The 57,671-nt window shown below is 66.3% G+C and carries 42 protein-coding genes and 1 rRNA gene (1 of these 43 running past the window's edge); 20 read left to right on the top strand and 23 right to left on the bottom strand.

Translation table 11 applies throughout. The annotated features are described in order from the left end of the window. From rrf to AB4Y79_RS13270, 5 genes are all read left to right on the top strand, one after another. Positions 1–90 (top strand): 5S ribosomal RNA (gene rrf / locus AB4Y79_RS13250); the annotation flags it as partial. A 241-nt stretch (positions 91–331) separates the two neighbouring features. Further along, a complete protein-coding gene (locus AB4Y79_RS13255) occupies positions 332–619 on the top strand; it encodes an HU family DNA-binding protein (protein ID WP_091421683.1) in 288 nt (95 codons plus the stop codon). A 117-nt stretch (positions 620–736) separates the two neighbouring features. Next, positions 737–2,896 (top strand): cytochrome c oxidase assembly protein, encoded by a 2,160-nt coding sequence (locus tag AB4Y79_RS13260; RefSeq protein WP_441862502.1) that lies wholly within the window; start codon positions 737–739, stop codon positions 2,894–2,896. Then, positions 2,896–4,920, top strand: coding sequence for an NHL domain-containing thioredoxin family protein (locus AB4Y79_RS13265; RefSeq protein WP_441862505.1), 2,025 nt, complete (start codon positions 2,896–2,898; stop codon positions 4,918–4,920). The genes AB4Y79_RS13260 and AB4Y79_RS13265 overlap by 1 nt, the downstream gene beginning before the upstream one ends. Before the next feature lie 219 nt (positions 4,921–5,139). Further along, positions 5,140–5,958 (top strand): DUF559 domain-containing protein, encoded by an 819-nt coding sequence (locus AB4Y79_RS13270; RefSeq protein WP_441862507.1) that lies wholly within the window; start codon positions 5,140–5,142, stop codon positions 5,956–5,958. Positions 5,959–6,088: 130 nt separating this feature from the next. Here AB4Y79_RS13270 and AB4Y79_RS13275 read toward each other — a convergent pair whose 3' ends face one another. From AB4Y79_RS13275 to AB4Y79_RS13290, 4 genes are all read right to left on the bottom strand, one after another. Next, positions 6,089–7,081 carry a hypothetical protein gene (locus AB4Y79_RS13275; RefSeq protein ID WP_441862509.1) on the bottom strand — a complete coding sequence of 331 codons (993 nt, stop codon included), beginning with the start codon at positions 7,079–7,081 and terminating at the stop codon, positions 6,089–6,091. A 164-nt stretch (positions 7,082–7,245) separates the two neighbouring features. After that, the gene (locus AB4Y79_RS13280) at positions 7,246–8,967 is read right to left on the bottom strand and encodes a helicase HerA-like domain-containing protein (RefSeq protein ID WP_441862512.1); all 1,722 of its coding nucleotides are present in this window, start codon (positions 8,965–8,967) and stop codon (positions 7,246–7,248) included. A gap of 4 nt (positions 8,968–8,971) precedes the next feature. Next, positions 8,972–9,556 carry a GNAT family N-acetyltransferase gene (locus AB4Y79_RS13285; RefSeq protein WP_441862515.1) on the bottom strand — a complete coding sequence of 195 codons (585 nt, stop codon included), beginning with the start codon at positions 9,554–9,556 and terminating at the stop codon, positions 8,972–8,974. Between the two features lie 20 nt (positions 9,557–9,576). Next, the gene (locus AB4Y79_RS13290) at positions 9,577–11,544 is read right to left on the bottom strand and encodes an FAD/NAD(P)-binding protein (RefSeq protein ID WP_441862518.1); all 1,968 of its coding nucleotides are present in this window, start codon (positions 11,542–11,544) and stop codon (positions 9,577–9,579) included. A gap of 283 nt (positions 11,545–11,827) precedes the next feature. Here AB4Y79_RS13290 and AB4Y79_RS13295 point away from each other — a divergent pair, with 283 nt between their 5' ends. From AB4Y79_RS13295 to AB4Y79_RS13320, 6 genes are all read left to right on the top strand, one after another. Further along, positions 11,828–12,871, top strand: coding sequence for an amino acid ABC transporter permease (locus tag AB4Y79_RS13295; protein WP_441862521.1), 1,044 nt, complete (start codon positions 11,828–11,830; stop codon positions 12,869–12,871). Next, positions 12,871–13,692: an amino acid ABC transporter ATP-binding protein gene (locus AB4Y79_RS13300; protein WP_441862523.1), complete on the top strand. Its 822-nt coding sequence runs from the start codon at positions 12,871–12,873 to the stop codon at positions 13,690–13,692. Before AB4Y79_RS13295 ends, AB4Y79_RS13300 begins: the two co-directional genes overlap by 1 nt. An 11-nt stretch (positions 13,693–13,703) precedes the next feature. Beyond that, complete coding sequence (locus tag AB4Y79_RS13305; RefSeq protein WP_441862526.1) at positions 13,704–14,765, top strand: transporter substrate-binding domain-containing protein; 1,062 nt, start codon at positions 13,704–13,706, stop codon at positions 14,763–14,765. After that, positions 14,762–15,826, top strand: coding sequence for an LLM class flavin-dependent oxidoreductase (locus AB4Y79_RS13310; protein ID WP_441862528.1), 1,065 nt, complete (start codon positions 14,762–14,764; stop codon positions 15,824–15,826). The genes AB4Y79_RS13305 and AB4Y79_RS13310 overlap by 4 nt, the downstream gene beginning before the upstream one ends. A 9-nt stretch (positions 15,827–15,835) precedes the next feature. Further along, on the top strand, positions 15,836–17,209 hold the full coding sequence (locus tag AB4Y79_RS13315; protein WP_441862531.1) for an NtaA/DmoA family FMN-dependent monooxygenase: 1,374 nt from the start codon (positions 15,836–15,838) through the stop codon (positions 17,207–17,209). Positions 17,210–17,681: 472 nt separating this feature from the next. Next, positions 17,682–19,031, top strand: coding sequence for an MFS transporter (locus AB4Y79_RS13320; RefSeq protein ID WP_441862533.1), 1,350 nt, complete (start codon positions 17,682–17,684; stop codon positions 19,029–19,031). Positions 19,032–19,312: 281 nt separating this feature from the next. Here the strand turns inward: AB4Y79_RS13320 and AB4Y79_RS13325 are convergent, their stop codons facing one another. The 3 genes from AB4Y79_RS13325 to AB4Y79_RS13335 form a co-directional block, all read right to left on the bottom strand. Further along, a complete protein-coding gene (locus tag AB4Y79_RS13325) occupies positions 19,313–19,573 on the bottom strand; it encodes a hypothetical protein (protein ID WP_441862792.1) in 261 nt (86 codons plus the stop codon). A gap of 105 nt (positions 19,574–19,678) precedes the next feature. Continuing rightward, positions 19,679–20,989 (bottom strand): C4-dicarboxylate transporter DctA, encoded by a 1,311-nt coding sequence (dctA, locus tag AB4Y79_RS13330; protein ID WP_441862536.1) that lies wholly within the window; start codon positions 20,987–20,989, stop codon positions 19,679–19,681. Positions 20,990–21,045: 56 nt separating this feature from the next. Beyond that, complete coding sequence (locus tag AB4Y79_RS13335) at positions 21,046–22,188, bottom strand: PrpF domain-containing protein (RefSeq protein ID WP_441862539.1); 1,143 nt, start codon at positions 22,186–22,188, stop codon at positions 21,046–21,048. A 127-nt stretch (positions 22,189–22,315) separates the two neighbouring features. Between AB4Y79_RS13335 and AB4Y79_RS13340 the strand changes: the two genes are divergently transcribed. Beyond that, positions 22,316–23,221, top strand: coding sequence for a LysR family transcriptional regulator (locus tag AB4Y79_RS13340; protein WP_441862542.1), 906 nt, complete (start codon positions 22,316–22,318; stop codon positions 23,219–23,221). A 41-nt stretch (positions 23,222–23,262) separates the two neighbouring features. On the opposite strand, the gene AB4Y79_RS13345 is transcribed toward AB4Y79_RS13340, so the two are convergent. The 5 genes from AB4Y79_RS13345 to AB4Y79_RS13365 all read right to left on the bottom strand — a co-directional run bounded on the left by AB4Y79_RS13345 (position 23,263) and on the right by AB4Y79_RS13365 (position 29,474). Next, a complete protein-coding gene (locus AB4Y79_RS13345; RefSeq protein ID WP_441862545.1) occupies positions 23,263–24,234 on the bottom strand; it encodes a serine hydrolase domain-containing protein in 972 nt (323 codons plus the stop codon). Between the two features lie 78 nt (positions 24,235–24,312). Then, positions 24,313–25,431 (bottom strand): ABC transporter substrate-binding protein, encoded by a 1,119-nt coding sequence (locus tag AB4Y79_RS13350; RefSeq protein ID WP_441862548.1) that lies wholly within the window; start codon positions 25,429–25,431, stop codon positions 24,313–24,315. A gap of 32 nt (positions 25,432–25,463) precedes the next feature. Beyond that, positions 25,464–27,248, bottom strand: a complete 1,785-nt coding sequence (locus AB4Y79_RS13355) for an ABC transporter permease (protein ID WP_441862551.1) — start codon at positions 27,246–27,248, stop codon at positions 25,464–25,466. Further along, on the bottom strand, positions 27,245–28,342 hold the full coding sequence (locus AB4Y79_RS13360; protein WP_441862554.1) for an ABC transporter ATP-binding protein: 1,098 nt from the start codon (positions 28,340–28,342) through the stop codon (positions 27,245–27,247). The genes AB4Y79_RS13355 and AB4Y79_RS13360 overlap by 4 nt, the downstream gene beginning before the upstream one ends. 40 nt (positions 28,343–28,382) lie before the next feature. Next, complete coding sequence (locus AB4Y79_RS13365) at positions 28,383–29,474, bottom strand: PrpF domain-containing protein (RefSeq protein WP_441862557.1); 1,092 nt, start codon at positions 29,472–29,474, stop codon at positions 28,383–28,385. A gap of 318 nt (positions 29,475–29,792) precedes the next feature. Between AB4Y79_RS13365 and AB4Y79_RS13370 the strand changes: the two genes are divergently transcribed. From AB4Y79_RS13370 to AB4Y79_RS13395, 6 genes are all read left to right on the top strand, one after another. Further along, on the top strand, positions 29,793–30,461 hold the full coding sequence (locus AB4Y79_RS13370; RefSeq protein WP_441862560.1) for a GntR family transcriptional regulator: 669 nt from the start codon (positions 29,793–29,795) through the stop codon (positions 30,459–30,461). 119 nt (positions 30,462–30,580) lie between these two features. Continuing rightward, a complete protein-coding gene (gene tcuA, locus AB4Y79_RS13375; protein ID WP_441862563.1) occupies positions 30,581–32,044 on the top strand; it encodes an FAD-dependent tricarballylate dehydrogenase TcuA in 1,464 nt (487 codons plus the stop codon). A 41-nt stretch (positions 32,045–32,085) separates the two neighbouring features. Continuing rightward, on the top strand, positions 32,086–32,721 hold the full coding sequence (locus AB4Y79_RS13380) for a GntR family transcriptional regulator (RefSeq protein ID WP_441862565.1): 636 nt from the start codon (positions 32,086–32,088) through the stop codon (positions 32,719–32,721). A gap of 332 nt (positions 32,722–33,053) precedes the next feature. Continuing rightward, entirely contained in the window at positions 33,054–33,965 is a 912-nt protein-coding gene (locus AB4Y79_RS13385; RefSeq protein WP_441862567.1) for an intradiol ring-cleavage dioxygenase, read from the top strand. 98 nt (positions 33,966–34,063) lie between these two features. Next, the gene (locus AB4Y79_RS13390) at positions 34,064–35,542 is read left to right on the top strand and encodes a polysaccharide deacetylase family protein (protein WP_441862570.1); all 1,479 of its coding nucleotides are present in this window, start codon (positions 34,064–34,066) and stop codon (positions 35,540–35,542) included. A gap of 84 nt (positions 35,543–35,626) precedes the next feature. Next, positions 35,627–36,199, top strand: a complete 573-nt coding sequence (locus AB4Y79_RS13395) for an SRPBCC family protein (protein WP_441862572.1) — start codon at positions 35,627–35,629, stop codon at positions 36,197–36,199. A gap of 94 nt (positions 36,200–36,293) precedes the next feature. Here AB4Y79_RS13395 and AB4Y79_RS13400 read toward each other — a convergent pair whose 3' ends face one another. Further along, entirely contained in the window at positions 36,294–37,271 is a 978-nt protein-coding gene (locus AB4Y79_RS13400) for an alpha/beta fold hydrolase (protein ID WP_441862575.1), read from the bottom strand. Positions 37,272–37,454: 183 nt separating this feature from the next. Here AB4Y79_RS13400 and AB4Y79_RS13405 point away from each other — a divergent pair, with 183 nt between their 5' ends. Next, positions 37,455–38,498 carry an LLM class flavin-dependent oxidoreductase gene (locus AB4Y79_RS13405; RefSeq protein ID WP_441862578.1) on the top strand — a complete coding sequence of 348 codons (1,044 nt, stop codon included), beginning with the start codon at positions 37,455–37,457 and terminating at the stop codon, positions 38,496–38,498. A 314-nt stretch (positions 38,499–38,812) separates the two neighbouring features. Here AB4Y79_RS13405 and AB4Y79_RS13410 read toward each other — a convergent pair whose 3' ends face one another. Then, the gene (locus AB4Y79_RS13410) at positions 38,813–40,057 is read right to left on the bottom strand and encodes a toll/interleukin-1 receptor domain-containing protein (RefSeq protein ID WP_441862581.1); all 1,245 of its coding nucleotides are present in this window, start codon (positions 40,055–40,057) and stop codon (positions 38,813–38,815) included. 266 nt (positions 40,058–40,323) lie between these two features. Here AB4Y79_RS13410 and metH point away from each other — a divergent pair, with 266 nt between their 5' ends. Then, the gene (gene metH, locus AB4Y79_RS13415) at positions 40,324–43,968 is read left to right on the top strand and encodes a methionine synthase (RefSeq protein ID WP_441862583.1); all 3,645 of its coding nucleotides are present in this window, start codon (positions 40,324–40,326) and stop codon (positions 43,966–43,968) included. Between the two features lie 18 nt (positions 43,969–43,986). Here the strand turns inward: metH and AB4Y79_RS13420 are convergent, their stop codons facing one another. The 9 genes from AB4Y79_RS13420 to AB4Y79_RS13460 form a co-directional block, all read right to left on the bottom strand. Further along, complete coding sequence (locus AB4Y79_RS13420) at positions 43,987–44,421, bottom strand: hypothetical protein (RefSeq protein ID WP_441862586.1); 435 nt, start codon at positions 44,419–44,421, stop codon at positions 43,987–43,989. Positions 44,422–44,745: 324 nt separating this feature from the next. Continuing rightward, positions 44,746–46,131: an MFS transporter gene (locus AB4Y79_RS13425; protein ID WP_441862588.1), complete on the bottom strand. Its 1,386-nt coding sequence runs from the start codon at positions 46,129–46,131 to the stop codon at positions 44,746–44,748. Beyond that, positions 46,128–48,047, bottom strand: coding sequence for an FAD-binding monooxygenase (locus AB4Y79_RS13430; RefSeq protein WP_441862591.1), 1,920 nt, complete (start codon positions 48,045–48,047; stop codon positions 46,128–46,130). The genes AB4Y79_RS13425 and AB4Y79_RS13430 overlap by 4 nt, the downstream gene beginning before the upstream one ends. Positions 48,048–48,270: 223 nt before the next feature. Beyond that, entirely contained in the window at positions 48,271–48,843 is a 573-nt protein-coding gene (locus AB4Y79_RS13435) for a MarR family winged helix-turn-helix transcriptional regulator (RefSeq protein ID WP_441862594.1), read from the bottom strand. 414 nt (positions 48,844–49,257) lie between these two features. Then, the gene (locus AB4Y79_RS13440; RefSeq protein ID WP_441862597.1) at positions 49,258–52,119 is read right to left on the bottom strand and encodes an ATP-binding cassette domain-containing protein; all 2,862 of its coding nucleotides are present in this window, start codon (positions 52,117–52,119) and stop codon (positions 49,258–49,260) included. Next, positions 52,116–52,673, bottom strand: coding sequence for a hypothetical protein (locus AB4Y79_RS13445; protein WP_441862599.1), 558 nt, complete (start codon positions 52,671–52,673; stop codon positions 52,116–52,118). Before AB4Y79_RS13445 ends, AB4Y79_RS13440 begins: the two co-directional genes overlap by 4 nt. 160 nt (positions 52,674–52,833) lie before the next feature. Continuing rightward, positions 52,834–54,411, bottom strand: coding sequence for an APC family permease (locus AB4Y79_RS13450; protein ID WP_441862784.1), 1,578 nt, complete (start codon positions 54,409–54,411; stop codon positions 52,834–52,836). A 146-nt stretch (positions 54,412–54,557) separates the two neighbouring features. Then, on the bottom strand, positions 54,558–56,198 hold the full coding sequence (locus tag AB4Y79_RS13455) for a GMC family oxidoreductase (RefSeq protein ID WP_441862602.1): 1,641 nt from the start codon (positions 56,196–56,198) through the stop codon (positions 54,558–54,560). Continuing rightward, a protein-coding gene (locus AB4Y79_RS13460; protein WP_441862605.1) for an aldehyde dehydrogenase family protein crosses the window boundary here: on the bottom strand, positions 56,199–57,671 show its 3' portion. The gene runs 66 nt beyond the window's last position; 1,473 of the gene's 1,539 nt are visible here — the last part of the coding sequence; the start codon falls outside the window, past its right edge; its stop codon occupies positions 56,199–56,201.

The raw sequence follows: 57,671 nt of genomic DNA on the forward strand, positions 1-57,671 counted from the left end.
CCCGGTCCCATTCCGAACCCGGAAGCTAAGACCCACAGCGCCGATGGTACTGCACCCGGGAGGGTGTGGGAGAGTAGGACACCGCCGGACAATCATTGGTCGAGGCCCCAACCACACGGTTGGGGCCTCCCACATTTAACACAACCACCGGCCGAACAGGCGCCCTAAAGGGGTGGATTTGGTCTCCGAATTCGGTGATTAACCTCAAAAAGTCGCGGAAACACGCGGAATTTGCGGATTAGAACGGCCCAAGCTGGTAAGTTTTCGAACAGTGGCTTGCGCGCACGCCGCGTGCAGGCTTCAGAATCAAGAATCGTCCAGGAGGACATAAATGGCTAAGAACCGTAGTGAACTTGTTGCAGAGGTAGCTGGCAAGGCCGGCACCAGCCAGGCTGCCGTCAACTCCGTCCTCGACGCTCTGTTCGAGGTTTTCGAGACTTCCGTCGCCGCCGGCGAGAAGATCACCATCCCGGGCTGGCTCGCCGTGGAGCGCACCGACCGTGCAGCGCGCACCGGCCGCAACCCGCAGACCGGCGAAACCATCCAGATCGCAGCAGGCCACAGCGTCAAGCTGACCGCCGGCTCCAAGCTGAAGGCTGCTGTCTCCAGCAAGAAGTAGTAAAGCGTCTCCCTGTCCGGCGCACAGCCGGCTGGAAAAGGAGCGGCAACCCCCGAGGTTGCCGCTCCTTGGCTTTAAGCCGGATTCGCGGCCCGGGCAGGCGTAGCGGACAATGGAATGGTGTCTTCTGCCGCCAAACCCCGTTCCACCGCGCCCCAGTCCGAACCTGGCAAGGGAGCCGCGATCCGGGACGCCGGGACCCGGGGGATCCCGTTGCCCTGGCAACTGGCAGGACTTGCAGCCCTCATCCTTGGGCTCACGGCAGCACTGCTCTTCTCCGGCGCCGCGGCAGCCCGCAGCGTCGCAGATCCCGGAGCCCTGGTCCGGTGGGGCCTCCCCATCAGTAAAGCCATCCACAACGTGTCCCTGGCGACCGTCGTCGGCGGCTTGATCTTCGCCGTCGGCATCCTCCCCAAGAACCTCAACGCCCGCACCCGTGACCGGGGAGCCTCACGGGATGCCGGGCCCGAGCACCCTGCCTTCACCCGGGTCCTGGCCGTAGCAGCCGCCGCAGGCGCGGTGTGGACACTGTCCGCCATCGCCGTCCTGGTACTCACGTACGCCGACGTCGCAGGCCAGGGACTTTCCGGGGACCCCGCCTTCACCCAGGCCCTGGTGTACTTCATGACTGACATCGAAACGGGCCGGGCCTGGCTCGCCGTCACCATCATCGCCGCCGTGGTGACAACCGCGCTCTTTGGCGTCAGGTCCCCCGGCGGGCTGTTCCTCACCCTCATCCTGGCCCTCATCGGCCTGGTTCCGGCAGCCCTGATCGGGCACTCTTCAAGCTCCTCGGACCACGAAGGGGCCATCAACTCGCTGGGCCTGCACCTGGTGGGCGTGAGCGCCTGGGTGGGAGGCATCATCATCCTGGCACTGCTGTCCGGCATCCTCACCGGGCCCAAGGCCGGCACGGCAGCAGACATTACCGAACCGACGCTCCGCCGCTTCTCCACGCTGGCAGGCTTCGCGTTCGTGCTGGTTTTCGCCTCCGGCATCATCAACGCCAGCATCCGCGTGACCAGCTGGTCAGACCTCTTCGGATCCGCCTACGGCCAACTGATCCTGGCTAAAACCGCGGGCGCGGTGGTGCTGGGCGGCATTGGCTTCATGCACCGCCAGTGGGTCATCCCGCAGCTCGGCCGCAAGGGCTCCACCATGTCCTCCCGGCGGGTGCTGTGGCAGCTGATCCTGGCCGAACTGCTGGTCATGGGAGCCACCTCCGGCATCGCCGTGGCCCTGGGCCGTTCGGCGCCGCCGCAGCCAACCACCCTGGCGCCGGATGCATCCCCCGCTTTCATCCTCAGCGGCTATGAGCTTCCGCCCGAGCTCACGCCAGAACGCTGGCTCACCGAGTGGCGCCTGGACTGGCTCTGGGTGGCCGTGGCGCTCTTCGGCCTGGTGGCTTACTTCCTGGGCGTGGCAAAGGTCCGCCGCCGCGGCGACAGCTGGCAATGGTTCCGCTCCGTGAACTGGGTCATCGGCCTGGTGGTGCTGACATACATAACGTCCGGGCCGCCGTCGGTCTATGGCCGCGTCCTGTTCTCCGCGCACATGGTGGACCATATGGCCCTGACCATGGTGGCGCCGATCTTCCTGGTCCTGGGTGCGCCGGTGACCCTGGCCCTGCGGGCCCTCCCCGCCCGCAGTGACGGCTCCCGGGGCGCGCGCGAGTGGCTGATGGTCTTTGTGCATTCAAAGTTCTCGCAACTGGTGACGCATCCCTTGTTCGCGGCCGCAAACTTCGCCGGCTCGATCGTGCTGTTCTACTACTCGGACCTGTTCGGATACGCGATGCGCGAGCACGTAGGCCACGAGCTGATGAACCTGCACTTCCTGCTCACCGGCTACATTTTCGTGCTGACCATGATCGGCACCGACCCGCTGCCGCGCAGGGCGCCCTACCCCATGCGGCTGCTCCTGCTCCTGGCGACCATGGGCTTCCACGCCTTCTTCGGTGTCTCCATCATGGGCGGCACAGGCCTGCTGGCGGCGGACTACTTCGGCAACCTCGGCCGCGCCTGGGGACCGTCCGCCCTAGGTGACCAGCAGGCAGGCGGCGCCGTGGCATGGGGCATCGGCGAGGTGCCCACGCTCCTGGTGGCGATCGGCGTCGCCATCATGTGGTCCAGGTCGGACCAGCGGGAGACGAAACGCGTGGACCGCGCGGCGGACAGGAATAACGACGCCGATCTGGCCGCTTACAACGATATGTTTGCCAAATTGGCTGAACGCGACGCCAAGCTGGCTGACCGCAACAAGCTGGAAGGACGCTGATGAGCGAAACCGTACGCACGCACGCCCGGGTCCGGGCCTCCGAACTGGTGGGCCGCAACTGGTTGAACACCGGAGGCAAGAGCCTGGATCTCGAAGCCTTGCGCGGCAAGATCGTGCTGCTGGACTTCTGGACCTTCTGCTGCATCAACTGCCTGCACGTCCTGGATGAGCTGCGGCCGCTGGAAGAGCAGTACTCGGATGTCCTGGTCACCGTCGGGGTCCACTCGCCCAAGTTCGAGCATGAAGCGGATCCGGTGGCGTTGGCGGCCGCCGTTGAGCGGTACGAGATCCACCACCCCGTCCTGGACGATCCCGAACTGGACACCTGGAAGGCCTACACCGCCCGCGCCTGGCCCACCCTGGTGGTCATCGACCCCGAGGGCTACATCGTGGCGCACCTGTCCGGCGAGGGTCACGCGGACGGGCTGGCGGTGCTGATCCCCGAACTCATCGCCGAACACGAGGCCAAGGGCACCCTCCACCGGGGTTCCGGCCCGTACGTGGCGCCCGAGGCGACCTCCGGCACGCTGCGTTTCCCCGGCAAGGCGCTGTTCCTGCCGCCGGGCCGCGGCTCCATGGCCGTGGCGGGAACGTCCGACGCCGGCAGTTCCGCGGGTGCCGCAGCCGCGGATGGGGCCAGCAAGGGTTCCTGGCTGGTCACCGACACCGGGCACCACCGCCTGGTGGAGCTCGGCACGGACTTCCAGACTGTCCTGGCCACCTTCGGCTCGGGCACCAAGGGCCATGCCGACGGTCCGGCCGCCGGTGACGACGCCACCGCCAGGTTCAACGAGCCTCAGGGCCTGGTGCTGCTCCCGGAAGACGTGGCAGCCAAGGCGGGGTACGACGTCGTCATTGCAGACTCCGTGAACCACCGCCTCCGCGGACTTTCCCTCAGCTCCGGCAAAGCGTCCACGTTGGCCGGCAACGGCATCCAGCGCCTGCTGGAAACCGGCCCGGCACGGGTGGACGAGGAGGCGGCCGGCTTCACCGGACTCCTGGGCGGACACCCCCTGGAGGTCTCACTCAGCTCACCGTGGGACGTCGTATGGTCGCGCAAACTCAACGCTGTGGTGGTGGCCATGGCCGGCACTCACCAGATTTTCAGCTTCGATCCCGTGACCGGCGCCGTGGCCATCTTGGCCGGCAACGGGCTGGAAGGCCTGCTGGACGGTCCGGCCCACGAGGCCTGGTTCGCCCAGTCTTCCGGCCTGGCCGAGGACGCCGACGGCAACATCTGGGTTGCCGACTCCGAGACGTCCGCCATCCGCAAACTGGTCATTGGCGAGGACGGCTCGGTAACTGTTGAATCCGCCGTCGGCAAGGGACTGTTCGACTTCGGTTTCCGCGACGGCCCGGCCGCCGAGGCCCGGCTGCAGCACCCACTCGGTGTGACCGTCCTGCCCGACGGTTCCGTGGCCATCGCGGATACCTACAACGGAGCCGTGCGCCGCTACGACCCCGTATCCGGTACGGTGTCCACCCTGGCCCGTGGCCTCGCCGAGCCCTCCGACGTGATCGTGGACCACACGCAGTCCGCCGGCTCGGAGCCGCTGCTGGTGGTGGTGGAGGCCAACAAGCACCAGCTGGTGTACGTGCCCATCCCCAAGGAAGCGCAGCAGGTGGATGAGGGCGCGTCCCAGACCCACCGGCCCAAGAGCCCCGTGGCGGCGGGACCGCTGGAGCTGGCGGTCCGTTTCACGGCTCCCACCGGGCAGAAGCTCGATGACCGGTGGGGCGATCCCACCCAGCTGAAGATCTCCTCCACCCCGCCCGAGTTGCTGGTTTCCGGCGGCGGAACGTCGGTGGGGCTGCTGCGCACCCTTGAGTTGTCCCCCGACGTTCCCGAGGGCGTGCTGCACATTACCGCCCGCGCCGCGGCGTGCGACGGACCCGAAACCGAGGACGGCGAGATCCCCGATCATGCAGCCTGCCACCTCTACCAGCAGGACTGGGGTATCCCGGTGGTCCTGCAGGCCGACGGCGACACTGAGCTGGTCCTGGACCTCCGCGGTATGGACTGACCCGGCCGCTGCTGTCCTGAAAGGCTGCTGCCCCCGACCCACGCGTCACGGGCAGCAGCCTTTCGCGTCTCCGGCGTACGGGCAGCCCCGCAATTCCGCGGTCCGGGCCACCTGAGTGTCCGGAAACTGTGCTCCGCGTGACGCCGCCGTGGCCTTCTGTATTCCACATAGAGCCTGCAGCGGCTGTCCCAACGTGCCAGAGGAGCCCAGCATGGCCGGATGGATATCCTCAAAGCCCTCGAGGTTTGTGGCGGAGCAGCGCGGCGGCCCGCCTTGGCCAGGCTAGGCGTGGATGATGCCGCACTTAGGCGGGCGGTTCGGAGAGGGCTGCTGCAACCAGGCCGCGGGCTCTACGCGCTTCCGACGGCGCCTCCGGACCTGGTTGCCGCCCTGAGGAACCGCGAGCTGCTGACGTGTTCCAGTGCCACCACGTTCTACAACTTGTGGTCGCTGCCGTCCGACGGACGACGCCATGTTTATCATCGCCGCCAAGAGGCTGTCTGCGGCGACAGCGCCCACCATGCCGGTCTCCTCCTGCCGCCACCACAGTTTCAGCCCGTTGCCGCCCTGGCGGATGTGCTGATCCATGCCCTGCGATGCCTGCCTTTCGCGGAGTCACTGGTCATAGTGGAGTGCGCCGTAGCCCGCGGCGACATGACGGTGGATTTCCTGCGCAGGCGGTTGCCCGGAAACCGGAACGGTACAGCCAGGGCTGTTCTGGACTGGGTGGATACCGGGGCGGACTCGCTCTTGGAGACGTTAGCACGGACCTACTTCCGGCAGGCCGGAATCCATGTGCAACCTCAGGTGTATCTGGAACGTGTTGGGTACGTCGACCTGCTGCTGGACGGGTGGCTGGTCGTGGAACTGGACGGACGGCACCACGCCGACTGGAAACAGGTTCAAAAAGACCATCGCCGCAACAATGAGTCAGTCCTGCAGGGGTATACGGCCCTCCGCTACTACTACGGTGACGTGGTCTACCGGCCCCAGGAGATGGTGGCTCAGGTGATTGCTGTCCTCAACCGGCGGCGGTAGCGGAACGACAGCGTCACGCAGAGCACGGATTCCCGGTCTCCGGGCTGGTGGAGGCCTGGAACGCCGGGGGCCGCGGGACTTGCCACCGCCCGAAGCATGCCTGGCGTGACGCCGAAAGCCGAAACCGGTGCTAGAAGCTCAGCATCGGGGTGACCTTGACCGTGTCACCGGCGACGTCCAGGCGGGTGGTGAAGCTGAAGTCCACTTCCGCGTCGAGGGGGTACCAGGCCCCGGTAAAGGCATTCTGCTGGAGCGCCTCCACCCTGGCCTTGCCGTCCAGCGGGGCCACCACCCAGCGGCCGTCGAACGGCTCCACCGAGACGCCCGGGTATTCGGTGACGGTCCACTTGATGGTGCCGTCCTGGACCCTGTTGTTGCTGGCGTAGTAGAAGGGGCAGTCCGGCTGGAGCTTCTGTTCCTTGACGGCCTCCGCCGCGCACCCGTCGAGGAATTCACGGACCTTGGCCGCAACGTCGCTCTTCAGCTTGTCCGTGGCCTGGGTCAGCAGGTTGAGCGGGGCCACGGGGGTGTCCTTGGAAGTGACTGTGGCGCGGGTGGCCGGCGCCGCGAAGTACTGCCCGTCAAGGGAGGCCTCGTACTCGCCCGGATAGAACACGGCAAAGGAGTTGCGACCGCCCGGCATGTTCACCGGAACACCGTTGACGGTGGCCTCATTGGCGTTGACCACGGTCATGTCCACCGTGGGCAGCCGGGACGGGACAAAGGCCCAGGTGTTGAAGAAAAGCCATTCGGTGCCGGTCTTTTGCAGCAGGAATTCGGTATGCAGCCGGCTGCCGTCGATCGTGTACTCCAGGGGCACCATCACCTGGTTGCCGGAGCGTTCCTCAGGATCGCCGACGTCCACGTTGGACAGCCGGGAAGCGGCCGTCTGCAGCCCGCTGCCGTCAAGCATCGCGGCGTTGCCGGGCGGGACAGTGGCACGCAGAATCCCCAACGCACGGCCGCCATCACCGCTCCGCAGCGCGTCCAGATACTCCCTGACGGGCTGCTGCGGACTGGCCACGGTGTTGTTCACGATGTTGATGGCCACGATGGCCCCGGCGATGGCAAGCATGAGGCCCAGCAGCCATCCGGCCGCGATCCTCACCAACGCTTGACTCATCTGCACGTTTCTTACAGTAACGGCAGTGCGGACACACTCTAAAGTTGGTGTCCCCCCTCATCCGGCGGGCGGGACACCGATAAGGCCCGGCGGCGGGTGGCCGGCTTAGCTCCAACCGTCGCTTTACGGAGTTTCGCGGCCGGGCAGCAGGGACCTGGTACGGGTCAGCGGCGGCGGCGCCGGGTGGAAGAGGTGCCGAACACGCCGCGGAGCAGTTCGCGTCCCAACTGGGTGCCCATGGACCGCGCCATGCTCTTCAGCCCACCACCCAGGGCTCCACCGAGCACGCCGCCCAGATCACCCATCATGCCGCCCGACTGCGGCTGCGGCTCGGACTGCGGCTGCGGCTTGGGCTGCGGCTCGGGAGCGCGGGGCGCGGGCGGCGGGGTTGGCGCGGGCCTGCTGCTGGGCCGGCCCAGGATCTCCTCTTCGATCCGGCGGGCCTCGGCGTCAACGTCATAGCCGGCCGGTGCAGCCTGGCCCGCAGGTCCGCCGCCGGACGGTTCCGGCGCGGCCGGGCCGGTGGGCGCCGCCCCCTTGCCGGTCAGCTTCTCGTAGGCGGACGGGTTATCCACCGCCGTCCCGTACTTGCCCAGCAGCGCAGAGCCGGCCACCGTACTCCGCACCAGGGCGTCCTCGGCGGGTCCCATCACGGACTCCGGTGCGCGGAGCCGCGTGAGGGCCACGGGCGTGGGCGCGCCCTTCTCATTCATGACGGTAATGACGGCCTCGCCGATTCCGGCCGAGGTCAGGGTTTCCTCGAGGTCGTAGTCGCTGAGCGGGAACGTGGACACCGTGGCCTTCAGCGCCTTGGCGTCCTCGGGGGTGAACGCGCGCAGGGCGTGCTGCACCCGGTTGGCCAGCTGGCCAAGGACGTCGGCGGGGACGTCCTTGGGGGTCTGTGTGACGAAGAAGATGCCCACGCCCTTGGACCGGATCAGCCGGACTGTGGTGGTGATGGCATCCAGGAAAGCCTTGGAGGCGCCGTTGAAGAGCAGGTGTGCCTCGTCCAGGAAGAACACGAGCTTGGGCTTGTCCAGGTCTCCGGCCTCGGGCAGGTCCTCGAACAGGTCTGCCAGCAGCCACATCAGGAAGGTGGAGAACAGCATGGGCTTGGTCTGCAGCGTCGGCAGCTCCAGGCAGGTGACCACGCCGCGTCCGTCCGGAGCAGTGCGGAGAAGCTCGGCCGTATCGAACTCCGGCTCCCCGAAGAACTTCTCCAGCCCCTGCGCCTCAAGGTTCACCAGTTCGCGCAGGATCACCCCCGCGGTTGCCTTGGACAGGCCGCCGAGTTCCTCGAGCTTGTCCTTGCCTTCGTCCGAGGTGAGGAACTGGATGACGGCGCGCAGGTCCTTGAGGTCGATGAGCTCCAGGCCGTTCTTGTCCGCGAAGTAGAAGACCAGTTGCAGGCTGGATTCCTGCGTGTCGTTCAGTTCCATGATGCGCGAGAGCAGGATGGGCCCGAAGGAGGTGACCGTGGCACGGACCGGGACACCGTTGCCGTCGCCGCCCAGGGCGAGGAACTCCACCGGAAACGCCCTCCCCTCCCATGGCTGGCCGATGCCTTGGGTGCGGGCGGTGAGTTTGTCGCTTCCGACGGCGGCTGTCGCCAGCCCGGAGAGGTCGCCTTTGATGTCGGCCAGGAAGACTGGGACGCCGGCGGTGGAGAGTTGTTCGGCCATCATGTGCAGCGTGACGGTCTTGCCTGTACCAGTGGCGCCGGCCACCAGCCCGTGCCTGTTCATCATGGCCAGCGGCAGCCGAACCGGCGCGTCCTTGTGGAGTTCGCCGTCGATGATGGCGGCCCCCAGCTCGATGGTGGCGCCTTCCAGCGTGTAGCCCTGCTGGATGGTGGCAAGCTTCTCTGCTGTGGTTTTCGTGGCCATGGCGCTAGCTTAGCGGCGGCCTGCTCCGGATGGCGCGGTACCCGCCCGGTCTGTTCCGCGGTACGGCGGGCAGCTCCTTGGTGAATGCCAGGGGCCCGATGGTTTCCGGGTCTGCCGCCAGGTCGAACTGCGCCAGGTAACCGGTGTCCAGGTAGAGGTGCTTGGCCTCCGGCTGCCGAGGGCCGGTGGTGAGGTACAGCCGGGTGTAGCCGCGGGCGGCGGCCAGGGCTTCGAGTTCGGCGAGCACCAGGCGTCCCAGTCCACGACGGCGGTGGGCCGAGTGCGTCCAGATCCGTTTCAGTTCCGCCGTGGTGGGGTCGTACCGGCGGAACGCGCCGCCGGCGATCGACTCGCCATTTTCCTGGATTACCAGGAGGGCGCCGTTCGGCTCCTCGAATTCGGCCGCCGGGTAGCGGTTCAGCTCCTCCGCCGCGGCGCCGCGGCCAAACAGGTCCCCGTAGCGGGTGTCATATTCGACGGCGAGTTCGTCCAGGAGGGGGCGGACGCGGGGATCGTGCATGGGCAGGGTGAGGACCGTCAGGGCGGCGCGGTCCAGGGGCCTCGGACGGAGGCCGGGTTCTGCGGTCACTGGTCTTTCCTTGTCACTGGTCAGTTGTTTCCGGCGGCGGCTGGTTCTGGAGTTGCTGGTTCTGAAGTTACCGGGTCCGACGGTATGGGGGCGGACGCGTGGGACAGGTCCCGGGCAGCACCGAGGATGGTACGGGCCAAGGCATCATTTTCCCGGAACGGTGCGGCGTTCGTGTGCGGGCGGGCGAAGGCACCGGCGCCCCAGCCGGACGTTCCAGGACCTACGCCGAAGAGGGTGGGCCGCGGGTTCCCGCCGGAATCCACCAGCTGGTGCCGGGCCGAGACCAGCAGCTTCCCGGTGGAGTGGATGCCATCGGAGGTCAGCAACTGCTGCTCGGTGCCCAGGCCGCTCCGATGCAGTGAGGCGAGGACAGGGTTGAGCGAGCGGGCCACCGACGTGGATGGGAGCCGTGCCTCGATCAGGGCCGTGGCCGCAACCGAGACTCCCGACTGCGGGGACGACGCAACAAACAACCCGGTGGTTTCGTCGTCGGTGACGTTGAGGCCCGGGCCCAGGAACTGCAGCAGCCCGGCCCGGTGCAGCGCCAGCATTTGGCGCAGCCGGTGCGGCGGGGGACCGGAATCGACGAAGCTGAAGAAGCCGTGCCACCAGCCATGGACCACTTGCTGGGAGCGCGCGTTCAACCGTTCCGGCGGAACCACACGGCCCACCTCCATGTATACGTGCAGCAGCGCCAGGAACAGGGCCAGCGTCTCGGGGTGGTCCGGGCTGTCACGCAGCGCAAGGTCGCGTTCGATGTACCCGGCCACGGCGTCCTGCACGTCCTGGTGGTCCGCGAAGGTGAGGCCGTCGAATGGCCGGTCCAGCCGTTCCAGGTCCAGGTGCAGGGCGGGGTCCAGGACGGCGGCCGCAACCAGCGATGCGCGCCCGCTGCTGTACCAGTCCAGCTCTGCGTAGCGGGCGGCGAACTCGTCCCAGCCCATGGCGGCGCGTTCGGGGCTGCCCGTCAGGAGCTCGCGGTAATAGGAGTAGCCGGCTTCCTTGGCAATGAGCGGCCACAGGTGCCGGCGGAAGTCCAGTTCACCGTGCTGCTGCAGCAAGAAGTCCACCGCGGCTTTGGTGAAGAACTGCAGCGGTCCCGGCGTCTGCCCGCGCAGGGCTGCGGAAATCTTGGAGTGGTACGGCAGGCCCCGGCGCGAGCCGGCCCACAGCCGTGGTTCGCGGTCGGACGGAAGGTATCGGAGCCCGCCGTCGGACGTTTCCTGGAACCTGCCGCCGCGGCCCTCCATGAGCAGGACCAGCAGGTCCACGAAGGCCAGGCCCATCCCGGTGACGATCACGTCCTGCCCGGCGGCGATGGGGGAGTAGTCGACGTCGGTGGTGTAGCCGGGTGCCGCGTGGTAGCCGCCGTGCCGGGCAGCAAAGTCCGAGAACCCCGCGGATTCAGCGTCCGGGCGCGAATCGGTGTGGCCCAGCGCGGTCACCACGATGTCCGCGTGCAGGGTCCGGCCGTTGCCCAGCTCGACGTCGTGCCCGCCGTCGGCCCGGGGCGTGATGCCCACGGCCGTGGTGCGGTGCACGGTGACGCTGCGGCCCAGCGACCTGGCGGCCCGGCGGAAGAACCACTCCAGGTACTGGCTCTGCAGCCGGCGGGTGGGAAACGTGGTACCGGTGAGGGCCCGGAGCTGGTCCCAGAGCGGCTGCGGGAAGTCCGGGACATCGATGATGGAGGCGTCCAGGACGCCGGCTGCCCATTCGGCGAGCCCCGGTCCCGGCGCGGCAGGACCCTCGCAGTCCACCGATCCGTCCGTGAACATGGTGATGTCAGCTGCCATGGAGTTGAGCAGGAGGCCGGGGTCCTGGTCGTACCGCCAGATGCGGCCCGACCCCGGGATGTGCGGTTCCACCACATGGACCTGCAGAGGGCCGGAAAAGACGTCCGGCCGGTTGGCCGCGATCCGTTCCAGCACGCCCGCCGTGCGCGGTCCGCCGCCGATGAAGACGATGGCCGGGATGGTGGCTGGCATGGGTACTCCTGACGGCCGGGGCTGGGTTGATTGCCCATGCTAGGCAGCCGTGACGACGGCGGTCGAGCGCCTGGTCACGGCCGTTAACCCCGCGTCACAGCGCGTTAAGGGACGCAAAAAACCGACGCATGACGCCGTGCGAAGCCCCGTGAACTATTGCAACCTGCCGCCTTGCTGGCCCGTTCCGGCCGGTCCTAGATTTGCAGCCAGCACTGGCCGCCACGCCCTGTACCCAGGGGTTGCGGCCACACGGAAAAACCCAGCACGAGAAGCGAGGTGGCGTATGAGTTCAGCAACAAGGGTGGCGCAGTCACAACAGTCGCAGCCGGTACCGGTGGCTGACGCGCCGCCGGCCGTCATTGGCGGCTCCGGCGCCGGCGGCTCCAGCACGGGAGCGCCGGCGCGGGTGGCGAAGGACTACTCGTCCTACCGGGTGGTGGCAGCCAGGCATCCGTGGCGCTGGGTGGGGACTGCCGTCGTCGCGCTCGGTGTCCTGGCCGTTGCCTGGTCCCTGGCCACCAACCCGCGCTGGGAATGGGGGGTGGTGGCCCAGTGGTTCACCGCCCAGTCCGTGGTCAACGGGCTGGTGGAAACACTCAAACTGACGGCCATCTCCGGCGTCCTCGGGTTCGTGCTCGGCTTCATCCTGGCGCTCATGCGGCTCTCGGTATCGCCGCTGCTGGTCTCGGTGTCCTGGACGTTCTCTTGGATCTTCCGGTCCACGCCGCTGCTGGTCCAGATGCTCCTCTGGTACAACCTGGGCTACCTGTACGAAAAGATCAGTCTGGGGATCCCGTTCACGGATGTCCTGTTCTTCGAGGTGCAGACCACCACGCTGATCAGCCAGTTTGCGGCGGCCGTGCTGGGCCTGACCCTGAACCAGGCCGCCTACTCGGCCGAGATCATCCGCGGCGGCATCCTGTCCGTGGACCAGGGCCAGCTGGAGGCAGCGGCCGCACTGGGGATCCGTGCCTGGCGCCGCTCCACCCGGATCGTGCTGCCGCAGGCCATGCGCGCCATCCTGCCCACGGCGTTCAACGAGATCATCGGCCTGGTCAAGGGCACCTCGATCGTCTACGTCCTGGCCTACTCGGAGCTGTTCTACACGGTCCAGGTCATTTACAACCGCACCCAGCAGGTCCTGCCGCTGCTGCTGGTGGCCACGCTCTGGTACATCGTGATCACCTCCGTGCTGAGCGTCTTCCAGTACTACATCGAACGGCACTACTCCAAGGGTGCGGTGCGCAACCTGCCGCTGACGCCCCTGCAGAAGGCCCGCAAATTCTTCGCCACCCACGCGGCAGTGCCCAACCGGAGGAACAACTAATGACTGCAACCCCCGCTCCCGCCGCCACCCGCGGCCTGGTGGAGATCACCGGCGTGCGTAAATCCTTCGGCGCCACGGAAGTCCTCAAAGGCGTCAGCCTCACCGTGGCACCGGGCGGGGTGGCCGTGATCGTGGGCCCGTCCGGCTCCGGCAAATCCACCCTGCTGCGCACCATCAACCACCTGGAAAAGGTGGACGGCGGGCACATCACCATCGACGGGCAGCTGGTGGGCTACAAGCTCCGCGGCGACCGGCTGCACGAGCTGCGGGAAAAGGAGATCCTGAAACAGCGCACCGAGATCGGCATGGTGTTCCAGAACTTCAACCTGTTCCCGCACCTCACCGCACTGGAGAACGTCGCCGAAGCCCCCGTCGTCGCCCACGACGCCGGCAAAGCGCGGCGAACCAAGGAGGAAGCCCGCCGCCGCGGCCTGGAACTCCTGGACCGGGTGGGCCTCAAGGACCGTGCGGACGCCTATCCCCGCCAGCTCTCCGGCGGCCAGCAGCAGCGCGTCGCGATTGCCCGCGCCCTGGCACTGGACCCGAAAATCCTGCTCTTCGACGAGCCCACCTCCGCCCTGGACCCCGAGCTGGTCAACGAAGTGCTGGACGTCATCCGTGAACTCGCCACGTCCGGCACCACGCTGATCATCGTCACGCATGAGATGGGCTTCGCCCGCGATGTGGCGGACACCGTGGTGTTCATGGACCAGGGCCAGATCGTGGAACAGGGCACCCCGCAGGACATTTTCAGCAACCCGCAGGAACCGCGCACCCGGAGCTTCTTCTCCAAGGTGCTCGAACCGGCCTTCAACATCTAAAGGACCGCCCCATGGCTTTCTCCACCCTCGGCCTCCGTCGCAGCCGCGCACTCGCCGTGCTTCCCGCCGTCGTACTCCTTGGCACCGGACTCCTTGGCTCAGCCGCGCTGGCAGGGTGCGCCGATCCCGGCGCCTCGGCCGCCGGCAACCCGAGCGGAGGAGCGCAGACGACGGCGGCACGCAACGGCGTGGTCTACAACACCTCCCCGGACCAGCAGCGGATCCGGGCCGCGAAGGATCCCGCGCTCGCCGCCAAGGTTCCCGCGCTGATCAGCAAGGACGGCAAGCTGACCGTGGCCACCACGGCCGGTTCCATTCCGCTGTCCTTCCATGCCACGGACGACAAGACGCCGATCGGCTCCGAGCTGGACATCGCCCAGCTGGTGGCGGACAAGCTGGGCCTGGAGCTCGACGTCCAGGTCACGTCCTGGGAGAACTGGCCGCTGAAGACCCAGTCCGGCGACTTTGAGGCCGTGTTCTCCAACGTGGGGGTGAACAAGGACCGGGTGAAGCTGTTCGACTTTGCCAGCTACCGCGCCGCCTACATGGGCTTTGAGGCCAAGAAGTCCGCCAGCTACGACATCAAGGGCGCGGACGACATCTCCGGGCTGAAGGTCTCCGTGGGGTCCGGCACCAACCAGGAGAAGATCCTGCTGGCCTGGAACAAGGAACTGGAAGCCAAGGGCAAGGCTCCGGCCACCCTGCAGTACTACTCGTCCGACGCGGACACCATCCTGGCGCTGTCCTCCGGCCGGACCGACCTCAACATCGCACCCTACCCGTCCACGGTGTACCGGGAAAACACCCGCGACGACCTGAAAGTGGTAGGCAAGGTCAACGCCGGCTGGCCGTCCGAAACCCTGGTGGCTGCCACCACGCTGCGGGGCAACGGCCTGGCACCGGTCATCTCCGAGGCCCTCAACTCGGTCATCAAGGACGGCTCCTACGGGAAGGTGCTGGAACGCTGGGGCCTGTCCGAGGAGGCGCTGCCGGAATCCAAGACCATCACGGATGAAAACTACGCGGCCACCCAGGCCACCCCATCAGCCACGCCGTCCGGGAAGGCATCATGAACGCGGTACACACAGGACGGGCAGGGTTCCTTGCCATCGAGCTCGACGGCGCCGGCTGGGACGGTGCGGACCTCACCCGGGCCGTGCTGGCAGCAGAGTCAGCCGGCTTCCACGCCGCCACGTTCACCGACGCACCGGTGCCCGGCCGGGCCAACGCCCTGCAGCGCGCAGCCTTCGCGGGGCCGGTGACCCGCAGCATTGTGCTGGTACCCGAGGTGGACACCGTATACACCGAGCCGTTCCACGTTTCCACCCAGCTGGCCAGCCTGGACTGCGTGTCCGGCGGCCGGGCCGGGTGGATCGCCACCGCCGCCGAGGCACCGGAGGAGGCTGCCGCCGTTGGACGCCCGTCCGTGACCGGCGCCGCTCTGGGCCAGGAAGCCGCGGCGTCCATCGAGGTGTCCCGCCGGCTGTGGGATTCCTGGGAGGACGACGCCGTGATCCGCGATGTTGCCACCGGCCGGTATATCGACGTGGACAAGCTGCACTACGCGGATTTCCAGACGCCTGCCGAATTCGCCGGCGCGGGGTATTCCGTCAAGGGCCCGTCCATCATTCCGCGGCCGCTCCAGGGGCAGCTGCCGGTGCTGGTTCCGGCGTCCCTGCTCGGAGAAGTCCCGGCGGACACCGTGGACGCCGTCCTGGTGTCCGCCCCTGCCGCAGAACTGCTGGCGGCGGAGGTCCGCGACGTCCGGGCCCGGGTGGGTGCCTCCGTTGCGGTGATCGCCGAGCTCGACGTCGTCCTGGACGCCCGTGGCCAGGCTGCGGCCGGGCGGCTGGCCGGTTTGGGGACCGAGCGGGCCGTCTATGCCGGTTCTGCTGCCGGCCTCACCGACTTTCTCGCGGAACTCCTGACGGAGGCCGACTGCATGCGGCTGCACCCGGCGTCGCTCACCGTTGACCTGGAGGAGCTGGGCCGGCTGGTGCTGCCGGATCTTCGCCGCCGCGGAGCGCTCCGGCCGGTGGTCCAGGATGGGACCTTCCGCGACCTGCTGGGGCTTCCGCGCCCAGCCAGCCGCTACGCAACCGCCTCTGCTGCGCCCGCCGGCGCCGGAAAGTAAGGGAAAACCATGACACAGCACATCCGTGCTAAATCCGAGGTCTTTGTGCCGTCCGGCCAGATCCAGTTCGGCGTCTTCTTCCAGGGCGTCAACTCGGGCACCATCTGGAAGGCGGCGGAATCCGGCTCGCAGACGGACTTCGAATCGTTCCGCCGGATCGCCCAGACCGCCGAGCGGGGGCTGTTCGCGGCGTTCTTCCTGGGGGAGGGGCTGCGCCTGCGGGAGCATCTGGGCCGCCCGCACGCGCTGGACGTGGTGGGCCGGCCGGACGCGCAGACCATGCTCGCGGCCCTGGCCTCGGTCACCAGCAACATCGGGCTGGTGGCCACCCAGAACACCACGTACAACGATCCCGCAGACCTGGCGCACCGGCTCGCGTCGTTGGACCTGATCTCGGGCGGCCGTGCCGCATGGAACATCGTGACCACTGACAATGCCTGGACCGGGGCGAACTTCCGCCGCGGCGGCTACCTGGACCACGCGGACCGGTACAAGCACGCGGAGGCGTTCGTTGAGACCGCCAAGCGGATCTGGGATTCCTGGGAGACGCCGGCCGGTCCGGCCCGCAGGGTGCTCCACGAGGGCCAGCACTACACGGTGGACGTGACGCCGCGGCTGCCGCGCAGTGCCCAGTACCGGCCGGTGCTGTTCCAGGCCGGCGACTCCCCGGAAGGCCGCAACTTCGCGGCCCGGCAGGCGGACGTGGTCTTCTCCGCCCACCCCAAGTTCGACGACGCCGTGGAGTTCCGCAAGGACCTGGTGGAGCGGTCAGTGGCCGTCGGCCGCGGGGCGAACGCCGTACAGATCATGCCGGCCAGCGAGTTCATCCTGGCACCCACCGCCGCCGAAGCCGCGGAGAAGAAGGAGTGGGTGCGCAGCCTGCAGATCGGCCCGCAGCAGGCCATCGCCTACCTGGAGCAGTTCTGGGGCCGCGAGCTGTCTTCCTACGATCCGGACGGCCCGCTGCCGGAGATCGACCCCGTGGTGGAGGAAACGTCCGAAACCCGGGGCAGCGGTTTCCATGGCGCCAAGGCCCGGCAGTTGGCGGACCAGTGGCGGGCTGAGGCCAAGGACAGGGGGCTGTCCATCCGGCAGTTCGTCACCTCGAAGACCGCGCGGATCGATTCCACCTTCACCGGCTCCTACACCGCCGTGGCCGACCACCTGGCCGAGTACGCCAGGGTGGGTGCCGTGGATGGGTTCAACATTTCACCGTGGCTGATCCCCACCGGCCTGGACGACATCGTGAACCATCTGGTCCCGGAATTGCAGGAACGCGGCGTGTACCCGACCGAGTACCGGGGCAGCACGCTCCGCGAGCACCTCGGCTTGGAGACTCCGGTGCGGACCGCCGATGAGGCCGCCGCGGCGGTCCGCGCCTGATGCGCCGGGCCGGTTTCGCTGGGAGGGACGGTTTTGCTGGGAGGGACGACGACGGCGGCGAAGTAAGTGCCGTCGTCGTCCCTTCCTGCGGAGAAGCCGCCTTGGGGAACGGTTCGCAGGGGACCGCCAGGCTCCAGCTGACGGTATGGGAGCAGTGGGTTTAGGCAATTGCGTAAACGCAATGGCTCGCAAGTAGGTGTAGGTGGCAGTCCAAGGAAACCTTGCGATTCGCTAAAATTAGGGACCAACTTATCCCTTGCATAACCGCAACAGTTGCTATTAAATGAAGGCATGGCCCGCGTGAGGGGCCCGTCAGCAGGCCAACCTCGCTGATTGCACCGCCGCACTGACGGCACCCCCGCGAAGACCTTCTCATTCCGTCCTGTGGCGGAAGCGCCCCACTTGGGTCCGCGGAAGAGTAAAGCGTGCTGGGGCGCGATTCAATAAGCCATATTGCGAAGGAGCAACTCCGATGGCACGCAACCTCACGTCAGTACCGGCCGTAGGCAACGCCCGGTGGAAGCGGCTGATCCCTGTCGCCATCATCGTCTACATCATCTCGTTCATGGACAGAACCAATATCGGGTTCGCCCTCAACGGACTCCACCAGGACCTGGGCATTGACGCCGCCCAACAGGGACTGGCCGCCGGCATCTTCTTTATTGGCTACCTCGTTCTGCAGATACCCGGCGGCCACCTCGCCGAACACTGGAGTGCCAAGAAGTTCGTGGGCATCATGGTCCTTATCTGGGGTGTGCTGGCCGTGCTTTCCGGGTTCATCCAGGATTTCACCCAGCTGCTGGTGGTGCGTTTCTTCCTTGGCGTCGCCGAGGCCGGAATCTGGCCGGCGATCCTTGTCCTGATCAGCCACTGGTTCCCCGCCGCTGAACGCGCCCGGGCCTACGCATTCTGGATGATGAACATCGCCATCGCTTCCATCATCACCGCGCCCCTCTCCGGGTGGATCCTGTCCTTCTCGGACTGGCGGTGGCTGTTCATCATCGAGGGCATCTTCCCGTTCGTCATCGCGGCGCCCCTGTGGTGGGCGCTGATCGCTGACTATCCCCGTGAAGCCAAGTGGTGCTCCGTCCAGGAGCGGGAGTACATCGAGAACGGACTTGCTGCCGATGCGGCAGCACATCCACAACAGGAAAAGCTTGGGCTGCGCCACGTCGTGTCCAACTCGGTGGTGTGGCGGCTGACCCTGGTGTACTTCCTCATCCAGATCGGCTTCTACGGCATCAACATCTGGCTCCCGCATGTGATCAAGACGATCACCTCCGGGAATTCCGTGGAGGTTGGCCTGATCACCGCGATCCCCTACGTGCTGGCGATGGTGGGCCTCTGGTACAACGCCAAAGCCGCTGACCGTACGGGCCGCTACTCCACCCATGTGCTCATCTCGATGGCCGTGGGTGCTGTCACCCTGGTGCTCTCGGTGGCAACCGGGGATAACATTCCGTTCCTCGCGGTCACCCTGATCAGCATCGCCGTCGCCGGCGCACTGGCCTATGACGGCCCGTTCTGGGCCTCCGCGTCCCGGGCAATGCCAGTGGCTGTGGCCGGCACCGCCATGGGCCTGATCAATGCCGTAGGCAACCTCGGCGGGTTCGTCGGGCCCTATGTTGGCGGGTACCTGCAGGACGTGACGCACGGCAGCTTCCTTGCCACGTCCATCTTCCTGGCATGTTGTCTGTTGGCAGCCGGCCTGGTGATGCTAAGCCTCCGGCGCGGCGGTGACCGGCCGGTGGCAGGTGGCCCGCTGCAGGAAGGGAAACAGGGAAGAGCCGGTGCAGAAAAACCAACGCACAACATTTCCTGACACTGCGCTTGGCGCGGCCCATTTGCACCGAAGTTCAATGGGGCCGGCTACCGCAATTAGTGCGGTAGCCGGCCTTAGTCGGTCTCAGGACTACAGCAGTAGAAGCAATTTCCCGTATCGCAATCGTCAGTTGTTTCTTGAGTTTGAAGTTCACTCATTTCGATTCCTTTCGGATGGATGGTGGGAAGACCCGCTGCCGGTCGTCTTCCTGGGCGTTGGCGACTACCAGGGCGCCATCGGTGGAGAAAGGCGAAACATCCCCCACGGTTGCGGACCCGCGGTCACGTTGTTCCCTGCGCCGGCCGCCGATGGAGGGTGACACCGTCGCTGCGCAGGAAGAGTTCGCGGTCGTTCCCGGGCTCTTTGAGGATCCATATCATGGTGCCGTCGAGGGCAAGCATATCGATCCGGCCGGCCGCGATGTGGCGCCCGTTCCGGCGTATTTCCACTTCGTCTGAACGGGAGAGCGTGCACCAGTTGGGTATTGGCTGTCCGCGCGGAGGGCGGCGGGGCACTCCATTGCGTTCGCTGTTTGTTTCCACTGTTTGTCCTTCCGTGTGTGCCCTTGCGTGCCGTGCCGGCAAAGCTAGCCCGGGACCCCTGCTGGGATCCCGGGCAAACATTGGGGGCGGTGACCTGCAGGTTGGCTAGTGCGCCAGGACCGGCTCGGCCAGCTGCACCTTTTCTTCCTCGGTGGGCACGAAGCCCGCCTGGAGTTCGGAGCGGAGCTTGCCCATGTCCAGCTCACCCTGCCATTTGGCGATGGCCACGCAGGAGACGATGTTGCAGACCGTGCTGGTCAGGGCGCGGGCCTCGCTCATGAAGCGGTCGATGCCAACGATGAGGGCTACGCCGGCGACCGGCAGGGTGGGCATGACCGTCAGGGTGGCAACCAGGGCCACGAAACCACTTCCGGTGACGCCCGCCGCGCCCTTGGAGGTCAGCAGCATCATGCCGAGCATCAGCAGGATCTGGCCCCAGTTGAGGTGGATGTCGCAGGCCTGGGCGATGAACATGGAGGCGAGGGTGAGGTAGATGGCTGTGCCGGTGAGGTTGAAGGAGTAGCCGGTGGGGACCACGAGTCCCACGACGCTGCGGTCGCAGCCGATCCGTTCGAGCTTGGAGAGCAGGCGCGGCAGGACCGGTTCGCTGGAGGAGGTCGCCAGGACGATCAGGAATTCGTCCTTGAAGTAGCGCAGGATCTGCCACAGGCTGAAGCCGGTGATCTTGGCCAGGATGCCCAGCCCCACCACCACGAAGACGATGCAGGCGGCGTAGAAGGCAAGGATCAGCATGCCGAGGTTTCCGATGGAGTGGGCGCCGTACTTCCCCACCGTGAAGGCCATGGCCCCGAAGGCTCCCAGCGGAGCCACCTTCATGATGTAGCCGAACATGATGAAGAGCAGCTTGTTGAAGCTGTTGACCACGTTCAGTGCCAGCTGGCCCGGCGCGCCGAGCTTGCTGAAGGCGAAGCCGCACAGCAGGGCAATGACCAGCACGGGCAGGACCTCACCGTCGGCGAAGGCGCCAACGAAGGTGGTGGGGATGATGCTCAGGATGAAGTCCACAGGGTTGCTGCTGGGCAGCTGGGTGGTGTACTTCTGCGCCACCGAGGAGTCCAGGTGTGTGGGATCGATGTGCATGCCGGCGCCGGGCTGGAACAGTGTCACCGCGGCCAGGCCCAGGGCCAGGGCGAGTGCCGTCAGCGCGTAGAAGAGGCCGAGCGAGCGGATCAGGGTGGGGCCCACCTTCTTGGTGTCCCGCAGGGAGGTGATGCCCCCCACGATGGTGCAGAAGACGATCGGAGCGATCATGAACTTCACGAGTTTCACGAAACCGTCGCCGATTGGCTTGAGGGATGCGCCGAGGTCCGGCCACAGTGCGCCCACAACGACGCCGAGGGCGACTCCGATGAGTACCTGGACATACAGGTGTCCGAGGATGGATTTGATCTTCATTGAACAACTTCCTGGTTGGTGCGGCCCCTTAATGATGGGGCAAAGAGAAAGGGGTTTTAGGCGGACAGCTCGGCGGCCGGGGCCACGTCGATGTCTGCGGTGGCGATGTGGCGGGCTGCCCGGTGCAGGGCCACTTCGCTGACGGCGCCGGTTTCATCGGAGATGATTTCGGCGGTGATGACGCCGGCGGGTGTCCCGACCCGCAGTAAGCGGGGAGTTCCGGCGCCGGTGGAGGGTGATGGGCCTGCTGCGTTGGCTACGACCGATGACTGCAGCGAGGCGGCAAGGGCAACTGCCACGGCTGACGTCAGGCCGATGGCAGGGTGGGGCGCGAGCATCGACAGCATCCGCACCCGTACGTCGTGGCTGTCCGCAGGGATGGTTGTCCCGTCCGCGGCGATGTAGTCGCCGGCAGGCGCCACAACCCCGACTTTCGGGACAGCGTTCTGCGGCGGATCCTCAGGCTTCCGCAGCCCCATGATGAGGCCCGCTGATGCCCGTGCCGCGATGAGGGTGGGCAGCTGCGCGGTGAGGTTGTCCGTCATCGAGGAAAGATCGACGCCGGCCTGGTCGGCTGCGAGAAGCACGGCAGGGGCGCCGGCGTCCACCATCGTTGCGCCCAGCGTCATGCCGTTTACGTTGAGCTGGTCCACCGTGTTGCCGGTGGGCAGGAATGCGCCGGTGTTCTGGCCCCAGGGGCCGTGGAACGAGAGGCTGACGGGAACGCCGGCAGCGCTGCTGCCCGGAACCCGCGCCAGGCCGGACTTGGGAACGTGTCCGCCGGGAGTGGGAACCGTTCCGCTGAGCACGGCGCCGGAGGTGAGGTGGCGCATGCGGACCTTGGTCATGCCGTCCCGGGCCGCAACGATGCCCGTCTGTACGGCGAACAGGGCAATGGCGGTGGCGCAGTTGCCGCAGTTGGAGCCGAGTTCAACGGTTGGGTCACCGATCCCCACCTGGGCGAAGAGGTAGTCAAGGTCAGCCTCGGCATCGGGGGTTGCCCAGATGACGGCCGCCTTTGACGTGGTGGACGTTCCTCCCCCGACGCCGTCCAGCTGCCGCGCGTCCGCTGCGCCGAAAGCGGCGGACAGCAGTGCGGGGATGTCCTCGCGGGTGGGGGCGTGGAGGGCCACGTCCCTGGCATCGAAGAGCCAGCACTTGCTGGTGCCGCCCCGGTACCAATGTCCTTTGAGTCCCACTGTATTTCTCCCTCGTAACTTGCAGTGCTCTACTTCACAGCACCTTGTACTTCTACGATCCGGGATGGAAGGCTTCAGCACAATCGCAAATAAATGGACGACTATCTACTTTTGCTAAACTCAGTACATGGCAATCCTCGATCTTCACCGGCTCCATGTGCTCCGCGAGGTGGGCCGTTCCGGTTCCCTGACCTCCGCTGCTGCCGCCCTGTCCTTCACCACCTCGGCGGTCTCGCAGCAGATCGCGAAACTTGAGCAGGAGATGGGCGTGGTCCTCATCGAGCGCCATCCCCGGGGCGTGGTCCTGACCGAAGCGGGGCACGCCCTGCTGCACTACGCCGACGACATCGACAGGACCGTTGAAGCTGCCCGTGCCGAGATGGGGGAGTTCGCGGGCCTGCGGCGGGGCCAGTTGCGCCTGGGAACCTTTCCCACCGGCGGAGCATCCCTGATGCCGGACGTTGTGCTGGCGTTCCGCGCCCGCCATCCGGAGGTGGCAGTGACGGTGGTCAGCGCCCGCCGGGACGGCCTGCTGGAACGCCTGCGGCGGCGGGAAATCGAACTGACGCTCCTGTGGGACTATCCCTGGCAGCAGATCGAGGATCCTGACCTGACCCTGGTCCGGCTGACGAACGATCCGACAGTGCTGCTGGTTCCGCGGGAGCACCCCATTGCGAAACTGGGCTCGGTCCGCATCGGTTCATTGAGCGACCAGGAATGGGTGGTGCGCGACGAGCACCCCGTGGCGGACGTCCTCAGCCGGGTATGCCGCGACGCGGGGTTCGAGCCGCGGATCGCCTTCGCAGCCAACGATTACCAGGAGACGCAGGGCATGGTGGCGGCCGGTATCGGGATCGCCCTGGCTCCCAGGCTTGCGCTGACCGCTCTGCGCCCCGATGTCGTAGCCGTTCCTCTCGCCGGTTCCCCGAAACGGCGGATCCTCCTCGCCCATCTTGCAAGCCGTCGGCTCAGCCCCGCTGCGCAGCAGGCAACCAAGGTGTTCCGCTCCATCGCCAAGGGCGCGGCTTCCTGACAAAGGAGGGCCCGCCGTCGTGCGGTGTCCTTCCCTGCCGCCTACCGGGCAAGGGGACCCTCAACCAGCACGTGGGCAAGGTCCATGAACTCGGCGTGGGTTACCGGCGCCGGGGGTGCCGCCGGGGCGCCCGGGATGCGGTTGTTGCGGGCAATGGCGAAGCTGTCGCTGACGAACACTCGGTGCGCGATGACGCTGCCTATTGCCGGCAAGACCAGCAGGAACTGGCCGTAGTTACCCGCGGCCAGGAACGCCCCGTCCCACTCTGGACCGGCTTCCTTGGGCAACCACCACAGGTAGCCGTAATCGCAGTTGCCAAAACCTGTGGCCGGTGCCATGTCTGCGCGCCTGACGTGGGGGTACAAGCTTTCCCTGACCCACTCCTGGGGCACGAGTTGGTGGTTTCTCCACCGTCCGCCGGCCGCCATCAGCAGCCCGATCTTTGCCAGGTCCCGCGCGGAGAGGAAGAAGTGGTAGGCCGGGAAAGCAGACTTTCCGGCGTCGCCGAGCATGTGCTGGCGCGTGGGGTCGTAGTCTTCAAACCCCAGCGGACCGGCCAGGTATTTTCCAAACGCTTCGAAGACGGTCAGGCCGCTGATCTTCTGGAATATGGCGCCCGCGGCGTTGAAGTCCCAGTTGTTGTACAGGAAAGACTCCCCAGGTGTTTTTGTGCCGCGCGCGAGGAAAGCGTGCTCATCACTGCCCGGGCTGGAGGGCGGATGATAGACCCCTGAACGCGACGTCAACAGGTCACGGAGCCGCGCCGTCCTTTCGATGGGCAGCAAGCCTCCAAGGTCATCAATACCGAGCTCGTCGAGCGTGGCATCGAGGCTGACCGTGCCGGCTTCCACCTGGATTCCGAAAAGGATTGAGAGCAGGCTTTTGCGGACCGAAGCTACGTAGCTGGCGCGGGTGGTGTCGCCGAGTTCAAGGATGGTCCTGCCGTCCTGGAGGACCAGCAGGGACGAGGTGTTCCGGGGTGCCGGAAGTGCGGCGGCGTGGGCAGCGGTCACGGGGCTCCTGAAGGTGGTGTGAAACAAAGAGCCTGGGGACCCGGCGGAGGCCGGATCCCCAGGCGTGGGATTGCGGAGTTACTTGGTGTAGCCGAAGACCTGGTTCCACTTGGCAAGGTCGTCCTTGCCGAAAGTCACGGCGTCGGTGTTCTGCATGCGGTAAACCTTGCCGGAATCGACCGCGGGGAGGGTCACGCCCATGATGGTGGGAGGTGCCACGTCGGTGCGGACCGGGTATTCACCGATCTGCGCGAAGACCTGCTGGCCCTGCTTGGAAAGGTTGTAGTTCATGAAGACCTTCGCGGCTTCCACGTTCGTGGCGGTGCCCGTCATGCCCAGGCAGTAGTCGTAGGAGACGAGTCCCTCCTCCGGGACGATGAACTTGACCGGAGCCTTGTCCTGGACAGCCGAGATATTGGTGCCGCTGATGGTGACCGTGCCCACGGCCACTTCGCCGCGGGCCAGGGCCGTGGCTTCAGCGCCGAGGGAATCGTAGATCTTGGGCTTCTGCGCAGCGTATTTGGCGAAGTAGTCGCCGCCCATCTTGGTTTCCATGAACCTGTTGAGTGCAGCAGTGCTGCCGCCCGAACCGCCCTGGACGATGCCCAGCTTGCCTTGCCACTTGCCGCCCGCCGCATCGGCCCAGGACTTGGGGGCGTCGGCTTCCTTCACCAGCTGGGTGTTGTAGCCCAGGGTGTACACCGAGTTGAACATGCGGGTGAACTGGCCGCCGTCCACCGAAACGTCCTTGAGGGCCGAGGCGCCGGGGACGTCATAGGCTTTCCAGACTTTGGCATCCTCCATGGACTTGGCGATCCGGTAGTCGGACGTGCGGATGACGTCGGCGCTGAGCTTGCCCGCACCCTGCTCGGAGAGCACGCGTTCGGAGAGCTTGTTCGGGGTGAGCCGTACGACGTTGACCTTAATGCCGGTGTCCTTGGTGAAGGCGTCCACCAGTGCGCTTTCGGACGAGTCGGTGTAGCCGGAGTACAGGGACAGGGTCTGCGTTTTTGCCTTCTCGTAGGTGGCCTTGTCCGCGATGGACTCGCCGTTGATCACCAGTCCGTCGTCGGTGTTCACGGCCGCGGAGGCGGTGACGACGCCGGAACTCTGGGCGGGGCTTCCGCACCCGGCCAGGCTGAGTGCGAGCAGCACTCCGGCTGCGGTGAAAGCGGGCAGTTTGGACGCTAACTTCATTGTGGGTGTCCCTTTCAAAGGTGGGTGTGAGGTCAGTTCTTGGTCTTGCGTTCGCCGCCGACTTTTTGGGCGATGACGGCGAGGATTCCGATGACGAGGCAGTACAGGACGCTGACGGCTGCGGCCGCCTGGCTCTGGCCGTTGTCGAAGTTGTCGAACACGAGGATGGACAGGATCCGGGTGTTCGAGGTGAAGAGGAAGATGGAGGCGCTGAGCTCACGCATGGAAAGCATGAGGAACAGCAGGAACGAGGACATAATGCCCACGCGCATCAGCGGCAGGGTGACGTCCAGGACGGACCTGGTCCGTCCTGCGCCGAGCATGACGGCGCTGTCCTCGAGGTCCTGGTCCATCTGGAGCATCGACGCAGAGACGCCGCGGTAGCCCTGCGGCATGAACACCGCCACGCAGGCGACGGCGAGGATCGCCAGGGTGCCGTAGATGGGCAGCGGCAGCAGCAGCCAGGTCCAGAGCAGTCCGATGCCCATGACGATGGCGGGGACGGCAAGGGGTGTCATTGCGACCAGTTCGATCAGGCGTCCCACCTTGGACTTGGTGCGGTAGCGGATGTAGGAGGCGATGAAGCTGAGGGTGGTGCCGGCGAAGGCTGCAATCAGGGCCACCAGGACGCTGTTCTTGAGCGCGAGCTGGAAATCGTTGGATCCGAGGACTTCGATCAGCTTTGCGAAGCTGAGGGAATTCGCTTCAAGCAGCTGCGACATCGAGGACACGAAGGGGGTGGCCTGCATCGAAGCGGTCAGCAGCGCCAACATCGGCAGGACCACCGAAACGGCAAAGTAGGCCAGGGCCAGGATGGTGAAGGGCCAGCGCATCTTGCGCAGCGGTACCTGCCGGGGCCGGTTGCCCTTGCCGGTCATGGTGGTGAATTTTCGCTTGTTGATGATGCGCTGCTGGATGAGGGTCACGGCCATCAGCGCAACGGTCAGGATCACGGCGACGCTGGCCGCCTGGTTGCTCTTGGCCGGCGTCGCGCTCATCAGGCGGTAGATATAGGTGGGCAGCGTGTCCACGCCGGCCGGGTTGCCGATGACCTGGGCCACGGGGAAGTTTTCCATCGTCAGCGCGAAGACCAGGACGGCGGAGCCCAGGATGGCCGGCAGGGCCAGGGGCAGCGTGACGGTCCGCAGCATGGTGCGCAGGGGAGCCCCGTGGACGGTTGCTGCCTCTTCGAGGTCGGCGTTCATCATCGACAGCGAGCTGTGCAGCAGCAGGAAGGCGTACGGGGCATAGAAGATTCCCAGCACGAACACCAGGCCCGGAAGGCTGTAGATGTTGATGGCTGCATCAATGCCAAGGTCGCGGAGGAAGATGTTGATGTAGCCGGCACTGGGCGAGCACAGCAGGGACCAGGCCAAGGCGCCCACCAGGGCGGGGATGAACATCGGCGCCATGCCGATGAAGAAGATGAACTTCCGCCACGGCGCATCGGAGCGGGCGCACACGAAGGCCAGGAATGCACCGATCAGCAAGGCGATGAGTGCTGAGCCGGCGCCGACCATGAGCGAGTTGACGAGGGCCCCGAGAGCTTCCGGGGTGGCCAGCAGCGCCAGGTTGGACAACGTCAGGCCGCCCAGGGAGATGCTGCCCGGCCGGGGAACGCTGTCCGAGAAAGCGGCGAGCAAAACCAAGGCAAGGGGGACGACGATGAGGACGCCGAGGATGACCAGGACAATCAGGCCTGGCGTGTTCTTCCGGAGGCCCGAAAGGGTACGGGCAGTGCGGTAGTTCCGGGGCGCTGGCTTTGGTGCCGGGCGGGCCTCCGCGCGGCTGGCCGCTTGGGTGGTCTTGAGGCTCATGCGAGGACCTCAGCCGGCAGGATCTGGACTTCGCGGGGGTTGACGGTCACCCACACGCGGTCCCCCACCTTGTGCTGGTCGCCGCGACGCAGTCCGCCCAGCGCGTCCAGCTCGGGCCCGGATTCCAGCTGGATCGCGTAGCGGATGTCGTTGCCCTGGAATCCCGCTACCCGGACCGTTCCCGGCCACGAGTTGGGGTGTTCGGCGGGCATGGCGGTGATCTGCAGGTCCTCGGCACGGATGCAGACCTTCGGCGACGTGCCGGCATCGCCGGCCTGCTGCGCTGACTGGACGGTGAGCTCGCTGTTGGTGATGCGTGCGGTGGTGGATCCGGTGGCCGTGCCCTCTGGGGTGCAGTCCATGATGTTGGAGACGCCCAGGAAGTGGGCGATCGAGGCGCTGGCGGGTGCTTCGTACATGTGCTGCGGGGCGCCCATCTGCACAATCCGCCCGCCCTGGAGCAGGGCAATGCGGTCTGCCAGGGCGAAGGCTTCGTGCTGGTCGTGGGTGACGTACACGCAGGTGAGACCCAACTGGAGCTGGATCTCACGCAGTTCAACGCGGAGCCGGTCACGCAGACGGGCGTCAAGGTTGGAGAGCGGTTCGTCGAGCATGAGCACGCTGGGCCGCATCACCAGGCTCCGCGCCAGGGCGACGCGCTGCATCTGGCCGCCGCTGAGCAGGCTGGCCCCGCGGTCCGCGTACGGCTCCAGGCCGACCAGCGTGAGGGCCTCCATGACGCGCTCATCGATCTCGCTCTTGGAAAGCTTCTTCTGCTTGAGCGAATAGGCAACGTTCTGGGCTACCGTCATGTGCGGCCATACGGCGTAGGACTGGAAGACCATGCCGACGTTGCGCTTGTTCGGGGGCAGGTTGATGCCTCTTTCCGAATCGAAGACCACAACGTCGTCGATGATGATCCGCCCCGAGGTGGGCTCCTCAAGGCCGGCGATGCAGCGCATTGTGCTGGTCTTGCCGCAACCGGACTGGCCCAGGAGGACGAGTGCCTCGCCGTCTTCAACGTCGAGGTTGAGGTTTTCGATGGCAGTGAAGCTTCCGTACTTCAGCTGCAGGTTTTGAATGCTGATTTTCATGGCTGATTCCTTGGCTGGGTTTTTCCGGTAGGGGTTTTCTTCAGTCACTGGGCACCAGGATGGTGCTTTCGCTGATCACTCGGGCCGAGCGTTGAAAGGAGACTTCAGCGGGATCGGCTGCATCCAATGCCAGCGTTGTCTTGCCGTTCAGCAAGTGGATAAAGAGTCCGGCCTCCGCTGCCGGAACCATGCTGCGTTGCACCACGCTGGCGGCTGTCCCCGAGGCGGCGGCGACGGCGACGGCGCTGGTGAGGCCGATGGCGGGGTGCAGCGCGCTCATCGAGATCATCCGGGCGGAAACGCCGGTTGTTCCTTCCGGCGGGGGCCCCACGATGCCCACCTTCGGAATGGAGCTGAGATTCTCCGGCAGGCCCATCCTGCGCGCAGCCGCGGCGCGCAACTGAGGAGCAATCCGGACCAGGGCCTGCAAAGCTTCCTCGCTGCCGGTCGCGTCCAGCCCCAGGGCCTGTGCGTCAAAGAGCGCAGCCGGGGCGCCTGCGTCGATCAGCGTCGCCTGGTACCGCTGCCCGTCGACGTCGATGTCATCGATGGCGTTGCCCGTGGGGAACTGTGCTCCGTAGCTGGACCATGAGGTTTTCTGGAAAATGACGTCGATGGGGACGCCGGGGTAATGCTGCCCGTCGAGACGCCGCCCGCCGTAGGCCGGCACTGTGGCCCCTGGTGTGGGGATCTCGCAAATAAGGCGCAGCCCGGTCACGGTGTTCAGGATGGGTACCCGGGTGACTTCCCCGGTGGGGACGACGAGCCCGGCATGGAGCGCGTAAAGGCCCAGCGCGGTTGCGCAGTTGCCGCAGTTGCTGGCCCACTCAACGGCCGGCTTGTCGATGGCCACCTGGGCGAACCGGTACTGGACTGTTCCGTCCCCGTCCGTTCCTGCCACGGTGATCGCCTTGCTGGTGGTTGACGAAGCGCCACCCACTCCGTCGATCTGGCGGAGGTCCGGCGAGCCGAAGGTGCGGATGAGGAGACGGTCCGTCTCCAGCGCGTCGGATGGAAGGTCCTCGTCCCGGAATATCCAGCACTTGCTGGTGCCGCCACGGACGAGGGTGGCCGGCACCGAGGTTACGGGGAGGGTGCCGGCTTGCGGCTCTTCCCTGAATAGAAGCGTCATTGGTTCTCCTGGAATACCCTCCGCTACCGTGTGCAGCAGCCGGGTAAATGTTCAAAGCTGAGCAAACCAGAATCCGGTGAGTGCTCCGCTGTATGGTGTTGGTCACAAACGGTATACCGTTGGTAGACCTTAAGCAACAGTCCAGGAATTATGAATACAAACAGGTCGGTTGGAGTTCCGTGCCGCTGCAGGGCATGTACGGGAAATCCGCACGGTGTTCACAGCGCGCCGAAACGGTATGCAGTGCGTTAGAATTGCGGCTGAAGGTATGGCGCCGGCGCGTCCTGCCGCTTGTTCCAAGAAGACCGGAGGCCGCCCGTGGCGTCGCAACCTGAGACAAGCCCCTACCTGATGATCAGGAACGCCATCATCTCGCAGGAGCTGCCTCCCCGTGCCCAGCTTGTTGAAAGTGCCCTGGCCAAGAAGTACAACGTCTCCAGGACGCCTATACGGGAAGCGCTGCGGCGCCTCGAAACGGAGGGGCTCGTGGAGCGCTACGGTTCACGCATGCAGGTCCGGGAGTATCGCCCGGAGGAAATGCTGGACCTCTACGAAGTGCGGACCTTCCTGGAGGAAGCGGCGGCAAAAACCGCGGCTCTTCGGCATACGGATATGGACCTGATGCTCATCGACCGCGCTCATCAGGCCATGGTCACCCTTGATTTTGATGCTGCCACTCCGGCCGAACTGGCCGCCGCCAACCGCACCTTCCATGAGCGGATCTGGGCCGCCAGCCACAGCGCCGCACTCCTTGACCTGCTGGACCGGATCCTGGTGCATTTCATCCGGTACCCCGGCACCACGCTGTCCACCAGGGAGCGGTGGGACCGCGTGTTGAAGGAGCACGAGGAGCTACTGGTGGCCATCCGTGCACGCAATGCAGAAGAAGCCGGCCGCATCGCCAGCGCCCACATGGACGAGGCGAAGAACATCCGAATCCAGATGTACATCGACGCCCAGGAAATCACTAACCCGCGATTGGGTTAGCCACAAAAACCGGCCCTGGGCCTCTCCCGCCGCCCCGCAATGCTCGCATCAGAACCCCATTGCATGCGACGGCATACTTATGTATACAATGGTGTACAGCGATGGAGCTGAGGAGATTGATGATGATCAAGAGCGACGTTTTGGTAGTTGGCGGCGGTAACGCCGGATTTGCGGCAGCACTTGCAGCTGCCGAGCGCGGACGCAAAGTCGTCCTGCTGGAAAAGGCCCAGGAAGCCGCATCGGGCGGCAACAGCTTCTACACTGCCGGCGCCACCCGCATCTCCCATGACGGGCTCCAGGAGCTCATCGAATTCGTGGAGCCTGACGAGCGGCACGCCGTCAGTGAAGTCCCCGCCTATACCCCTGCCGAATACCTGGCCGATCTGTCCAAGGTCTCTGAAGGGCGCAACGACCCCGAACTGTCCGCGGTCCTGGTCAGCGAAAGCAACCCGACGTTGCGCTGGCTTCAGGGCCTGGGACTCAAATACCGCCTGATGTACGAGCGCCAGGCGTACCGCACCCCGGACAGCGGGTATCTGTTCTGGGGCGGCCTCCACGTGGGGAACGTGGGCGGCGGCAAGGGGCTCATGGCCGACCACCGGGCGGCCGCGGAGCGCATGGGCGTGGAGGTCATCTATGACTGCGCAGCCACCGGACTGATCCAGGAGGATGGCCGCGTACGCGGGGTCCGCTACCGCACCTCATCCGAAGAAGGCGAGCTCCGGGCCGAGTCGGTCATCCTCGCTTCGGGAGGTTTTGAAGCCTCACCTGAACTGCGTCGCCAACACCTGGGTGAGGGCTGGCAAAACGCGAAAGTACGTGGCACGCCGGGCAACACGGGGGAGATGATCCTCGCTGCCCTGGACGCCGGTGCGGCCAGGGGCGGTGATTGGTCCACCTGCCACAGCGTGGCCTGGGACGCCTGGCACCCGGAGAACCAGAGCAACCTTGAGCTCACCAACCAGCTGACCCGCGGCGGTTACCCGCTGGGCATCGTGGTGAACACTGAGGGCAAGCGGTTCGTGGACGAAGGCGCCGACTACCGCAACTACACCTACGCGCGGTACGGCCGCGACATCCTTGCCCAGCCGGGATCGGCTGCCTTCCAGGTCTTTGACGCTTCCTCCCGTCCCATGCTGCGCGCCGAGGAGTATGACATGCCGGGGGTTTCGGTGGTCACCGCGCCGACTCTCGCCGAGCTGGCACAGAAGGCCGGCATCAGCCCTGAGGGACTTGAGGAGACGGTGCAGAGCTTCAATGATTCGATCACTGAGGGTGCACCGTTTGACCCCAACGTCAAGGACGGACGCCGCGCCGATACCCAGCCGCCAAAGAGCAACTGGGCCCGCAGCATCGCCACCGGCCCGTTCTACGCTTTCCCGGTGACCTGCGGCATCACCTTCACCTTCGGTGGCCTCAAGACTGACACCTGGGGCCGCGTGCTCACCGAACACGCGGAGCCAATTGAAGGGCTCTATGCCTGCGGGGAAGCCCTGGGTGGTTTGTTCAGCGGAAACTACCCCGGCGGCTCCGGGCTTGCGGCAGGCGCCGTCTTCGGCCGCCGCGCCGGCTCCCTCGCCTAGGCAACCCGCCCGCACCGACCAGCAACGGAAAAGAGGAAAAAGTGGCCAGTCCCATCCATCAGCGGCTTCGCGAGGATGTTCTCGCCAGTGTTTTTGCGCCTGATGAGCCACTCACGGAGGCCAAGCTCACCGAGCGGTACGGGGCCTCCCGGACACCGGTACGCGAGGCGCTGCAGCGGCTGGAACAGGACGGGCTTGTCGAGAGGCGCGGAAAAGCTGTGGTTGTCCGCACGCATTCGGCTGAGGAAATCATCGACATCTACGAGTCGAGGATCATCCTTGAGCAGGCGGCGGCTGCCAAGGCCGCCGCCAAGGCAACAGCCCTGGACCGCCAGCTGCTGATGGGGTTGCTGACGCAGATGCAGCAGCTGGATGCCAGTGACGGCCGGGCGCTCGCGGAAACCAACCGCGCCTTCCACGCCCAGCTGTGGCGCGCCACGCACAGCCCGTCGCTGATCGGACTGCTGGAACGCCTGGACCAGCAGGTCCGCCGGTACACCCTCACCACCCTGACCTACCCCGGCAGGTGGCCGGTGGTGCTGGCGGACTACGCAGACCTGCTGGCCGCCATCGAGGACGGCGACTCCGAGCGCGCGGGGGAGATCGCCGCCCGCCACATGTCGGACGCCTTGGGCATCAGGTTGAAGATGTACGCCGAAGATCCCCGGACGCTCTAGGCCGCATCGACGGCCCGGAGGCGTTCCTTTACAAGCCCGCCGGCAGATGATCCTGCGTATCCATCGCAACAGGTACCCCGAAAGTCGGGTGCAGGGGCATCGGCCGGTGCAAAGAGGCGGGGCAGGCTCCAATGGGCCTGCCCCGCCTCGCTTTTCCGGCGCCAGTGTGCCGTCCCGGCTTTGCTGGAACGGACGACGACGGCGGCGGGGTGGGTGCCGCCGTCGAACCTTCCGCCGTGGCTGGTTTCCTGTGGGGAAGCGCCCGCCGGGCGCACAGCAACGGCACAGAAACAACCAGTCCACGGCATAGCCGGGTGCGGTTTCCTTGGACCATGACCACTTCACGCACACCCGACCAACCGGACTTTGACCAGCCGCATCCCAACCACGACCGCGGGCTGGAGTTCGACCTGACCACCTTGATGAGCCGCCGGTCCCTGGGACTGTTCCTCGGTGCAGGCGGCGCGGCCGCCGCGCTCGCCGCCTGTACCCCGGCCGGGAACACTGGCTCCACGTCGTCAGCCACTTCCTCAGCGACCGCCACAGCCTCGGCGACCGCCGCAGCCTCGGCGGCCGCCACCGCCACACCAACGTTGACCCGGGCCATCGCCGAATGCGGCGTGGAAATCCCGGAGGAGACGGCGGGCCCGTATCCGGGCGATGGCTCCAACGGCCCGAACGTCCTGGAAGCCTCCGGGGTGGTGCGCCGGGACATTACCTCGAGCTTCGGCACCGCCTCTGCAACGGCGGAGGGCGTGCCGTTGACGTTCACCCTGACCCTCCTGGACAACGCCAACGGCTGCACCCCGATGGCCGGTGCCGCGGTGTATGCCTGGCACTGCGACCGGGACGGGAAGTACTCAATGTACGACTCAAGCCTGAAGAACGAGAACTACCTCCGCGGCGTGCAGGAAGCCGATGCCAACGGGCAGGTCACCTTCACCTCGATCTTCCCGGCCGCCTACTCCGGGCGCTGGCCGCACATCCACTTCGAGGTGTTCGAGTCCATGAACAACGCGACGTCTGCCGGGCAGGTGCTGGCCGTCTCCCAGATCGCGTTGCCCAAGGCGGCGTGCGACGACGTCTACGCCACCCCCGGATACGAAAAGAGCATCACCAACATGACCCGCACCACCCTGCAGTCGGACAACGTGTTCGGGGACGACGGCGGCATCTACCAGCTGGCGACGATGACAGGCTCTGCGGCGGCCGGCTACACGGCGGGGCTCAACGTGACCATTTAGCGCGTCGAAGCTCCTCAGGTCCAGGCAACCGCCGGGTTTTGTCATCTCGGGGTGGTAGTAAGGGACAATCAAGGGGTCAACACCTGAGGAGCGGATCGATGGGGCTGGGTATGGGGCGCGCCCGCGGGAGCCTTGCTGCTGCCTGCCTGCGGATCCTCCTGGCGGCGTTTTGCCTGGTGGCGCTTATCTGCGGCGGGGACGGTACGTCCGGGGCGCCATACGTGACCATGCGGCCGCATGAACGGGTTTCAAGCCAACCCGATTCCGAGGCGTTGCCGCAGCCCCTGTCAGATGCCCTGAACGGGCCGGTAGAGGTGCCGGGCGGTTACGGGATGTCCTTGACTGCCCACGTGGGGGAGCACCATGTGCATGCGTCCTGGACCTACGTTGACGGGGCGCCGGGGTTGAACACGCACGTGGACTCGTGGCTGCTTGGACTCCTCGATGCGGCCGCACCGGCCGGCAACCGCTACCGGCCCGCGATGGCGCTCAACGCACTGCAGCCTGGGGGCCAGGAAATGACCGTTTCCGCGGAGCCCGTGCAGGCTGCCGGAACCGTCATAGTGGTCCGTGAAAAAGTGAAGAGTTCCGGGACGAACGGGACGGGCTCCGTAAGGTCTGCCACCGTATACGTCGACACAGTCAGCGGTGAACTGCGCAGCGGCGCCGAATTGCTTCGGCCGGAGTCTGTCCCCGGCATCCAATCCCGCATCACGGGTGTCCCGGCGGACATCGCGGCGCCTTCCCAGCAGGGACCACCGGTGACCGACCTGCTTCTCAGTCCATCGGGGGAACTCACGGTCACGGCGGAGCTGCCCGGGAGGCCCGGCCGCCAGGCGTCCATGACAATGAATGCCCGCGATACCGGGGCGGCACTCAGCGACTACGGCCGCCAAGTACTGGGGCAGCTGAACGCCCCCGCCGTCCCGCGTCCGGCGACGGCACCGGCGCTCCGGCATGTGAACTGCGACCTCGTCCCGTGCGCTGCCCTGACCTACGACGACGGTCCGGACGCCCGCACCACGCCGCAGCTTCTGGCCATCCTGGCAGAGAGAAAAGCCCAAGCCACCTTCTTCATGACCGGGTCCAATACTGCCGCCAACCCATCAATCGCGAAACAGGTGGCCGACGCGGGCTTCGCGATCGGCAATCACACGTTCAGCCACCCCTACCTGACCAAGCTGTCCATCCCCGCGGTCAAGAAGGAGATCGAGCGTACGGACGCCGCCATCCTGTCCGCCACCGGCTCCACTCCGACCATGATGCGCCCGCCATACGGAGCAGCTGATGCCGCCGTGCAGGGTGGGGTGGGGAAACCACTCATTATCTGGGCCGTCGACTCGCTTGACTGGCAGAGCAAGAACCCGGCGGCCTTCGTGCCCAAAGTGCTCAAGGAAATTACGCCCGGGGCCGTGGTGCTCATGCACGACGTCCAGCCAACGACCATCTCCGGGCAACAGGAACTGATCTCCACCCTGCAAGGGCAGGGCTACCAGCTGGTATCAGTCCCGCAGCTCTTCGAAGGAACGCCGCTCACCCCTGGTCACGTCTACAGGTCCCGCCCCGCGCGGCCGTAGTCATCGGCGCACCGCCGCCCGTTGACCACGAACAACCGCGTGAGTACTGTTGGCCGCCTATTCATCCTCGCCGCGGAGGCACCAATGGCCGGCACTTCGAACAGCAGCACTGATTACGAATTCCTGACCGTCTGGCGCGTGGCGGGTACCCCGCGCGAGGTCATGGACATCCTGGGCGATGCCGGCACGCTTCCCCGCTGGTGGCCATCGGTGTATTTGGCGGTTGAGCAGTTGGATCCGGGCAACCCGGATGGCACCGGGAAGGCGTTCTTCCTCCACACCAAAGGCTGGCTGCCGTACACGCTCAAGTGGCAGCTCACCGTCACCGAGCCCGTCACGGAGCACGGTTTCGCCATCTCCGCGCGAGGCGACCTCAACGGCACCGGACGCTGGACGTTCGAGCAGGACGGGCCCGAAACGGTGGTCACCTACGAGTGGCGGGTCAGCACGGCGAAGCCGCTGTTGCGGCGGCTGAGTTGGCTGCTCAAGCCCGCCTTTGCCGCGAACCACCGGTGGGCGATGGCCCGTGGACAGGAGGCGCTGGCGTTGGAGCTGCGCCGACGGCGGCCGGGCGCCGAACCTGCCAAGATTCCGGCGCCCGCGGGACCCACCTTTTCACGACTGCCCCGCTGGCCGGGGAAGGCAACGCACGCCTGACGTGCCGGGCTGCCGTTGCTGGAAGGTACGACGACGGCGGCGGGGCGGGCGCCGGCGTCGTACCTTTCCGCTGGGCTGCTTTCCTCCGGGACCGTCAGGTTGTGGCTGACGGTGTGGGGGTGTCCTGCCGCTGGTGCGAGACGCGCTGGATGAACTCGACGGTCTCGCGCTCGGTTTCGGCGCGGGTGGTGGGTTCGTTGTGCACCTCGTGCCGGACGCCGGGGAACACGCGGGTGCGGACGTCCGCGTGGCCCGAATCGGCCAGGCAGTTGGCCACGTGATAGGCACCTTCGCCGTAGTTGGTCACGGGGTCCTGGTCGCCGGCGAGGATGAGGACGGGGAGCTCCGTGGGGAGCTGTTTGTACCAGTCATCGGCGTTGACCTGGTCGTATAGGTCAACGAAGCCCTGGAGGAACCGGGCGCTCAGCGGTGCGCCGAAGTTGTTGAAGGGGTCCCGTCCGTGGTCGGCCACGACGTCGGCGTCCAGTGCCACCCAGGCAGTGGGGCCGGGATTCTCGCCGAAGCGGCCAACGAAACCGTCGAACATTTGGCCCACCAGTTCCTCGGGTGCGGCCTCCGCGGCGCTGCTGCCGGAGGCAAGACGTGCCAGTTCCGGCCGGTTGATTTTTGTCTCGATGCCCCGGATTTGGGCGGCGATTCCGCAGAGGATCAAGCCGGACAACTGCGCTCGCGGATCAACGGCCATGGCGCGCGCAATCATGGATCCCCAGCTGTGCCCGAACACCACGTAGGGAAGCTGGGGGAGTGCCTCCCGGGCCTTGGCCTGGAGGGTGAGCTCATCCGTAACCACCACGCTGGCGGCATTGTCTCCGGCGTCACCCCAAGTGCCCTGCTGCATGGCGGTGCGCCCGTGGCCGGCGTGGTCACCGGCCACCACGATGAATCCCGCGTCCACCAGGGTGGAGATGAGGTGCAGGTAGCGGCGGGAGTGCTCGCCGAGCCCGTGGATCAGCTGCACTATCGCCTTGGGCTGGCCGATTGGTTCGTAGACCCACGCCTGGATGGTGTCGCGGCCGTTGGCGGACGTGAACTCGATTTCCTGCAGTGACATGTTTTCCTCCTGTGGTGGCGCCGTCGCCTGCCCGTGGTGAGCCTAACCCGTGTGCGGACACGTCCGTCAAGGGTGTGGGTGCTTCTTGTGGAGCCTTAGGGCGGCGGGACATGTTGGTTCATCCGGTGGCCCACGGCCTAGTCTGAAAAACAGCCACGTTCCCTGATCACTTGGAGGAAGCCGATGCCGCAGCCCACCCGTCCTTTGCGCAAGCTGGGCTTCCTCACCATTGGGCTGTTCGATCCCGTTGATCCGGCTGCGGGCCACGAGTCCACGTTGCAGATCATCGAGCTGGGCGAGCAACTGGGGTTCGACAGTGCCTGGCTGCGCCACCGGCACCTGCAGTTCGGGATTTCTTCGCCAGTGGCGGTGATGGCTGCGGCAAGCCAGCGCACCTCACGGATTGAGCTTGGTACTGCCGTGACGCCGCTGGGCTGGGAGAATCCGCTGCGCCTGGCCGAGGACCTGGCCACCGTGGACCTGCTGGCCGGTGGACGCATCAACCCGGGCGTAAGCGTCGGGGAGCCGATGCAGTATGACACGGTGAAGCATGAGCTGTACCCGGACACGGCTGATGTGGAGGACTTCAGCTACGCGCGGGTGGAGCGGTTTGCGCGGCTGGTGGCGGGGGAGCCGGTGCAGGAATTCTCGGGCAAGCAAGGGGTGGTGGAAGAGTTCTCCAACCGCGTGGAGCCGCATTCGCCCGGCCTGCGGAGCCGTCTTTGGTATGGAGCAGGGAGTACGAAGTCAGCGGTGTGGGCGGGTTCTCATGGATTCAATTTGCTCTCCAGCAGCGTGATCTTCCCGGATACGGACCAGGAACCGGACTTCGCCCTGGTCCAGCAGTCGCAGATCCGGGCGTACCAGGAAGCGGCTGCTGCTGCCGGACATTCGGGGGCGCGGGTTTCACAGGGTTTGGTGGTGATCCCGACTGACTCGGCGTCCCCGGAACAGCGGGCGAAGTACCAGCAGTACGTGGACGAACGCACTCCGCGGACCGCTGCTCCGCAGGGGCCGCGGGGCATGATGTTTGCGGCTGATCTGATCGGCACCAGCGAGGAGATCGCGGAGCAGCTGTACGCGCACGATGGATTCCAGGAAGTGGATGAGGTGGCTTTCGCCCTGCCCTTCAGCTTCGACCACGAGGACTACGTCCAGATCCTGACGGATATGGCCGGGAAGCTGGGGCCAGCTTTGGGGTGGGCGCCAAAGGGAGCGACTTCGTAGGGAGAGCTGAATGCCCGCCGGCGCAAACTAACGGACGGCGGTGACGCTGCAGCCGTTAGCATTGACCTGTCAGGGGGCAATCTGAGACTGATTTTGGCATCTCAGCGGTTACTTGGCCCACGGTGGCGGCCTATGTATCAGCCGTCACCAACGACCAAAACCAGGATCGTTTAGAGGGACGACTCAGTCGTCCCATGCGGTGATTTGCGCGCGCGCCACCATGACCTGCGTCTCGGACCAATGAGCTATATCCCACTCGGGTCCCGGTCCAGGTACACCGTCTAGCAGGTAGGTTCCGTGTTAGAGGAGGGTTCCTACCCTGCGGGAATCTCGATCGGCTGCCAAGTTTCGATGAGTCGCAAACTATCCGTGACGCGAGTCAGGCCCCTTCGTGCTGGACGAAGGGATTTCCGCAGTGGCACAGAGAAGTGCTCTGCCGGCTTCATGCTGTTTAGAAGAGAGTTGAGCTGGCTGCTGACGACGTCGAGCCCTCCAAGTTGCCCAATGGATGAGTTGTAGTTCACGGCCATATCTGGGCTTACAGATAGGAACTCGGTTGCAATCCGCCGAAGACGTTGCATGTCGAGATCAACTTTTTTGGTCGTGGTAAACATACGCTCACCCAGCTCGCTGATTTTCTCCGACGGTTCGCTGAAGGCCCGTGCCGCTTTAAGACTCCAAGTTTGAAGCTGCTGCGTGGTCATCTTTTCATCCAGCTTTCCGGCCTTGCTGGCAGCTTGTCCCAAGCCTTCGATGGCAGGTCCCATCTCCATACCTACAGCCGTAAGTTCACCAAATCCAGTTTCGAGTGACGCGGTAAGTTCTGCGATGCCTGGCTCGTCATCGTCATCGTCATCGTCATCTTCGTCGTCGTTCTCTAAGTCCGAAGTCAACGAAGAAACGAAAGACGACGGAGTATCGGTGTCTACGGTGTCTGCAAGCTTCGCTTCAGCTGCTTCGTAAGCGATTACAAAGCGATCTGCCAGATGTGCCATGGTTGTCTTCCATGCCGAAGACCTGGGATCTGACAGCACCGCATCTTCAATAACTTCCCACTGCCGAGCCGCTGCTTCTATCACCACGTCATCGGTGGAGTTCTCATTGAATATGGCCGGAGCATTGAGTAACAGAACCGGGAGCAAAAGTTCTTTGACTCCAAGCGCGGTAGCATTCGCCTGAAATTTGTTGAATTCCATCCTGCAGTTGGCACTATCCAGGTAAGCCGCACTGAGCAGTGGGATGAACACTGAAGCTCCGAGTATCTCTTTCTCAAGCCGGTCACGCCACAGCTCACCCCATCCAATGCTGTCTTGATCAAGGAAAGTCTTGACCCTTCGCCCAGACTTGGCGTAGATGAAGTGCCCAAGCATCTCTTTGAACGGCCGCACCATGCCGTAAACCCCATCGTCAGCACGGGTATAGCTAAGAAAGACCGTGATGTCCCCGTTGCTCTGTCCAGTGGCTACCGGCGCTTGCGTTTTAGGAACCCCGAGTACTCGGGAAGGTGCTGGTTTCGCGCCGGCACGACCACGGTTGTGCTGGTTTCGCTTGTTCGCCACGAGTAGTCCCCAATTCAGTCCAGGATGCTTTCCACCCTCAGCGTAGGCCAAGCAAGCCTGCACTCGAGCAGCAAGCTCGCTAGGAGCAATGGCAGTTAGCAGACTTCCACATTAGGAACGGCTCTTCAGAAACGGACACCAAAAGACCGAGATTCGGTCGAAAGCACCCTCGGGGTGTGGCTTCACAGCCAGCGCAACGATGCCATGTCCCCGTAGTACATGGACACACAGCGCAACCTTCGACGCCCCGCCCGTAACCTGTTTAAATGCCTCGTTTCGCACTGGACATCGAGTCCGTCCCCCGTCCCGCCCGTTCGCAGGAACTCCTGGACGCCGTGAACCACCGGGTGGTCATCGCCGACGGCGCCATGGGCACCATGCTCCAGGGCCGGGACCTGCAGCTTGAAACGGACTTCCAGAACCTTGAGGGCTGCAACGAGATCCTCAATGACACCCGCCCGGACGTCATCGCGGACATCCACGACGCCTACTTCGCCACCGGCATCGACGCCGTGGAAACCAACACCTTCGGCGCCAACTGGTCCAACCTCTCCGACTACGGCATCGACGACCGCATCGCAGAACTCGCACTGAAAGGCGCGAAGATCGCCCGCGAACGCGCCGAGGCAGCGGAGGAAATAGACGGCCGGATGCGCTGGGTCCTCGGCTCCATGGGCCCCGGCACCAAACTCCCCAGCCTGGGCCACACCAGCTACGACTACCTCAAGCAGACCTTCGCGCTCCAGGCCGAGGGCCTCATCGACGGCGGTGCAGATGCCTTCCTTATCGAAACCAGCCAGGACCTCCTGCAGACCAAAGCCGCCGTCAACGGCTGCAAGCAGGCCATCGTCTCCAAGGGCATCCGGCTCCCCATCTTCGTCGAGGTGACGGTCGAAACCACCGGAACCATGCTCATGGGCTCCGAAATCGGCGCCGCACTCACCGCCCTCGAACCGCTCGGCGTCGACGCCATCGGCCTGAACTGCGCCACCGGCCCGGACGAGATGAGCGAGCACTTGCGCCACCTCTCCAAGCAGTCCTCCGTCGCCATCGCCTGCATGCCCAACGCCGGCCTGCCCATCCTCGGCGCCAACGGTGCGCACTACCCGCTTACCCCCACCGAGCTCGCCACCGCGCACGAACAATTCGTCCGCGAATTCGGCCTGGGCCTGGTGGGCGGCTGCTGCGGTACGACGCCGGAACACATGGCCGCCGTCGTCGAACGTCTTGCCCCCTTCCGCACCAAAGCCGTGGATGCCAAGGCAAGCAACGCACCGGCAAGAATCCCCACCGAACGCGAGGCCGGCGTCGCCTCCCTGTACCAGCACGTGAACTTCGACCAGGAGTCCGCGTACCTGGCCATCGGTGAGCGCACCAACGCCAACGGCTCCAAGGCCTTCCGCCAGGCAATGCTGGAAGAGCGCTGGGACGACTGCGTGGACATCGCCCGCGAGCAGATCCGCGTCGGCGCCCACCTGCTGGACGTCTGCATCGACTACGTGGGCCGCGACGGCGTCGCCGACATCAAGGAGGTGGTGAGCCGCTTCGCCTCCGCCTCCACCCTCCCGCTGGTCATCGACTCCACCGAACCGCCCGTGCTGCAGGCCGGCCTGGAACTCATCGGCGGCCGCCCGGTGGTCAACTCCGTCAACTACGAGGACGGCGACGGACCCAACAGCCGCTTCGCCCGCATCATGCCGCTGGTCAAGGAACACGGCACCGCCGTGATCGCCCTGACCATCGACGAACAGGGCCAGGCCCGCACCACCGACGGCAAGGTGGCCATCGCCTCCCGCCTCGTCGACGCCCTCGTGGGCGAATGGGGCATGCGGGTGGAGGACATCATCGTCGACTGCCTCACCTTCCCTGTCGCCACCGGCCAGGAAGAAACCCGCCGCGACGGCATCGAAACCATCGAGGCCATCCGCCAGATCACCACCAAGTACCCGGGCATCAACACCACGCTCGGCGTCTCCAACGTCTCCTTCGGCCTCAACCCCGCCGCCCGCATCGTCCTGAACTCGGTGTTCCTGCACGAAGCGGTCCAAGCCGGCCTGACCAGCGGCATCATCGACGCCGCTAAAATCGTCCCGCTCGCCTCCCTCCCGGAAGAGCAGCGCAAGGTGGCCCTGGACCTCGTCTATGACCGCCGCGAATACGACGCCGACGGCAACACCACCTACGACCCCCTCGCCAGCATGCTGGACCTCTTCGCCGGCGTCGACACCGCAGCACTCAAGGACCAGCGCGCCGCTGAACTCGCCGCGCTCCCCACGGGCGCCCGCCTGGAACGCCGCATCATCGACGGCGAAGGCAAGGGCCTGGAAGAGGACCTGGACCTGGCCCGCAGCGAAGGCATGACCCCGCTGGGCATCATCAACGACCACCTGCTCGAAGGCATGAAGGTGGTGGGCGAACGCTTCGGCGCCGGCGAAATGCAGCTGCCGTTCGTGCTGCAGTCCGCCGAGGTCATGAAGAACGCCGTGGCCCTCCTGGAGCCGCACATGGAAAAGGCGGATTCCTCCGGCAAGGGCACCATGGTGATCGCCACCGTCCGCGGCGACGTGCACGACATCGGCAAGAACCTGGTGGACATCATCCTCACCAACAACGGCTACAAGGTAGTCAATATCGGCATCAAGCAGGGCATCGCCGAGATCATCGCCGCCGCCGAAGAACACGACGCCGACGTAATCGGCATGTCCGGGCTGCTGGTGAAATCCACCGTGGTGATGAAGGAAAACCTCGCCGAGCTGCAGACCCGCGGCCTGGCCAAGAGGTGGCCCGTCATCCTGGGCGGTGCCGCCCTGACCCGCGCCTACGTGGAACAGGACCTGGCGGAGCAGTTCGAGGGCACCGTCAGGTACGCCAAGGACGCCTTCGAGGGCCTTGCCCTCATGGAACCACTGGTGCGCGTGGCCCGCGGCGAGGACCCGGACTCCGTCGGCCTGCCGCCACTGAAGAAGCGCATCCACAAGGGCGGCCCGAAGTTTACGGTGACCGAGCCCGAAGCCATGCCCGGCCGGTCCGACGTCGCCACCGACAATCCCGTTCCCGCGCCGCCGTTCTGGGGCACCCGGATCGTCCGCGGCGTCTCGCTCCACGACTACGCCGCGTTCCTGGACGAGCGCGCCACGTTCATGGGGCAGTGGGGGCTCAAGCCCGGCCGCGGCGAGGACGGCGCCTCTTACGAGGAACTGGTGGAGAGCGAAGGCCGGCCGCGCCTGCGCTACTGGCTGGACCGCATCCTCGGGGAAGGCATGTTGGACGCCTCGGTGGCCTACGGCTACTTCCCGGTGGTCTCCGAGGGGGAACAGGTGGTGGTGCTGCACCACGGCGAGGATCCCGACGGCGTCCTGGGCCAGGCGGGCCTGCTCGCCCCCGACGGTGGTTCAGGCAGTCCGATCGGCACCGATCGCTTGCGGTTCGATTTCCCGCGCCAGCGCCGCGACCGGCACCTGTGCCTGGCCGACTTCGTGAAGTCGCGAGAATCCGGGCAGATTGATGTGCTGCCGGTCCAGCTGGTCACCGCGGGCTCCAAGATCGAAGAGTTCACGTCCAAGATGTTCGCGGCCAACCAGTACCGCGACTACTACGAGCTCAACGGCCTGGTCATGCAGCTCACCGAGGCGCTCGCCGAATTCTGGCACGCCCGGATCCGCAAGGAGCTCGGCTTCGCGGCCGAGGAGCCCAAGGACACGGCAGGGTATTTCAAGCTCGACTACCGCGGTGCAAGGTTCTCGCTGGGCTACCCCGCTTGCCCGGACATGGAGGACCGCCGCAAGGTCACCGAGCTGCTGAAGCCCGAGCGCATGGGCGTGGTCCTGAGCGATGAGCTCATGCTGCACCCCGAACAGTCCACCGACGCGTTCGTGTTCCACCACCCGGAGGCCAAGTACTTCAAGGTGTGAGTTGGTCTCGCGGTCCTCTCAGTGGCGTCCGAACCGCTCCCGGGCAGTTCGAACGGATGTGCCGAGGGCGGTGGCGATAACCTCCCACGAGTCTCCCTTCGCGCGGGCGGCGCTGACGGCTGCGTCCAGCTCGGCCGCGGCCTTCGCGGCAGCCGTACGGGCAGCGGAGATCCGGCGGAAGTCCTCGGCCTCCCTGTCCACGGGAGGAGCCGGGCTCAGGCGAAGGAGCGTGCCATCCACCCGCAGCGGAGCGGCTAAGTGCTCGACGTGCAGGACGTAACCTTCTTCGGGCGCGCGCTGAATGTAGAGGGTGAGGGCGGCCTTTCCCTCACCGTCATCAAAGTCCACTTTTCCGTAGCTATCGCTGGGGCCAACAGGCCACGGGCGCGGCTTCAACCGCCAACCAGCTTCGTAATGCGTCGGCTCGAAGGTTGGTGTTTCGCGAGGGGTCATGCTGGCCGTTCTCCTTCAATTGGCTTGCCACTGCGCCCCGACGCGTAGGGGCCGCAGCAAGGTCTCTGTCCACGGTACGGCCGCAATCTGACGGGCACCCGGGTGGCAGGTACCCGAATCCGGCGAAGGCATTTACCTGCGGTGGGCGTAGGTCGGGGAGGACGCGGGCCTTCCGGGTGGACACCATTCCTGCACCTAGAGCAGTCCACCGACGCGTTCGTGTTCCACCACCCGGAGGCCAAGTACTTCAAGGTGTGAGTTTGACTTTCCGGCGGTTCGGGCCGGGGCGTTGTCGGCTGCCCCGGCCCCAAACCGGCGGTTTGGCTACTTGGTGCGGATGGGCTCGTTCGGGACGTCGGCGGTGCGCCGGTCAAAGATGAGTGCTCCAACTTCCTGTTCGGCCTGGTTGTGGATGGAAAGGTCGATGCCGGAGCGGTCCCGCACGAGTGCGACGGCCAGAAGGGAAACGAGCGTCATCCCCACGAGGTACAGGGAGACGGCGTCTGTTCCGCCCGTGGCCTGGACGAGGGCTGTGGCGATGGTGGGGGCAAAGGCGCCGCCGAGGATCGCACCCAGGGCGTAGGAGATGGAGACGCCGGAGAAGCGGACCGAGGCGGGGAACATTTCCGAGTACAGGGCTGCCTGCGGGCCGTACGCCAGGCCGAGACCTACTGTGAAGATGGTCATGGCCAGGTAGAGCATCGGCAGGGACCCGGTGTTGATCATCCAGAAGAGCGGGAAGCAGGCCAGGAGCTGTGCGCCGAATCCTATGAGGTAGGTGTTTTTGCGGCCGATCCTGTCCGAGAGGGAGCCGGCGAGGTAGGTGAAGGCAAGCCAAACGCCAGCACCGTATGTGACGGCGAGGAGCACGTCAGTGCGTTCGTGGCCGACTGCGGGGCCGGACGCGTAGCTGGGGATGAACCCGCCCGTTGCCATGTACCCTGCGGCATTGTTGCCTGCGAAGATCAGGGCCGCGATGATCACGAGCAGCCCGTGGCGGCGGAACAGTTCCACGATCGGAATCCTGGGCTGTTTTTTGGCTGCGGCGATTTCCTGGAAGACGGGGGATTCGTCTACGGTGCGGCGCACGAAGTAGCCGACGACGATGAGGACGATGCTCAGCAGGAAGGGCACGCGCCATCCCCATTCAAGGAAGGCGGCGCCGGGTGAGATTACACCCGTCATCAGCGCTGTGACGCCGGTGGCCAGCAGCAGCCCCAGCGGCACGCCCAGCTGGGGGAAGGCTCCTGCCCGTCCGCGGCGGTCACGCGGGGCGTGCTCGACAGCCATCAGGACGGCCCCGCCCCATTCACCGCCGGCGGAGATGCCCTGCAGGATCCTCAGCAGCAGGAGCATGATTGGGGCGATCACACCGGCGCTCGCGTAGGTGGGCAGGATGCCGATCAGGGTGGTCGCCGCGCCCATGAGTATCAGGGTCAGTACGAGCATGGCGCGGCGGCCGATCCTATCGCCGTAGTGGCCGGCGAGGAATGCACCGAGAGGCCGGAAAAGGAAGCTGATGCCGACCGAGGCGAACGACAACAGCAGGCCGATGGATTGGCCGGCAGGCTCGAAGAACAGCTGGGCGAACACCAGCCCGGCGGCCGTGGCGTAGGTGAAGAAGTCGTACCACTCAACGGTGGTGCCGATGACAGTAGCGAAAGCGACGCGACGCTGGTTCGCCTTCGAGCTGTGGGTGGATGTGCTCATGATTCTCCAATTGATGTAAGCGCCAACGAGCGCCGGTCCGGGAGGAGCGGGGCAAAGAACTCCGCCAGCTCGGCCGTGGCGGTCAGCGGCAGGACGTTTGCGACGTACTGGTCGGGGCGGACCACCACGACGACGCCGCCACGGTCCAGGCCGCGGAGGTCGAAGATGTCCGCGGCAGGGTCAGCCGAGTAGACCTTTTCGTAGTCGGTCAGCTTGAACGGGCCTACCTCCGGTTTGAAAACCGCGGGGACGGCATTGATGTCGATGTCCGTGTGGGGCTGCTGGTAGGTCACCTTGACGTCGAACCAGGCGTCAGGATCAGCGTCCGACGGCGTTGCGGCCAGCGGTGATTCCGGCGAGTTCGCGAGCCACCCGGCGAATTTGTCCGTGGCAGACCCGGTGCCCGGAAGGGCGGGGTCGGCGAAGACGTAGATGCGCCAGCGGCCGTCCGCCCTGGCGTGGTGGCCCAGGTGAAGGGGGGTGGTGTCGCCGACGCGGATCACGGTTGCCGACTTGAAGCGCTTGCCAACGGGAAAGCCCGTGGCCTGGCCCTGGTGTTTCGCGGGGGCCACCAGCATGGACGGCGCGTACTCGGTCATAAACCCTGCCGGGAACTCGGCGGTGCGCACATAGAAGTCCTCAAGCTCCGATGCGTTGGCGAACTCCTCGGGCTTCTTCGCCATGAGCGTGGACCACTGCTTGTCGAAGTCGATGAGGTTCTTCGCCACCACCTGGCGCTCGTCGGAGTAGGTGGAGAGCAGGCTTTCCGGGCTCCGGCCTTCGAGCACATGCCCCAGTTTCCAGGCCAGGTTGAAGCCGTCCTGCATGGAGACGTTCATGCCCTGCCCGGCCTTGGCGCTGTGCGTGTGGCAGGCGTCGCCGGTAATGAACACCCGGGGAGTCCTGGTGCCGCGCTCGTCCGGAAGGACGTCGTCGAACCTGTCCGTCAGCCGGTGCCCCACCTCATAGACGCTGTGCCACGCCACGTTGCGCACGTCCAAGGTGTAGGGGTGGAGGATCTCGTTCGCCTTGCGGATGATCTCCTCAATGGAAGTGCTGCGCACTGCGCCCTTGTTGCGGGGGTCCACCTCGCCGAGGTCCACGTACATACGGAAAAGATGGCCGCCTTCGCGCGGAATCAGCAGGATGCTGCCGCCCGTACCCGATTGGACTGCGCATTTGATGCGGATATCGGGGAAGTCGGTGACCGCCAGGACGTCCATCACGCCCCAGGCGTGGTTGGCCTGATCCCCGGCGAGGGTGCAGCCGATGGCCTGGCGCACCTTGCTGCGGGCACCGTCCGCACCGACTACGTACTTCGCGCGGACGATGCGTTCCTGCCCCTCATGGGGGCCTGATGTGTGGAGAAGGGTCACGGTGACGGGGTACTCCCCTTCGCCCCCGACGTCGAGGGAACGGAACTCAAAGCCGTAATCGGGTGACATGCGTGTAGGCGAGTTGGCCATGACCTCGGCGAAGTAGTCCAGCACGCGGGCTTGGTTAACCACGAGGTGGGGGAATTCGCTGATTCCGGTGGGGTCGTCCGGGGTGCGGGCAGTGCGGATGATGCGGGAGGGGTCCGCGGGGTCCGGTTTCCAGAACACGGTCTCGGTGATCCGGTATGCCTCCGCGATGATCCGCTCGGCGAAGCCAAAAGCCTGAAAAGTTTCCACTGTGCGGGTCTGGATTCCGTCGGCTTGGCCAATGGCAAGCCTGCCGGGGCGGCGCTCCACGATGCGCGTGGTGACACCCGGGAATTGGGATAATTGCGCGGCTGCGAGCATGCCGGCAGGCCCTGAGCCGACAATCAACACATCGACCTCATCGGGAAGCTCAGCCGGCCTGTTGATGCCGACCCCTGCTGCCGGTTGGACCCGGGGGTCTCCGGATACGTAACCGTGATGGTGAAACTGCACGGGATTCCTCACTTCGTTGTAAGCGGTGAGCGTCGAAGGTTCTCAGAACCCGGACGCGTGGTTTTGTGGGATTTGGCTCTCCGCATTTGGCCAGTACGGTTGCGGCGCATGGCTTCACCGGGACAGGCAGGAGCCAAGAACGTGGTGGTGGAATGGACCTCGCGGCCCTCGGAGCGAATTTCAGGTGCCCTGGCGTTTCACGCCGCCATCTTGCCCTGGAGTCCTAGGAACGGGGTGGGTGGTGTTGTAGAAGCTTGCGCAACAGTTCAGTCAGGATGCTTGCCTCGGTGCTTGTCAGGCCACCCGCCCATTCGCTTTCACGCAAACTGTTCTTGCGCGCGAGCTCTGTCACCCGTTCCTCCCCGAGTGGCGTGAGCCGGACAAGTGTTTTGCGCTTATCTGAGATGTCTGCTTCCCGGGCCACCAGCCCGTACTTCTCCAGGGTGTTGAGCAAACTCGACATTGAGGCCGTTGAAACGCTGGAGAGCCTTGCCAGCTCGTTGGGATGGCCCGCTCCAACGGCTCGAATTGCGAAGAGAAGCCTGAAAGCAGAAAAACTTAGGCCCTCGGGGCGGTGGACGCTGACGTCCAGGTCGTTCGTAATCCTGTTGGCCAGACGTATCAGGTTGAAGCACAGGGCCATGGCGTCGTCGTCGAACTCGGGAAACATCTCCCTCGTGGAGTCGTTCGCGAGCTTTTCGAACTCGATGCCGCTGAGTTTCTCGTTCCGTTGGGCTCTCAACTCGGTCATCGTGCGGATCTCAACTTCCTTTGGGTCCTTGTACTCCTGCGCCACCAAGGACCAGCCGTAAACGCAGCGGTCCTGGCTGTGCTCTCGCCGGCGTTCACCATCTCGGTTCTCCCGCCCGGTACTGACCGAGGGGTTCCGTTTAGCTGCAGCGGGATCCCTGCAAACTTTACTAGAAGTCTAGCGAATCAGCAATGCCCTTTCTCAATATCGCTTTTGAGACATTCGGTAGCTGAGGTTGAAGTCCGGTGCAACTTCTCCACACTGACGGGATCTTCATGCGAGGATACGCCAAGGCCCGAGCAAACTTAATTAGATGTCTAGCGAATAGAATTAGTAAATTGGATCAAGAGACTCCCGTTGATGCGGATGGCTAGCTGGGTATGACAAAACCACCGACAGTGAGGTTGCGGGCAGCTCCCGAGTTCCGCGCAGCATACGGGCTGGTTCCCAGCGGTGTGCTCAGAGCCTGAGCTGGTGCCGGTCCCTGGCATGCGGTGATGGTGTGCAGGCGGCGTGGCCGTCCGCGCCGGATACCGGGCCGGCGACCGGCTTCACCCGCCGGAGCGCGGCCAGGACGGCCCGCCCCACCACCCCGATCCCGATGACCGTAGTGACGGCGCGCAGGGTGTCCCATCCCGCCGTCGACGTCAGCAGTGAGTAGAGCAGGAAGCTGCTGAGGTTGGTGCCCAGCGGTGCGCCCGGCACGTACGAAATGCCGGTGCCGCTGCCCACCGCAAAGGGCCAGAACCACAGATTGAGCAGTAGGCCGAACACGTAGGACGCCACCACGCCGTACCCGGCCAGCATCCACAGCTCGGCCCGGCCGCGCACCCGGCGGGGGAGCAGGCCGGCCCCCGCGCCCACCCACGCGCAGGCGAACATCTGGAAGGGTGTCCACGGCCCGATGCCGCCCCACAGGGCGCTGGAGACGGCGATGGTGGCCGCGCCGAGGAGCATGCCAAACCGCGGACCGAAGGCCCGTCCGGCCAGGACCAGCAGGATGAACACGGCTTCCACGCCGCCGACGCCGGTACTCGCCACCCGCACCGCGGAACCTACCGCGGCGAGGACGCCGAGCAGCGCCACCGTGTGTGCCGAGCGGACCGAGCCGTCCAGGGACACCACGACGGCGGCCGCGGCCAGGGGCGCGATGGCCAGGGCAGCGTACGGGGTGGCTGCAGCGGCATCCTGCGGAAGTGCCGCGGCAAGCAGCGGCCAGCAGAACGCCGCCAAAGCCAGCAGGTTTGCGGCCGCCAGGACTGCCAGCTCGGCGGCCCGCGGCATCCGGAGCCGGCGGGGCGGCTTCGCGGCTGGCAGGTCGGGCCGGCGGTCGGTCGCCCGGGCCGGGGCCAGGGGTTGTGCTGCGGGAACGTCTGCTGACTCATCCGGATCGGCGGTCAGGGCAGAGGGCGCCACGCCGTCCCGCATCGGCAGGATCCGGGCCCCGAGGCGGTGCGCAAACTCGAGGTCGTGGGTGGCGAACAGGACCGCTGCGCCCTCCGCGGCAGCGGCCCGCAGTGCTGCCGCGACCGCCGTCCGCGCGGTGGGATCGAGCCCGCGGGTGGGCTCATCGATCAGCAGGACCTGCGGCCGGTCCATGGTCTGCAGCGCGATGGCAAGGATCCGGCGCTCGCCGGCCGACAGGTCCCGGGGGTGTTCGTGTCCGATGGGCATGCTGACGTTGCCCCGGAGCCGGGCAAGCCGTGCTTCCGCCGTGCCGGGCGCGGGCTTCCCAGCGGGCTTTCCGCCGGAGCTTCCGCGCGTCTTTCCGCGCGCCAGGCGCCGCTCCGCAGCCCTCAACTCGGCGGCGACGGTGTCCCGGGTGAAGAGGTCGTCGGAGGCGTCCGGCACCAAGGCCACCCGGCCGCCGTCGTCCGTCCTTGCATCGCTGGAGCCCTCGCCCAGGGCAAGCGCCACCAGGAGGGACGACTTTCCGGCCCCGTTCGGGCCCACCAGCGCCACGATCTCGCCGGGGTGCAGGGCCAGGGACGCCTCCCGCACCTGAGGCGTGCCGCCGCGGTGCACGGCAAGGTTCGTGGCCGTGAGCACTGGTGCGGTGTCCGCCAACTGTGGGGCAGGACCGGCAGTGGACTGGGCGGGAGGCGGCGACGGCGCCGCGCCGGGCACCAGCGCGCCGCCCTCGATGGTCCACCACGAATCGGCGACAGGCACCAGCGCTTCCGCCCGGTGCTCCGCCACGATCACGCACACACCGGAGTGGCGGGCGAGGCCGTTGAGCACGGCGATGACGCGGCGGCGCGCTGTGGCATCGAGGTCGGCCAGCGGCTCGTCCACCAGGAGCAGGAGGGGATGGTCCACGACGGCGGCGGCGATGGCCACCAGCGTTGCCTCACCTGCCGACAGGGTGCTCACGTTCCGGTCCAGCAGTGCCGAGACCCCGATCCGCTCCGCCACCTCCAGCATCCGGGCCTTGGCGGCCGGCCGGGCCACGCCGCGCAGTTCCAGGGCCAGGCCAATCTCGTCCCGGACCCGCGTAGTGGCAAAGGCGGCGCGGGGATTCTGCAGGACCACCCCGGTCAGGCCGGCCGTGTCGCGCGGCGGGGCAGCGGCCCAGTCCACGCCGGCCACGCGCACCGTGCCGGAGATGCCACCGCCGTCGACGTGCGAGAGCAGCCCGGCGACGCCGCGCAGGATGGTGGACTTGCCGGAGCCCGTGGGCCCGGTGATGACCGTGATGGATCCGGCGGGCGGCGTGAACCCGGCCGCGCGCACCTGCGCGCTGCCAATCCGGAACTGTGCGTCCCGGACCAGGAGCGGTACGTCGCTGCCGGAGGCGGGGTGGGGCGCCGGGCGGCCAGCGAATCCGCGCAGCTCCAAGGCTGCGGCAACCCGGGCGGCATGCTCAAGGGTGCGCTCCAGCACGGGAACCAGCGCACGGGGTCCGAAGCGTTCGCCCCGCAACCGGAAGGCCAGGCGAACGGAGGCCACGGCGTCGGACAGCGCAGGGAGCGCCGCCCATGCCACCACCAGCATCCGGGCCACGCCCTGCAGTGGGCCGCCCCGGGCCAGCCGCACGAAGCCGCGGGACACATCAACCCACGCGTTGAGCAGGCCGAAGCCGAGGATCAGCCCGGCAATGGGCAGGGCGGACAGGACCGCCTGCCAGAGGCCGGGGGCCGTGACCGGGCCGAGCAGGACCACATGGGCGTAGGGCGCGGGAAGCCGGACCTGCGGCATGGCGAGCAGGAGCGGCTCGCCGATTCCCGCCCCGTTGAACAGGATGCGGTAGATGACCCGCGCCGCGATGAAGACGGCGGCGAGGGCCGCCGCCGCCCGTAACGGCGCGGGCCTGAAGGTCATGCCGCGGGTGCAGCCGGTTCGTTGTCCACGGTGTAGAGCAGTTCAAGGCTCTCGCCGGGGCTGAGCTTGAGGGTGTCCAGGCCTTCCTGCGCGTAGGCCCATGTGCCGGCGGCGGGCTTCACCCAGAGGGCCCAATAAGAGACCGTGTTTTTGTCATCGCAGGCTTCGCGGGTAGTGCCGCCCTTGTGCTTGATGTCGAAGTCCGCAGCGGGCACGCCGTTGACGCGGCACGCGAAGCTCGTGGGGTACTTGGCGGTGCCCTCGATCTTCACGTCGGCTTTGCTCAGCACGTCCGATGCCAGAGCGGGCCCGTCCGCGGACACGCAGGTGGAGGTGTCGGCGGCAGCCTGCTTCAGGGAGGCGGAATCCACCACTACCTTCACCCCGGTGCAGGGCCCGGCGGAGGCAGAGGCGCTCGCCGATGCCGAGGTGGAAGCAGATGCGGAGGGAGCGGACTGGGTGGCGGCCGGCGTGGAGCAGGCGGCGAGGGTCAGCAGCAGGCCGGCGGCGGCGAGTGAGCTCGCGGCGGCGGTGCGGGTCTTAGTCAATGTCACCTGTCAAGGGTAGGGCGTGCCGGGCCGGGAACCGGATGCCGTCGCGTTGTGTGACGCAACGTCTCGGCCCTTCACGGGCCCGGACACGCGTAAAGGCCGACGACGGCACTCACCACTGGAACGCGGGGGTGGGTGCCGCCGTCGGCCGGTCCGCGGGGCGTTACGAGGATTCCGTTGCGAAGGCCCTGCTGACCTCCAGTTCCTCCTCGTCCGGTACATAGGGCGCGGGCCCGGAGGACGGGTGGGCAGAGACGGCGGCGGCGTGCTCGGCCAGCACCCCTGTCTGGTGGCGGATCTTCAGCCGGTAGAGCAGGGTTCCGCCAATGACCACGGCGGCTACGAAGATCACGCCGCCCCACTGCAGGTACCACTCGAACGGCGGCACCGAGTTGTAGATTTCCGGGCGGGGCCACACCAGGTTCAGCGTCATGGCAGCACCCCACAGGACCGCCAGGATGTTCACGGGAACACCCCACTTGCCCATGCAGAACCCGGGCTCGGACCCGTCGTCGGCCAGCGGCCACTGCTTCAGGAACCGTTTGCGCAGCAGGGGAACCGTGACCAGGAGGTAGGACAGGTAGATCAGGACGATGCTGATGCTGGACAGGATGGTGAAGATGGCCGGCTGCATGACGTTGACCAGCAGCGGGATGACGGCCATGACACCGATGACGATCGCGGCCACGGTGGGGGTACGGCGGACGGGATCAACCTTGCTGAGCTGCCGGCTGAACGGAAGGTTGTTGTCCCGTGCCATGGCGAACATCATGCGGATGGCGGCGGCGTGGACGGCCAGGGTGCACACCACCACGGCCACCACGATGCAGGCCAGGAAGGCCTTGCCGAACGGACCGCCCAGGACGGAGAGCACGATGTGCTGCAGGCCGCCGTCGGGGGAGCCTATCTGGGGGTCCGCCAGGTCCGGTGCGGCCAGGATGCCGAAGAGCAGGATCAGCCCGCCCAGCAGGAACGACGCCGTGACGGCGCGCAGGATGGCCTTGGGGGCCGTGCGCTTGGGGTCCTTGGTTTCCTCGCCCAGGGAGCTGGCGGTATCGAAGCCGTACATGACGTAGCCGGAGGCCATGGCTCCGATCAGGAAGACGCCGAAGAAGCCAAGATCGTGGCCTTCGCCGAAGCCGTTGGTCTGGAAGAAGACCTCAGGGCCCCGCACCACGTGCCAGCCCAGGGCGAGGATCAGCAGCACGGCCGCTACCAGCTCCACGAAGACGCCGATGCTGTTGATCCGGGTCATCAGCTTCACCCCGAACGCGTTAATGAGGGTGGAGATGGTGATCATGATGGTGGCCAGCACCACGCCGTTCATGGCGAAGTCGTAGGGCCCGGTACCGTCACCAACGAACTGGAAGCCGGACCAGAGCTGCGGCAGCGTGATCTGCAGGGCCAGCGCCACCGAGCCCAGCGCCATGATGGAGGACAGCAGCAGCAGCCACCCGGCCAGCCAGGACGAGGTCCCCGACGCCAGCCGCTTGGCCCAGTTGTAGACCGAACCCGCCACCGGGTAGCGGCCGGCCAGTTCAGCGAAACACAGGGCCACCATCAGCTGGCCCACGAACACGATGGGCCAGGACCAGGCATACGCCGGGCCGGCCATGGAAAAACCAAAGTAGAACAGTTGGAAAACACCGGTGAGGATGGAGATGTAGCTGACACCCGCGGCGAAGCTGGCAAATTTGCCGATACTTCGGTCGAGGGTCTGGGTGTAGCCGAATTCGTCCATGCCGCTTGAATCAATACTCTTGCTGGGTTCCAATATGGACTCCTGGATCAGAAAGCACGATGGGACCGGCCGCCCTGGGGTGCGGCGGAATGACATTGGTGGGGGCCGTCGCTGGTAGGGAAGGCGGCCCCCTTAAGTCCTGCCGCTCAGGCGAGGGACGTGGTCAGCTCCTTCTCTCCCGTGGCGTCCGTGCCGGACTGCTGGGCCCGGATCAGGTCGGCGCAGCGCTCGCCGATCATCATGACGGTGATGTTGGGGTTGACGGTGATGTGTTCGGGCATGACGGAGGCATCGGCGACGCGGAGGCCGGTGACGCCCTTGACCCGCAGCTCCGGATCCAGCGGCGACATGGCGTCCTCGGCCGGGCCCAGGCGGACGGTGCCTACCGGGTGGTACACGGTGTTGTGGGTCTTGCGGATGTAGTCCCGCAGTTCCTCGTCCGTCTGCGCCTCGACGCCGGGCGACAGTTCGCGGCCGGTCCATTCCGCCATGGCGGGCTGGGCGGCGATTTCGCGGGCCTTGCGGATGCCGGCCACCATGACGCGCATGTCGTGGCCCTCCGGGTCCGTGAAGTAGCGCGGATCCACCATCGGCTTGTCGCGGAAGTCGCGGCTGCGCAGCCGGACGGTGCCGCGGGAGCGGGCGTGGGTGACGTTGGGCGTGAGGCTGAAGCCGTTCTCGGTGGTGGGGTAGCCGTGCCTCAGGGTGTTCATGTCGAACGGGACGGAGCCGTAGTGCATCATCAGGTCCGGCCGGTCCAGGCCATCCTCGGTGGGGGTGAAGATGCCGATTTCCCACCACTGCGTGGAGGTCTGGACCATCGGCTGCCTTGCCTCGAACTGCACCACGCCCTCGGGGTGGTCCTGCAGGTGCTCGCCCACGCCGGGAGAGTCCACCAGGACCTCGATGCCGTGGGCGGCCAGGTGCGCTGCCGGGCCGATCCCGGAGAGCATGAGCAGCTTGGGCGAGTCGATGGCGCCGGTGGACAGGACCACCTCGCGGTGCGCCGTGAGCCGGTGGGTCCGGCCGAATGCGGAGTCCACCACGTCCACGCCGGTGCAGCGCTTGTCCGCATCGAACACCAGCTGGCGGGCGCGGAGTCCGGTCAGCAGGGTGAAGTTGCTGCGCTCGATGATGGGGTGGATGTAGGAGACCGAGCTGGAGGCGCGGGTGCCGTCCGCCTGGCGGTTGATCTGGAAGAAGTTGGCGCCGTTCACCACGGTGGTGCCGGTGTTGAACTTCGCGCGGGGAATGCCCGCCTGCTCACAGGCGTCCAAGAGCGCGACGCCGGCGGGATCCGCCGGGGGCACGTTCATCAGGTGCACGGGGCCGGAGTCCCCGTGGTGCGGGGCGTCCGGACCGGCGTCCTGGTTGGTTTCCAGCCGCTTGTACAGCGGCCACGCGGCGTCAGCGTTCCAGCCGGTGGCGCCGTACTTGGACTCCCACTCGTCCAGGTCTTCACGCGGTGCCCAGAAGGCGATGCAGGAGTTGTGGCTGGAGCAGCCGCCCATCACCTTGGCCCGGGCATGCCGCATGAAGGAGTTGCCGTTTTCCTGAGGCTCCACCGGGTAGTCCCAGTCATAGCCGGATTCGAGCAGTTCCATCCAGCGGTCCAGCTGCAGGATCTCGGGGATGTTGCGGTCATCCGGGCCGGCCTCCACGAGGGCGACGGTGACGCCCGGGTCCTCGCTGAGGCGTGCAGCAACGGCCGCACCGGCGGATCCGCCGCCGATGACGATGTAATCGAACGAGCGCTCGGTGGCGTCATCGATGGTGTCGTAGTGCATCTAGTTCTCCTTGCCGTGGTCAGCGAACCAGCCGGTGACCTGCGGGCTGGTGTTCTGGTAGATGTGCTTGGCTTCCTGGTATTCGGCAAGGCCCGTGGGGCCGAGCTCGCGGCCCACGCCGGACTGGCCGAAGCCGCCCCACTCGGCCTGGGGGAGGTAGGGGTGGTAGTCGTTGATCCAGATGGTGCCGTGCCGCAGCCGGGATGCCACGCGTTGCGCCTTGCCGGCGTCCTGGGTCCAGACCGCCCCGGCGAGGCCGTAGATGGTGTCGTTGGCGGTGGCCACGGCTTCATCCTCGGCGCGGAACGTCTCGACGGTGACCACCGGACCGAATGCCTCATCGGTGACCACGGACATGCCGCGTTGCACCCGGTCCAGGATGGTGGGCTGGTAGTAGAACCCGTCGTCGTACTTCTCTCCCTGCGGTGCCGCGCCGCCGCACCGCAGCCGCGCACCCTCCTGGATGCCGCGCTGGACGTAGGCGTGCACCTTGTCGCGGTGGGCGGCGGAGATCAGGGGGCCGGTCTCGGCGTCGTCATCGAAGGGGCCGCCGAGCCGGATGTCCTGGGCGCGGCGGACCAGCTCGTCAACGAAGCGTTCGGCGATGGATTCCTCCACCACCAGCCGTGCGCCGGCCGAGCAGACCTGCCCCGAGTGGACGAACGCGCCGTTCAGGGCGTTGTCCACGGCGGCGTCGAAGTCGGCGTCCGCGAACACCACGTTGGGATTCTTGCCGCCCAGCTCCAGGGCCACCTTCTTGACGGTGGCCGCGGCGGTTGCGGCGATCCGCTTGCCGGTTTCCAGGCCGCCGGTGAAGGAGACGAGGTCGACGGCGGGATGTTCCGAAAGCGGTGCGCCAGCCGCCGCGCCGGCGCCGGTGACCAGGTTGGCCACCCCGTCCGGCAGGCCGAGGTCCTTCAACAGCTGCATGGCCAGGATGCTGGTGGACGGGGTCAGCTCGGAGGGCTTGAGGACGAAGGTGCAGCCGGCGGCCAGAGCAGGGGCGATCTTCCAGGCCGCCTGGAGCAGCGGGTAATTCCACGGCGTGATCAGGCCGCAGACGCCCACGGGTTCGTAGGCGATCCTGCTCACGACGCCGGGGTCCCCGGCGTCCACCACGCGGCCGGCCTGCTGCCCGGCGAGCCTGCCGAAGTACTCGAAGCACGCGGCGATGTCGTCCATGTCGATGCGGCTCTCGACCATCCGCTTTCCGGTGTTCAGGGACTCGGCGCGGGCGAACTTTTCCCGGCGTTCCCGCAGCCCGGCGGCGACCTTAAGGAGGAAGGTCCCGCGTTCGGGTGCCGGGACGGAGGACCAGACGCCGGAGTCGAAGGCGGCCCGGGCCGCGGCAATGGCGCGTTCGGCGTCTTCCCGGCCGGCCTCGGAGACCGTGGCCACCAGTTCGCTGTCGGCGGGGTTGCGGATCTCGCGGACACCGCCGGACGCGGCCGGCTCCCACTCGCCATTGATAAA

This window comes from Pseudarthrobacter sp. YAF2 (genome assembly GCF_052113345.1).
In the GTDB taxonomy this organism is placed as follows: Bacteria; Actinomycetota; Actinomycetes; order Actinomycetales; family Micrococcaceae; genus Arthrobacter.

What these genes read in the sequence shown, in the direction of transcription:
- AB4Y79_RS13295 (WP_441862521.1), top strand. Translation starts at nt 11,828, where the DNA reads ATGAGTTCAGCAACAAGGGTGGCGCAGTCACAACAGTCGCAGCCGGTA.
- AB4Y79_RS13400 (WP_441862575.1), bottom strand. Translation starts at nt 37,271, where the DNA reads ATGTCACTGCAGGAAATCGAGTTCACGTCCGCCAACGGCCGCGACACC.
- AB4Y79_RS13450 (WP_441862784.1), bottom strand. Translation starts at nt 54,411, where the DNA reads ATGGACGAATTCGGCTACACCCAGACCCTCGACCGAAGTATCGGCAAA.
- AB4Y79_RS13420 (WP_441862586.1), bottom strand. Translation starts at nt 44,421, where the DNA reads ATGACCCCTCGCGAAACACCAACCTTCGAGCCGACGCATTACGAAGCT.
- AB4Y79_RS13265 (WP_441862505.1), top strand. Translation starts at nt 2,896, where the DNA reads ATGAGCGAAACCGTACGCACGCACGCCCGGGTCCGGGCCTCCGAACTG.
- AB4Y79_RS13350 (WP_441862548.1), bottom strand. Translation starts at nt 25,431, where the DNA reads ATGAAGTTAGCGTCCAAACTGCCCGCTTTCACCGCAGCCGGAGTGCTG.
- tcuA (WP_441862563.1), top strand. Translation starts at nt 30,581, where the DNA reads ATGATGATCAAGAGCGACGTTTTGGTAGTTGGCGGCGGTAACGCCGGA.
- AB4Y79_RS13290 (WP_441862518.1), bottom strand. Translation starts at nt 11,544, where the DNA reads ATGCCAGCCACCATCCCGGCCATCGTCTTCATCGGCGGCGGACCGCGC.
- AB4Y79_RS13440 (WP_441862597.1), bottom strand. Translation starts at nt 52,119, where the DNA reads ATGACCTTCAGGCCCGCGCCGTTACGGGCGGCGGCGGCCCTCGCCGCC.
- AB4Y79_RS13365 (WP_441862557.1), bottom strand. Translation starts at nt 29,474, where the DNA reads ATGACGCTTCTATTCAGGGAAGAGCCGCAAGCCGGCACCCTCCCCGTA.
- AB4Y79_RS13455 (WP_441862602.1), bottom strand. Translation starts at nt 56,198, where the DNA reads ATGCACTACGACACCATCGATGACGCCACCGAGCGCTCGTTCGATTAC.
- AB4Y79_RS13255 (WP_091421683.1), top strand. Translation starts at nt 332, where the DNA reads ATGGCTAAGAACCGTAGTGAACTTGTTGCAGAGGTAGCTGGCAAGGCC.
- AB4Y79_RS13300 (WP_441862523.1), top strand. Translation starts at nt 12,871, where the DNA reads ATGACTGCAACCCCCGCTCCCGCCGCCACCCGCGGCCTGGTGGAGATC.
- AB4Y79_RS13305 (WP_441862526.1), top strand. Translation starts at nt 13,704, where the DNA reads ATGGCTTTCTCCACCCTCGGCCTCCGTCGCAGCCGCGCACTCGCCGTG.
- AB4Y79_RS13315 (WP_441862531.1), top strand. Translation starts at nt 15,836, where the DNA reads ATGACACAGCACATCCGTGCTAAATCCGAGGTCTTTGTGCCGTCCGGC.
- AB4Y79_RS13260 (WP_441862502.1), top strand. Translation starts at nt 737, where the DNA reads ATGGTGTCTTCTGCCGCCAAACCCCGTTCCACCGCGCCCCAGTCCGAA.
- metH (WP_441862583.1), top strand. Translation starts at nt 40,324, where the DNA reads ATGCCTCGTTTCGCACTGGACATCGAGTCCGTCCCCCGTCCCGCCCGT.
- AB4Y79_RS13405 (WP_441862578.1), top strand. Translation starts at nt 37,455, where the DNA reads ATGCCGCAGCCCACCCGTCCTTTGCGCAAGCTGGGCTTCCTCACCATT.
- AB4Y79_RS13425 (WP_441862588.1), bottom strand. Translation starts at nt 46,131, where the DNA reads ATGAGCACATCCACCCACAGCTCGAAGGCGAACCAGCGTCGCGTCGCT.
- AB4Y79_RS13275 (WP_441862509.1), bottom strand. Translation starts at nt 7,081, where the DNA reads ATGAGTCAAGCGTTGGTGAGGATCGCGGCCGGATGGCTGCTGGGCCTC.
- AB4Y79_RS13385 (WP_441862567.1), top strand. Translation starts at nt 33,054, where the DNA reads ATGACCACTTCACGCACACCCGACCAACCGGACTTTGACCAGCCGCAT.
- AB4Y79_RS13395 (WP_441862572.1), top strand. Translation starts at nt 35,627, where the DNA reads ATGGCCGGCACTTCGAACAGCAGCACTGATTACGAATTCCTGACCGTC.
- AB4Y79_RS13320 (WP_441862533.1), top strand. Translation starts at nt 17,682, where the DNA reads ATGGCACGCAACCTCACGTCAGTACCGGCCGTAGGCAACGCCCGGTGG.
- AB4Y79_RS13390 (WP_441862570.1), top strand. Translation starts at nt 34,064, where the DNA reads ATGGGGCTGGGTATGGGGCGCGCCCGCGGGAGCCTTGCTGCTGCCTGC.
- AB4Y79_RS13280 (WP_441862512.1), bottom strand. Translation starts at nt 8,967, where the DNA reads ATGGCCACGAAAACCACAGCAGAGAAGCTTGCCACCATCCAGCAGGGC.
- AB4Y79_RS13340 (WP_441862542.1), top strand. Translation starts at nt 22,316, where the DNA reads ATGGCAATCCTCGATCTTCACCGGCTCCATGTGCTCCGCGAGGTGGGC.
- AB4Y79_RS13360 (WP_441862554.1), bottom strand. Translation starts at nt 28,342, where the DNA reads ATGAAAATCAGCATTCAAAACCTGCAGCTGAAGTACGGAAGCTTCACT.
- AB4Y79_RS13310 (WP_441862528.1), top strand. Translation starts at nt 14,762, where the DNA reads ATGAACGCGGTACACACAGGACGGGCAGGGTTCCTTGCCATCGAGCTC.
- dctA (WP_441862536.1), bottom strand. Translation starts at nt 20,989, where the DNA reads ATGAAGATCAAATCCATCCTCGGACACCTGTATGTCCAGGTACTCATC.
- AB4Y79_RS13270 (WP_441862507.1), top strand. Translation starts at nt 5,140, where the DNA reads ATGGATATCCTCAAAGCCCTCGAGGTTTGTGGCGGAGCAGCGCGGCGG.
- AB4Y79_RS13355 (WP_441862551.1), bottom strand. Translation starts at nt 27,248, where the DNA reads ATGAGCCTCAAGACCACCCAAGCGGCCAGCCGCGCGGAGGCCCGCCCG.